Consider the following 57,671-nt stretch of genomic DNA (forward strand, 5'->3'; position numbering starts at 1 on the left):
AGTGAAACGAAAGCGCCTTATCATAGTAGCAACTATTTTGGCTACAGTGCTCATCGTTATGGGAGTGGCAACAGGATTACTATCTTTCATGCAGAATCAAGTGGCTAATCCCCCGAATACCGTCCGGCCCACAACTGCGATTGCAGCCGAGGTTGAGGGTGAAACAAAGGAACAGGATGCTGCCACGCGTTTACTTCATTTTGTGGAGGAGAATGCAGAAAAAGTTTCGATTACGATTCTGAGAGATGAAAAAAAGCTGGCAGGCCAAGAGGAAAACCGGATGATGCCTTTGGCGAGCACCGTCAAAACAATCATTGCGATCGAATATGCCAAGCAAGCGGCGGTGGATCAGATCAACCCGGATGACAGAGTGAAGCTGATTTCGCTGGAAAGGTTTTATTTGCCGGGTTTGGATGGTGGTGCTCATACGGCGTGGCTACAGAATATGGAGGCTAAAGGGCGGATACAGAATGAAACTGTATCTGTACGAGACGTCGCCAAGGGGATGATTCAATTTAGTTCCAACGCCAATGCGGAGTATTTAATGGACAAACTGGGGGTGGATGCGATCAATCGGACGAGAGCCAAAATGGGGCTGCAAAATCATGATCCCATTTATCCGTTTGTATCCTCCATTTTGATTCCCTACGAATGGATGAAGGAGAGACAAGGTGAGAATTGGAATAATACAAAGAATAATATTTCTGCCAAAGAAGCCATTCAGGCGATGTCGGACACGGAGTTTCGCCGATATGCCCGCGTGATTCATAACAAGCTGCGCCGTGATGTGAGTGGTTCTTACAAGAAAAACGCAGATATTGAGACCTGGTATGATCAGGATTATGACCGTATTAATACGGATCGTTTTATAGCTTCAACGACGGCCGATTATGCCTCTTTAATGAGTAAGCTGAACCGCCGTCAAGGGTTCACAAAAGCTGAGCAAAAGTTATTGTCCGAGGTCATGGAGGAACCATTTATAGTTCTTCCTGAAAACCAGCAATTCCTGAAACATACTGGGCAAAAAGGAGGCTCCACGGCTTACGTTTTGACACTGGCAATGTATGCGACAGATAAGGAAGGGCATTCGACAGAGCTAGCTGTCTTTTTTAACGATTTGGACCCTAGCACAAATGCCAGCTTTCCTGAAATGATAAATGTTTTTAAAAAGAGGTTACTGCATGATGAATCGTTTAGAGAAGAAGTTAATCGGCGTATCGGTGTACAGGTAGCGCTGCTAAACGCTAGAGTATAGTACTGCGTTTAGCAGCGCTGCGCAACTTCTTATCCTAATCCTATCCGCTGCCTTTTTGTTTGCGTTCCCGCAGCAATAGATACAGAAAATATGGCGCGCCAATGACGGCTGTCACGATGCCAGCGGGAATTTCGAGCGGCGGCTTCAGACCTCGTCCCAGCGCGTCAGCAAGGACGAGAATCAGGGCGCCGATCATCGCCGAGCCGGGCAATAGATAGCGGTGGCGATTGCCAAATAACCGCCGTGCCAGATGCGGTGCCAGCAGTCCGATAAAGCCGATGGAGCCGATGGCAGCAACACAGGAGGCAGCCAAGGCGACTGACACGGCTAGCAGTCCTGTACGCACGCGTTTCACGCTAAGTCCCAGCCCAGCAGAGCTTTCTTCATCTAGGCTCATAATGTCGAGCTTACGCTGTAGGGTATAGGCGAGAGGCAGCAACACGATTAACCACGGCAGTAGCCCATACACTTCGTCCCAGCCTTTTCCCCACAGACTTCCAGCTAGCCAAGTGAGCGTGTCGCTGGCTTCGAGTGGATACTTGACCAGTATATAATCGGTCGCAGCCTGAAAAATAGCGCCCACCGCCAGTCCGGTCAAGGCTAGCATATTGGGACGCATGCCTCCCTTCATCGAAAGCTGTACGAGCAACAGTGCAGCTAGTCCGGCACCGACAAAGGCCGCTACAGGCAACAGCGCCACTGGGGATGAGGGTAGCAGTACGATGACGAGAACCGCCGCAAAGCCGGCCCCCTTGGATACACCTACCACATCTGGCGAGGCTAGCGGGTTGCGGATCATGCCTTGTAGCAGAACACCGGCTACTGCCAGCCCAGCTCCGGCCATGATGGCCAGCAGACCACGTGGCAGCCGATAGTGGTGAACGATGAACCAGGAAGAGGCACTCCGATCCGTCAGAGCTGTGATCAGCTCAGAGGGCGTAATGTAGGTGCTGCCCACGCCTATAGCTATAAAAGCAACACCCAGCATGAGCGCGAGTAAAATCCACAGTTTTTTCATCGTGAAGCCCTCCCGTTCTTATGCGCCAGATATAAAAAGAAGGGCGCACCCACCAGCGCCGTTACAATACCAACGGGCGACTCATAAGGAAATGCAATGAATCGTCCAAGCACGTCTGCATATGTCAGCAGCAGAGCTCCGCAGATTGCAGACAGGGGAATGACCCGCTTGTAATTGTCACCTGTAAACATCTTGATGATATTCGGCACCATCAGGCCCACAAAGCCGATGGACCCGGCTACCGCTATGGCAGAGCCTGCCAGCATAATCACTGAGGCCGAGGCCAGTAGACGGACAAGACGTACGTTTTGTCCCAATCCTTGTGCGACTTCCGTCCCGAGGCTCAGCACAGATAGCGAGGGGGCCAGCGCCAGCGCAAGGATCATACCCACGGCGAACCATGGCAGCACCAGACGCGTGTCGGCCCAAGTGGAACCATCGATGGCTCCGGCGAGCCAATACAGCACATCGGATATTTGCTCGTTGAACACGAGCAGTCCCTGGGTGATGGAGGCCAGCAACAGATGCACGGCCATCCCGGCAAGGGCCAGCTTAACCGGCGTCATGCCCGCCGTTCCGGCCAGCGCATATACGAAGGAGCCGCCTGCGATGGCCCCGGCAAAAGCAAAATAAATGCTGCCGGACGATCCGATATTCGGCAGCAGCACGACGGACAGCACGACAGCCAGCGAAGCGCCTGAGCTGACCCCGAATACCTGCGGCGAGGCCAGCGGGTTGCGTGTGATGGCCTGCATCAGGGCTCCAGCCACGGCGAGCCCCGCCCCGACGATTAGGCCAATAACGGCACGCGGTAGGCGTACCGTCAAGACAATGAGCTGATCCTTGGACGGATGCTCGGTGAACAGCGCAGTCAGCATGGTGGGGATGTCCATCCTGACTGGGCCAATCGCCACGCTGAGCAGCAATCCAGCCAGCAACGCAGCGATAAGTGCAAAGAAGACCGGCTTATTCAGCCGGTCGCGTGAGACTTGTCCGATCAACGGGAGCCGTCTCCTTTACTTTGCGCGGGATACAGAAGCGAAATGGCTTGCTCCAGTATTTTCTCGGCTGAGCCGAGTCCACGGTACCGGGTCCATAGTGCCCGGTTCACTTCGTAAACTTCCCCTTTTTTGACGGCCGTAATGTTTTGCCAAAGCGGATTTTGCTTCCATTCCGCAATCAGCTTCTCATCGGCTTCCACCAAAAAGATCACATCAGGATCCGCTTGTGCGATCTGTTCCAGCGTCAGCTTGACGGTAGGCTCGCTTGTATTTTGAAGGGCATTGTGAATACCCGCTTGCTCCAGCAATTGTCCATCAAAGGATGAAGCACCGTGAGCCGATAGTGAATCAGAGCGGAACACCCCTAGCAATACGCTACGTGACTCGCCAGCTTTGATGCCTTCTTTTAACTTTTCCATGGTAGCTTTATGCGCAGCGAGAATTTGCTCGCCTTTTTCCTTCTCACCCAACGCATCGGCGATGACACCGAAGGAAGCCAGGTTTTGTTCATAGGAGGAATTGCGGCTCTTTAGAACAATGGTCGGAGCAATCTCGCTTAGTTCTTTGTATATGCTTTTATGACGATTCAGATCGGCAATAATCAAATCCGGCTTCAGGGAGCTGATCGTTTCCAGGTTTGGCTGTTTGCGCGTGCCTACTGGTGTGAAGTTGATTTTCTTACCGAGCAGCCCATCAATATCATCGTCATTTTCCTGAGCTATGCCGACAGGAGTAACGCCCAGTTGGGTTGTGGCATCGACAAAAGAGAATTCCAGGGTTACGATTCTTTTGGGTGTACCTGTAACCTTGGTTTCTCCCATCTCATGTTTAATCATTCGAGTGTCGCCTGTTGCTTGAGGTGCTGCTGCACTGTTATCTTGTGACTGGCTTCCACATCCCGCCATAATGACCGTCAGTAGTGCCAGGATCGCTGCAAGCAGCATGCCTGTGCGCAGTGGTTGTTTCGGTGTTGCCATACGTTATCCCCCGTTCCAGTATGATTATCAGAGAAACTGATAATCATTATCAATCAACTAACTGTTGATCATTCTAGCAATCGGGAAGGAGGACGTAAATAATGTGGTCATTTAAACCGTTTTGATCGATTAAGTGAATTAAATTCAATAAAATTATGAATAGGAAGAGGGGGAAGTAACAGGACATCAGAGTTGGGTGGTTTATGCATCCCTCCGCTGTCGCCGATAGATACGCTCCGGTCTGCCGACGGTTCCGTACACCTGATCGTGGTGCGCGTCGCCACTTTCCACTAAATACTCCAGATACCTTCTGGCTGTAGAACGGCTCATACCCAGCTCAATTCCCACTGTACCTGTAGTCACCTCACCCCGTCGATTCAGGAGATCTAGCACTTTGTCGCAAGTTACTTTATCGATGCCTTTGGCCCATAATTCTCCGACTCCGTTCCCCGCCATCCGACCGGTGCCCGCGCTTTGAAGCAAACTGTCAATTTCAGATTGTTCGACTGTGGATTGTTCCTCTTGCCATGTTGTGATTTGTCGCCGAAATCGGGCATATTCCTCCAAGGTCGCACGCAATCTCTCGAATATAAGCGGCTTTACGATAAAATCAAACACGCCTGCTCGAACGGCTTGTACCACTGTTTCAGCTTCTTTGGCGGCAGTCAGCATAATAACATCTGTACCCGGATAGTGTTGCTTAATGAACGATAGCAGGGTTAGACCATCTGTATCAGGAAAATAAACATCCAGCACGACTAGAGGAGGACGGAGCACGTCCAGTTGAAGTTTTGCCTCAAATTCGTTCGTCGCGATTGCACATACGGTGAACCCGTCTACCTTTTCAATAAATCGGCGGTTAATCTCCGCAATTCGCGGATCGTCTTCAATAATAAGAACCTCAATGTCCGATAAAACCCGCTCATTCATGGGCATAACCTCCTTTTGCATCATTACTCATATCTGTCCTATGTAAAGGAATGTATACCTCAAAAATACTTCCACCACCAGGCCGTTCATGCACTTCAATAGAGCCGCCCATTCGTTCAGTGTACTCCAGCACGAGAGCAAGGCCATATCCATGTCCTGCATCTGCTTTGGTCGAAGCTCCCCTGACAAACAGCTTTTCTTGGATATCGTCCGAAATTCCCGATCCGTTATCCGCAACTTCGACGATGATGGCTTCAGTCGTTTCTTCAAGCCGGAACCAGACCTGTCCGTCAGAGATGGAGGACATCGCAACAGCTTCCATGGCATTGTCCAGCAGGTTTCCGGCTATGGAAGCGAGAAAGGACCACTCCAACGTAGGAGACTGGGTTGAGAATGCTCCTTTAATATCAAAATGGAGTAAAACCCCTTTTTCCAGCGCCTGTTTCTTCTTACCGATCAGTAGGCTGGCGATGATTGAATCGGTTAGGAGAGCTGTGCCAATCGGCCTGTGTACACGATATTCCTCTGATTCCTGGGTGATAAAGTCCACCGCTTCGTCATAACACTCCAACTGAATCAGGCCGGATATGAGATACAGCCGATTGGCGTATTCGTGTGTTTGTGATCGAAGTACTTCCGCGTAATCTTTGACCTCTGTCAACTGTTGTGTCATGTGGAGCAGTTCGGTCTTGTCACGCAGACTGGCAACTGTGCCCATGATGCGACCGGAACGATCCTGGATCGGCACACGGCTGACGACTACAATTCGCTGCTGGACCTCAATTTCCTTATTCCATATGTCCTGTCCCTGATCTGGCCCCATCGTTGAATGCTCTACTGTGTAATCGGCAACAAGCATATCAACCAGTACATCTGGAACACCTGTCAAGTGACGAAGGTCGCATCCGTAGATAGAGGTTTCCGCGGGGAGTCCGATCAAGCGAGCTGCCTGTGGATTGGCAAGTGTGATTTGTCCGTTACTATTAACCGCGATAATTCCTTCGCCGATGGACTCAATAATGGCTTGCTTTTCCTGGTACAACCGTCCGATCTCCACTGGCTCCAGTCCATGCAGTGCGCGTCGAACCCGTTGCGCTATAACCAGGCTTCCCAATATGCCGATCATCAGCGCGCCCACCATAAACCAGAGCCATGCATATGTGTATGTACGAATATTTTGCTGCACATCTGTCATTAAAAAACCTACAGAGACGAGCCCGATGGCCTTACCTTGCGTATCATAAACGGCTGTTTTGGCGCGTATTGACGGTCCGAGAGAACCCGTCGATTCAGTGATAAAGGACTGCCCTTGCAGTACCTTATCATTCATGGGGTCTATCATAGGCGTGCCGATGCGCTCCGGGTTTACATGCCACTGTCGAATGAGATGACGATCAGCAATAGTAATAAAATCAGCGCCGCTGCTGGCTTGGACAGGCTTTATGACCTCGTTGATACGCGAACGCAATTGCGTCGTCTCAGTCTGCTCCAGAGCGTCTCTGACCTGCGCATCTACGGCGAGGGTATTGGCGACGGTGAGCGCCCTTTCTCCGATTTCATCATATAGAGCGGAGGTGATCATATATCGAAAGGATAATCCCAACAGCCCGGTAACTACCAGTACTAAAAGAGATATAAATACCATTAGTTTTGTCTGAAAACGCACATGCCTTCACCGCCGTTAAACAAAATATAGGAGGAACGGATCAGCTGATCTTCTCCCCCATACGATCTATTTTACTGTATTACAGAAACGCCCGCACTTTTATTCTGTCGAAAGAATGGTCTATAATAGAAATAGTTACATAATACGAGGAGGAACATAATATGATTATTATTCATGCCGATATGAAAGTTTTACCTGAAAAAAGAGAGACTTTTCTGCAACAAACCCAAGGGCTGATCAGCGCATCCCAAGCTGAAGAAGGCAATGTACGTTACACGTTAATGCAGGATCTGAATGATCCCAACGCATTTACGATGGTTGAAGAGTGGAAAGATGCTGCTGCTGTAGATTTCCATAATAATTCTGCCCATTTCCAGGCATTTGTTGCCGCGGCTAAAGAATTGTTGGCTGCTCCACTTCAAGTGAATGCTTTTCAGGATGCAACTAAACTGTAATCATCCCGTTGGATAATTCATAATCAGGAACAGGAGGAATAGACATGGGGAACATTGCGGATACAACTGTACTGAATAACGGAGTTCAGATGCCTTGGCTCGGTTTCGGTACTTACAAGGCGGAAGGCAATGAGGTCTACGAAGCGGTCAAAACAGCTATTGAGGTCGGTTACCGTCACATTGATACAGCGGCGATCTACGGTAACGAGGAACTGGTTGGACAAGCCATTCGTGATAGTGGGACGCCTAGAGAAAATCTGTTTGTAACCACCAAGCTATGGAATCAGGATCAAGGCTACGATTCAACACTGCGTGCCTTTGAGGAAAGCCGTAAGCGGCTAGGTCTGGATATCATTGATCTGTATCTCATTCATTGGCCTGGCAAGGATAAGTACAAGGAAACCTGGAAGGCATTCGAACGACTGTATGAAGAAGGAAGCGTACGCGCTATCGGAGTTAGTAACTTCCAAGTTCACCATCTCGAAGACCTCCTCAAAGACAGCAACATGGTTCCTGTCATCAACCAAGTGGAGCTTCACCCTCGTCTGACTCAACAAGAGCTGCATCAATACTGCCGGGAGCACCAGATTCAGCTTGAATCGTGGAGTCCGCTGATGAAGGGGAAATTAACCGAGCAAGCGGACATCGTTGAGATTGCTGCCAAATACGGTAAAACCTCTTCGCAGGTTATTTTGCGTTGGCATCTGGATCGGGGGATTGTGACGATTCCCAAATCTGTAACCGCGCATCGTATTCGCGAAAATGCTGATTTATTCGACTTTGAATTGACGGCTGAGGATATTGAACGAATCAATGGTCTTCATCTTGATGAGCGTGTAGGCACGCATCCCGATAAGCTGCTGTTCTAATATTAAGATTAAATGTACAAAGAACCTCCTAATTCTACGTTTACGTGGATTGGGAGGTTCCTTTTTTAGGTTCAGGTTTGGCTTTGTCTGCTTACTGGTTTAGCTTACGATACAACAAGAGAGAATAGAGTATGGGAGAGATGACGGATATGATCAGCATGGATAGAAAAATGACCGTTCCCGCCACTCCATCGACCCATGCCGCCACCAAACCCGAAGCACCACCGAGCATCATCATAGGTCCACCGAAACGGTGCGTTTTACGCCATACCTCGGGGTTAGACAGAGTCCACGGAGTGCGGATACCGAAGGTATAGCTCGGCTGCACCTGAGTCATATAATTACCCATCACCAGCAGCAGCAGGCCTATTACCCCCAAAATTATAGTATTCATTTGCAGTCGTATGTTCAGGTTATACAGCAGCATCCCCCATCCAGCTACAGCCAGAACCAAAGAAATACCTGCACGCGTAACTTCATAGGCTTTTGAAAATTTCTCATAATTAGCTCTGTTGGGGTCCATGTAGCGTGCTAATCGAATGACCAGCGGTACTAGACCCAACAGCACGAGCATGATAATAGAACCACTTTTGCTCATATACCCGTCTGCAGTATTGTCAAAGCTAAAATGAGAGGCTAGAACATTGGGAAGTCGGTCGTACAGCAGTATAGCGCCTATAGCGGGTGATAAGGCAATCAAAGTCGTCAAAACATCCGTAAAGCCCCATTGTATTCGAAATTTCATTCAGATCCCTCCGTATCCTTGATATGATTCACATTTTTCTGGGCAGGGGTATCGGAGTGGGCGATGCTGAACATCCAACCGATGACATCCGCCACAACCGTTGTATGCAGGGTGTAGATAATGTTTTGCCCCTGTCGTTCATCCAGCACCAGCCCAGCCTGCTTCAGGATATTGAGATGGTGGGAGATGCTGGGCTTACTAATTTGAAAATGTTCAGCCACTTCACCTGCGCTCATACTTTTCTCCTTTAAAAGCTGTAAGATTGTACGCCGGGTTGGATCAGCCAAAGCTTTGAAGGCATCGTTCAAAATACATTTCCTCCTTTAGATATTTAGATAATATTCTAAATATCTAACACCATAGTAAAATAGAGCTATACTACATGTCAATGGAACAAGGCATCATTTTAGAAAAAAGATGTAGATCAGACTAATTAGGTTTGTAAAAGGCAGCGAAGTTGGCTATAATTAATTTATACTGAAAATAAGAATCTTAATTTAAAGAAAAAATGAGGAGGAAATATAAATGAAACACGTATTTCGTAAAGGAAATCATCCGCAAGCCCCGGTTATTTTGCTGTTGCATGGTACAGGCGGGAACGAACAAGACCTGATACCTTTGGCTGAGATGGTAGCACCGGGAGCTTCTGTATTAGGCGTGAGAGGAAATGTGCTGGAAAATGGGATGCCGCGTTTCTTTCGCCGTTTGGCAGAAGGAGTGTTCGACATTGAGGATCTCGTATTTCGCACCAAAGAACTGAGCGAATTTGTGGACACAGCTGCAGAGCAATACGATTTTGATCGTAATAACGTGGTGGCTCTTGGCTACTCCAATGGTGCAAACATAGCCGCCAGCATGCTCTTTCACGATGCAAAAGCGTTACGTGGAGCTATTTTACACCATGCAATGGTGCCGTTGCGTGGGCTGGATTTGCCCGCTTTGAATGGTATCCCTGTATTTTTGTCTTCCGGTGAGAATGACCCCATTGTTTCAATTTCGGAATCTCAGGAGCTGCAAGCATTATTGGAAGGGGCCGGAGCGCAGGTGGAAGCATATTGGGAACGCAATGGTCATCAATTGACTCGGACTGAAGCCGAAGCCGCAGGAAAGTGGTTTGGGGAGCATTTTAGTGCATAAAATGATCCGATAGCGATCAAGCTACGGATTAGCGCTCTACTGAGCGACCCCATAATTAGGAGGCGACAAACGAATGGCAAAACCAGATAATCGAGCCGATAATGTTGAACATTTGCAACAAAGTATTCAGAACACACAGCAGAACCTGCATGAAGCTGAAGGATATCTAAACGAATTTTCCTCTGAAATCAGCAACGAGGAGCGTAAGCAGATCGAAGAAAAAAATAATCGTCGTAAAGAAAGTATTAGATCATTTCGGGAAGAAGTGAAGGACGAAGCAGCCCATTCCCAAGAGTAGTTAAAATAGCGAGGCCCAACTTCGAGTTTCAATTCGAGTGGGGCCTCTTTTTTATGCAAAAATCATCATAGCCTCATTCAATTCATTTTCCCCCTATAATGCAAAGGAGACGCTAATCTGCGTTGAAAATAAATATTTTATAAATAATGTTGTTGTAAACTAATTTGTGTTGATGTTAAATAATAAAAGAAAGCGCAATCATTTACGAATTAGGATTTCATCATGCGAAGGGGGAAGGATATGCTGCTGCGAAGAAAACGCATGGCTTTGATGCTTATGGCGGTGGTTTTGATGGCTGGACTGCTGCAAGGCTGTTCTTTCAAGACCGATGAAAAGGATGGGCCGGGAACAGAACTTGTATTATGGACGTTCAATGAACTGCATGAGAAGTTTTTTCTGCAAATGGCTGACCAATGGAACCAACAGCACCCTGATGAATTGATTAATTTGAAAGCGAATACATTTCCTTATGATAACCATCACAGTAAGCTGTCGATTGCGCTGCAATCGGGGGTGGGAGCGCCGGATATCGCGGATATCGAGGTGAACAAGATCGGTAATTTCCTCAAAGGCATACCGCAGCTGGTCCCGCTCAATCCGGTGATTGACCCCGAGATCAATAACATTGTGCCTTCCAGAGTACAGATTTACGGCAAAGACGGTAAATATTACGGCATTGACTTCCACGTTGGGGCCGAAGTGATGTACTACAATAAAGAGATTATGGACCAGGCGGGGGTAAACCCGGATTCCATCGTCACCTGGGCAGACTATGCTGCTGCAGGCAAGCAAGTACTGGCGAAAACAGGCAAGCCCATGGCGACCTTAGAAACGAATGACCTATGGAGCTATTGGCCGATGATCTCCCAGCAAAATTCAGATTTTCTGGATGACAAGGGCGAGTTGACGTTGGATAACGAAACCAATATTAAAACACTCGAGTTTCTTCAACAGATGATAAAAGACAAAATCGCTATTCCCGCACCGGGCGGCGGGCATCACATGGAGGAATACTACGGATTTATGAACAAAGGTGGGGCCGCTTCGGTATGGATGCCGATGTGGTATATGGGACGGTTTACGGATTACATGCCTGACCTAAAAGGTAAAATTATCATCAGACCCATGCCAGCGTGGGAAAAAGGTGGTTTTCGCTCAGCGGGTATGGGTGGAACCGGAACAGTAGTCACGAACCAATCAGAGCACCAGGATCTGGCGATGCGCTTTCTGGCCTTTGCCAAGCTATCCAAGCAAGGGAATGTGGAGATCTGGAAGCAGCTTGGTTTTGATCCCATCCGTAGTGAAGTGTGGACCATGCCGGAAGCCAAAGCCAAGAATAAATTTACGGAGTATTTCGGAACGAATATTTTTGACACGCTCATCGAAGTCAAAGATGAAATCAATGCGGTGCATATCGGTCCGAAAACGCCTGATATCGCCAGTGCTGTGCGCAATAAAATACTTTATCGGACACTACAGAATGGCGAAGATCCAGCCACGGTGCTACATGAGCTGGCAGATGAACTGAGATAGACCCCAACAGGAAAGGGAGTGAGATTCATGGCAACGCCCGTTCATACGAACGCTAATGTACCGACAGGTCAGCCGCCACAGCCTCAGCGTCCGACCAGAAGCCGATGGAGTCGCTTTATTCATTCCAGCCGTACGGCACCGTATGTGTTTGTCCTTCCATTTTTACTGTCCTTTGCGCTATTTTTTGCCTATCCGGTCATCTCGACGGTCATTATGAGCTTTCAGGAAGTCCTGCCAGGGATAACAACTTATGTTGGACTGGAGAATTATAAGGACTTAATCAATCCTACGTTTGGAAAGGCGATATTGAATAGCGTCCTGTATACGCTGCTTACACTAGTCGTGCTGATTCCTCTGCCGCTGGTATTGGCAGTATTGCTGAATTTGCCTAAAATGCCGGGCAGAGGGTTGTTTCGCTCCGTGATGTTTATCCCTGCACTAACCTCGGTGGTGGTAGCAGGAACGATCTTCCGCCTCATGTTCGGGGAATTGGATGGTTCGCTGATGAACTCCCTGTTGGGGGTATTCGGTCTGGAGCCTTACAAATGGCTAATGAATGCGAACACCGGCTTTTTAGCGTTGATTGTGCTGGCCTTGTGGAGATGGTTGGGCGTAAATATGTTGTACTACATGTCGGGACTCCAGAACATTCCTCCTGAGTTGTATGAGGCTGCGCAGATTGATGGAGCCAGTCGTTTTGATTCATTTTGGCGGATTACGATTCCTATGCTGAAACCAGTGACGATCTACGTATTTACGATTAGCATTTATGCGGGGTTATCCATGTTCACGGAGAGCTACATGCTGTGGAACGGAAATAACTCCCCGAACGATATTGGTTTAACGATTGTTGGCTATCTCTATCGCCAAGGTCTGGAGCAGAACAGTATGGGCTTTGGAGCTGCGGTGGGCATTGTATTGCTCGTATTTACACTCGTGCTGAACCTGATCCAGCTCAAATTTTTCGGCATGTTCCGGAAGGAGGATTAAGCGATGGCTCAGAAACAAAAAGGCTCGTTATCCGCATTGCTCGTTGTCCTGTTCATTCTGTTTGCCGGGTTTGCCTTGTTTCCGCTATTTGCTGTGACGCTTGCCTCGTTCAAGCCATCGACGGAGCTGCTGCGCTACGGCTTGAATCTTAAGCTGGAGTGGGGCATCATGTCCTTGAAAAACTATGCGTTCATCTTTCAGGGGACGACGGATTATTTTCAATGGTACTGGAACAGTATTGTCATTACCGTCTTGTTTACGGTGTTATGTTTGATATTGTCCGCGATGGTAGGCTACGGTCTGGAGATGTACCGTTTTAGATTGAAAAATGTGATTTTCACACTGGTGCTGGTCGTGATGATGATCCCGGTAGAAATTATCATGCTGCCGCTCTACAAGCTAATGATTGGCATGAAGCTAATTAATACAGTATGGGGCGTAATTCTACCCTTCGTCGTCGCGCCGATCCCGATCTTTTTCTTCCGTCAATATTTGAGTGGTGTTCCCAAGGACTTTATGGATGCTGCGCGGGTTGACGGCTGTTCAGAATATGGCATTTTCGTGCGGATTATGATGCCTCTGATGGCGCCTGCATTTGCGGCAATGGCTATTTTGCAGGCGATGAACAGTTGGAATAACTTCCTGTGGCCGATGATTGTATTACGTACGAACGACATGCTGACACTGCCAATTGGACTGTCCAGTCTGCTGACGCCGTATGGCAACAATTATGATGTGCTGATCGCGGGATCCGTTTTGGCTATTTTACCGATTCTCGTCGTGTTCCTGTTCTTCCAGCGTTACTTTATTGAAGGGATGACGGCAGGCGGAGTAAAAGGATAATCGGAAAGGTATTAAATAGAGCAATGGAATACAAGAAATGTGCAACGTCAGAAAAGGCTGATCGGGCATTGTCCCGGTCTGCCTTTTTTTAGATTCGATTGATTTTCATTCTCATTTTCATGACTATCATCTGCACAAGCTATGGGTAAACGTGGTATGATATTTGAAAGATTTCAAATACAGCACTTTGCATAATTCGATTCCTAACGCTCAAAAGTACAATATATAGACGAACTAAACCGTTTCGATCTGTATATTGCTGATTTGAAATCGCTCTTGGGATTTATGCAAAATGCTCAAATACAGAAATATTCAGGCGGAGCGTGGAGAACCTATGGAACCAACAGAAACCCAGAAAACTGACCCGACCATGGCGTCAACCGTTGGCATGGAGGATATTGTACGAGCGCATCATATGCTGCGTGAGGTGATTGTACGTACACCTTTACAGAGGGATGCCGTCCTATCGGCCAAATATAACTGTAATGTGTATCTGAAAAGAGAGGATCTCCAAGTCGTGCGGTCCTTTAAAATCCGTGGAGCTTACAACATGATCCGTAGCTTGACCCCTGAGCAAATGGAAAAAGGAATCGTGTGTGCGAGTGCAGGGAATCATGCGCAAGGTGTGGCTTTTTCATGTAATGCTCTTGGTATCCACGGTAAAATATTTATGCCGAGTACAACGCCCAACCAGAAGGTCAAGCAGGTTCGTCGCTTTGGCGGTAACAGTGTAGAGGTCATTCTGACCGGAGACACGTTTGACGATGCCTATGACGAGGCCATGAAGGTGTGCAGCGAGCAGGCAATGACCTTCATCCATCCGTTCGATCAGCCGAAAATTATTGCGGGCAATGGTACGATTGCGATGGAAGTGATGGAGAGCCTAGATACACCTATGGACTATGTGTTCGTAACGATTGGCGGCGGCGGTTTGGCGGCAGGCGTAGGTACGTATGTTAAAACCGTGAGTCCATCCACCAAGGTAATTGGCGTGGAACCCCTCGGCGCGGCGTCGATGACGGAAGCGATGCGTGTGCACAAGGTGGTTACACTGGATCAAATAGACAAGTTTGTTGACGGAGCTGCAGTGAAGCGTGTGGGTCAGCTGACATACGATATTTGTAAGCATACCTTGGACGATATTGTGAAGGTACCGGAAGGTAAAGCATGTACCGCGATTCTGGAGCTGTATAATGAAAATGCGATTGTTGTGGAGCCTGCGGGTTCACTGCCTGTTGCAGCACTTGATCTGTATCGCGAGCAGATTCAAGGCAAAACGGTTGTCTGTATCGTCAGCGGTGGTAACAACGATATAGATCGTATGCAGGAGATTAAGGAACGGTCCCTCATTTACGAAGGACTGAAGCATTATTTTATGGTGAATTTCCCGCAAAGAGCTGGGGCACTGCGTGAGTTTCTACAGGATGTGCTTGGACCAGACGACGATATTACTAGGTTTGAATATACGAAAAAGAATGATAAGGAAAATGGACCCGCTCTGGTCGGCATTGAGCTGTTCCACAAGGATGACTATCTTCCTTTAATTGAACGAATGAACCGCAAGGGGCTTAAATATACGGAACTGAACAAAAACGAAAATCTATTTAATATGTTAATTTGAAAAGGAGCCTACGGGCTCCTTTTTTGTATCAGGATTTTGCAAAATCCTCGTATGTATAGTGTTATGCGTAGTTTATGAATTTCTTTTTATTTGAAATAAAGCGTTTACAAAACTGAAGTTGATAGGTTAATATATGGGTAACTTCATAAGTATAAACACTAATGTAATAGGTGTGTCACCTGAATTTCATTATAAGATACTCATTCGGAGGTGCGAAAGAATGTTGAAAGCATGGAAAAAATCAGTACAGAGTAAATTGACCCGAACGGCGTTTGCTGCCGTAACCTCGGCTGCTTTAATGCTGTCAGTGATGCCATCTGCATCCGCAGAGCATTGGGCGTTAACTGGCGATGTGGCAGTGCATGATCCGTCCATTACGAAGGAAGGCAACGCATGGTATATTTTCTCCACAGGGCAGGGGATACAGGTTCAAAGATCGGATGACGGACGCAATTTTTACAGATTGCCGCAAATATTCCTGTCACCGCCATCATGGTGGAAATCGTATGTACCTAAGCAAAAGACTAACGATGTATGGGCACCGGATGCTCAAAAGTATAATGGACGGGTATGGCTGTACTATTCCATTTCTACTTTTGGTGCCCGGACCTCGGCTATCGGACTAGCTTCCGCAACGAGCATTGGCGCGGGGAGCTGGAGAGATGATGGACTAGTGCTGCGTACGACGGATGCTAACGATTATAATGCTATTGACCCAAATCTCGTCATTGACGCTTCCGGTAACCCTTGGCTTTCCTTTGGTTCATGGAATTCAGGCTTGAAAGTGACTCGATTGGACAAGAATACGATGAAGCCTACGGGCCAGATCTATTCTATCGCCAAGCGTACGGCTGGTGGTTTGGAAGCGCCACATGTTACATACCGCGACGGCTATTATTATCTGTTTGCTTCCATTGATAACTGCTGCAAAGGCGTAGACAGTAATTATAAGATTATTTACGGTCGCTCTACTAGTATTACCGGACCGTATGTGGACAAGAGCGGCAAAAGCCTGATGGATGGCGGTGGAACGATACTGGATGCAGGGAATGACCGTTGGAAGGGACCGGGTGGACAATCTGTCTATAACAACAGTGTGATTGCACGTCATGCCTATGATGCCACTGATGGTGGAAATCCAAAGCTTCTGATTAGTGATTTGAAATGGGATTCGGCAGGCTGGCCTACGTACTAAAGAGAGGACCGTTTGGAGTCATTTGTGCAGTAAAATCATATAGATATATTCAAAAACTGTTCCTCCTAAGGGGGAACAGTTTTTGGCTTGCAATGTCATAGAAACATGCTATTATGTATCAAGTTGATAATAATTATCATTATCGTTATAAGAGACGTGATGATTTTCAGGTATGGAGGGAGTGACCTCACCAAATGCAGTCCAAAGACAGCATGGACAAACATACAGCTCTGACAGAGAGGGCAGTTCCTGAAGTAGACATAACAGCACGTCCAGTGCTTCGAGCGGGTAGGGTTCGGCAGGCATTGTTGTTCACAGCTTCGGCTGTATTGTTGGCTTTGGCCATATTCGCCGCCATTTCTCTCGGAGCCAAGGATTTGACCGTAAGCACCGTGTGGTCGGCAGTATTTCACTATGATCGTTCGCTAATGACACATCAGATCATTCACGAGCTGAGATTACCGCGTGTACTCGGTGCAGCTGTTATTGGAGCTGCGCTGGCGGTGGCAGGCTCTCTGATTCAGGGTATTACACGCAACCCGCTGGGAGATACAGGTGTGCTGGGCATTAACGCAGGAGCGATGTTTGTAGTTGCAGTGAGTTTTGCCTTTTTCCCCAATCTACCTTATGGGACGTTAATAGTATTGTCGTTCCTGGGGGCGCTGATGAGTACCTTACTAGTATTTGGTCTGGGAGCATCTGCACCTGGAGGATTGACACCTATGAGATTGACGGTGTCTGGAGCTGTCACGGCTGCCTTGTTAGGTTCCATGACTTCGGGGATTGCGATTTATTTTGATCTAAGTCAGGATTTAGCCTTCTGGTATGCGGGTGGTGTAGCCGGGATTAAATGGTCGCAGCTTGAGATTCTTGCACCGATTTTGCTTATTGTGATCGTCTGGTCTATGGGGCTGGCACGTTCCATTTCGCTGATTTCGATGGGCGATGAGGTGGCGTTAAACCTTGGGTTGAATCTCAGGCGTATCCGGCTTTTGGGTCTGCTGACTGTAGTGGTACTGGCCGGCCTATCTGTATCGGCTGCCGGAGCCATCGGCTTTATAGGTTTGGTTATCCCACATATCGCTCGCAAGCTAATCGGTGTGGATTATCGCCAGATCGTGCCGCTGTCTGCGTTATTGGGAGCCGTATTACTGGTGCTGGCAGATTTGGGAGCGAGAATGGCAAATCCGCCAGAGGAGTTAGCTATTGGGATTATGGTGTCTTTTATCGGAGTACCCTTTTTCCTCTTTCTCGCCCGTAAGGAAAGGAGGGATTTATAGTGAGTCGCTCTTTAGGGATTGGGGACACAAGAACGAAAAAGGCTTGGCTCGTTTGTTTGGTATTGGCGGGGATCAGCTTTGCTGTCCTTGTTTTGGGTTTGAATACCGGAACGATTCGTATTCCACCGCTACGCGTGCTGGATACGTTGTTTGGCGGTGGCAGCGGACGTGATCATATCGTTCTGTTCGAATATCGTCTGCCACGTATTGCTGTAACGGTGCTAGCTGGAGCGGGACTAGGCGCAGCCGGAGCGGTCATGCAAGGCTTGTCACGGAACGCACTTGCTGATCCCGGAGTTCTGGGACTTCACTCAGGGGCTGCGTTGGGGCTGGTAATGTTCGTTAGCTTTTTTCGCGACCTGGACGGATCGGCCGCCGTTCTGATCCCCTTGTTTACCTTTGCAGGAGGTGTCATTGCGGCGGTGGTAATTGTTTTGTTGTCCTATAACCGCAGCAGAGGAATCGTGCCGGTGCGTCTGATTTTGTCCGGCATCGGTGTAGCCTCGGGTCTTAGCGCCATAACGCTGTATTGGTCGTTGCGGCTGGATGAGGATACGTACGCATTTACTGCACGTTGGTTGGCTGGCAGCGTTTGGGGCCGGGATTGGATACACGCAGCGGCTTTGTTGCCTTGGATAGTCATTGTATTACCCTACGTTCTGTCGCAGACGCGCAGTCTGAACAATCTGTCGTTGGGCGACGAGACCGCAGCTGGAATCGGCACAAATGTGAAGCGCCAGCGTCTATTACTGCTGGGCGCAGCCGTGGCTCTATCCAGTGCCAGCGTATCCATGGCTGGAGGCATCGGTTTTATTGGGCTGATTGCGCCTCATCTGGCTCGCCGTCTGGTTGGGCCGATGTACCAGCATTTGCTGCCAGTAGCCTGTTTGGTCGGGGTCGTTATTCTGGTCACCGCAGACACGATTGGGCGTTCGGTGTTTCAGCCGAATGCGATTCCCGCAGGTGTGGTGGTTGCTGTGGTAGGAGCTCCGTATTTTTTATTCCTGTTGTCCCGAACAAAATGACAGAAGGAATAGGTACATATGAAATCATATGATGCAAATGATGCAACCCGCTGAAATTAATAACTAAGCAGAAGCCTTCTATATTGATCATTATAATGTAGAGTTTCTGTAGCATAGGAGAGAGTAACATGAGAAAGCACAAATTTAAGGGTTCTGATTTTAAACGTTCATGGGTAGTCACAACTCTTGTTGTATGCATGATCATGCTGTCCGCTTGCGGACAAGCAGCCGACAAACAGGCTACCGATACGAAAGCGGCTGGCAGTGCGCAGACAACCATTAGTGCGGATTCGCGTATTGCTTCGATGTCTATTCATTTGACAAACAACCTGCTGGCATTGGGCATTACTCCGGCTGGTTCGGTCATTGGTGGAGATGTGAAGGATTTTCTGCCCCATGTAAAAGATCGTCTTCAAACTACACGTAAGCTAGGTGTTGTCACAGACCCGGATATGGAAGCGGTATTGGAACTTCAACCTGATCATATTTTTTTGGACAAAAAATATTCGGGAACCGATGTGGCCAAGTTTGAAAAAATTGCGCCGACCGAAGTATTTGATCTGGATGAAGGCACATGGAAGGATCAATTGAAAAAAATAGCTGCTATGGTCAAACATGAAGCACAGGCAGACGCATTTCTAAAAGATTATGATACACAGAAGGAACGAGTCAAAAAGCTGATTCATTCAAAAATTGGGGACGGAACGGTTATGGCTGTACGTGTGACGGCGAAAGAGGTTCGTGTTATGGGGATGAAGCGTCCCGTAGGACCGCTGTTGTATCAGGACTTGGGCTTGAAGCCAGCCAAGGGTGTAGAAAAGATCAACAAGGCTTATCAAGTTGTTTCCCAAGAGGTTTTACCGGATTATGATGCCGATGCGATCCTTGTTATCATCAGTAAAGGCGCGGATGCCCAAAAGGTATACAAACAGCTGGAAGGAAATACAGTATGGCAAGGTCTCAAAGCGGTGAAGCAAGGGCATGTCTACATGTTGGACGGACAGCCTTGGCTGGACTATTCCGCGATGGGACATAAAATTGCTCTGGATAATGCAGAACAACTATTTTCCAAATAAGTTTTAAAGTATATCAAGCCGTATTCCCCCATGCAGCTTCTTGCAGGCCAGGAATACGGCTTTTTGGCGCACGCTCAAGCTGTAAGTCGGTTGCCTGATCGAAATGAAAAGGAGCTGCTATGATCCAAAATGAGGCAGCTCCATATAATGAGAATTGCGGGCTATGAACGCTTTTTACGCAGAAAAATCGGTTTGAGTCCAATAAAGCCGATGGCGGCGAGAATTAAATTTACCCAAGGTGAGATCCTGAATACCGGCAGTACACTGCGCAGCGCCAGTCCGGCGACAAGAATCACGACAACTAACACAACATACATCAAGATGGATTTGAGATTCATCTGGGGCTTTACAGGGGCATGGTCTGGCTGTTGTGTCTCCTCGCCTTCTTCGGGACGGTCCATAAAATTCATCAGGGCTTCAACGAGTAGAATGGCTCCTGCGGCGATGATGATAAGGGTGGATAGGCTGATTTTTTCAAAGGGTTTGATATCCCCACCTGTAAAGGTGACAAACCATCCGATAATTGCCTGTGTCAAAAAAAACATAGACAAGGCAATCCATGCAATAAGCGTATAATTTTTTGCTTTATTCATTTCTTCCTCCTGCTTTATGAGCGTATCCCGAGCTGATGGAACCGCCATTTCGTAACAAAGACAGTATACGTGAGGAAGCGTCGGATGGCAAAAGACTTTATCTATAAAATGTATATTACCGCTGCATTCTCCTCAAACTGGATACAGGGTGAGCACATAGAGCAACCTGAATATAAACGTTAAGAGGGTGTGGCATCATGAAACTGGAGAACCAGGCAGATTATTCAGTCCAAAAACGATTAGCAAACGCTTCGAACAGGAATAGCGGGGTGGCCTCGTCTACAAATGTGAGTCACCGGAGTGTTCAAGGAACTTCTCCAACCTACCGTATACTGGACGATATTGAAGTGGCTGAGGATACAGAATTTGCAGGTGAACTAGGTGCACAGAACTACCGCAGCCTGTGGCATGAGGATGAACATAACGGCGCCTCTTGTAAGCTGGAGTGGGAGGGACGAACGGAGACCCACCAAATGTTTAGGAACAGCTACGAATAACGAATGTCTACTTTAATGTAGTGGATTCACTCTAATAAGTGTAGTATAGCGTTCTCCGGAATCGCACCGGGGAGCGCTATTTGTTTACTTTTTTAACGATGTGAACTGACAGGTTGACAAGGAAGCAGGGCGATGATAGACTGACTTTACTATAAAACTTATTAAACTTATCGGAATTAAAGTGAATGAATATCCTGGATGGATATTCCACGTTACTATATGAGCTTGAATTCATAAATGTGTAGTGAAGCTTGAAACAGGGGGAATCAGGATGGAACGGCAAATTGGAATTCGCTTTGAACATGAAGAGCTGGCCGCAACAATTCATTATCCAAACCGTACAAATGAGGGAGAGCGTCAGAGACGAGTTCCCCTCGTTGTTATATGTCACGGTTTTGTGGGCGATCGTATCGGAGTAGATCGATTATTCGTCAAGACTGCGCGTGAACTGGCCGAAGGGGGATACTTTGTCCTGCGCTTTGATTTTGCCGGTTGTGGGGAAAGCACAGGTGAATACGGCAAGCAGGGGCTCGAATCCATGATTAATCAGACACGTACCGTGTTGGATTACGCCGTCAATTGTGCGGACATTGACCCAACCAAGGTGACGCTGATCGGTCACAGTCTGGGGGGCGCGGTTGCCCTTCTCACAGCCGTACGGGATAAGAGAGTACAAAATCTGGTTCTTTGGTCAGCAGTGGGCTATCCATTCAACGACATCGTCAAAATTACGGAGCGAAGCGTGTACGATGAGTCTGTTAAAACCGGTCATGCCGACTATTTGGGCTATAAGTTTACGCCTGCTTATTTTGAGTCGTTAGCTCAATTTCAGCCGTTCCAGGAGGCCGTTAAATTTAACGGAGATGTGCTCGTTGTTCATGGCACCTCGGATGATATTATTCCTGTGGATTATGCATTTCTGTTTCAAAAGATATTCTGGATGCGTCCAGAGGGACGCTGTGATAAAGAGATTATTTTCCAGGGGGATCACACTTTCTCGTCAGGTAAAGAGCGGCAACGGCTCATTGATCGGACACTTGAATGGCTGGATGAACAGGAAAATATTCAACGGGATTGGCAGCACTGGATGATCTGATTTCAGTGTGTAACGGATTGTATTGGAAATTGCGCCTCCGCCGGAGTAAAATGGAAGAGCAACACTATACTGGCGTGTGGAGGTTGGCAGCGATGACATTACCCTCAATTTTTGTTGCGCATGGTTCACCGACACTGGCTGTAGAAAATAACGCATATACCAGCTTTCTTGCAAAGCTGGGCGCGAGCCTGCCCCGACCCAAAGGAATTGTCATTTTTTCAGCGCATTGGGATAGCCCCGATCAATGTATTGGCGCGGATGATCAGCATGCAGCGTTGCACGATTTCTATGGCTTTCCCGAAGAAATGTACTCAATCGATTACCCTGCACCAGGCGATCCGAAGCTGTATGAGGAGATAGAGCATCTGTTCAGTCAGCATAACCTGTTCCACCAGCCGGTTCGGAACCGAGGACTGGATCATGGAGCATGGGTGGTTTTGCGGCATATATATCCTGATGCGGACATACCGGTCGTACCCTTATCCATTGATTCTCGGCGCGCTCCCCAGGAGCAATACGAGATTGGACGGATGCTGGCGCCTTTGCGAGAACAAGGGATTTTGATTATCGGTAGCGGCGGATTGGTCCACAACTTGCGGACACTCAAGCAGACGAGTGAGCCAGCCGATTGGGCCGTTCAATATGATGACTGGATTGCACAGCAGCTTCAAGACTGGAATTTGCGCCACCTATTCCAATATGACAAAAAGGCTCCATATGCCAAACAGGCGGTACCTTCTTATGGAATAGAGCATTTTTCACCTTTGTTTTATGCGATGGGGGCTGCGGATCATGAGCGCTCTGCGCATAAGCTTTTTCAATCGTATGTCCTTGGCTCGTTGAGTCTCAATTGTTGGGCTTTTGGTCAAGAAAGTGATACGTAAATGTAAAAAAAGAACTTCCGAATCCACATGGTGTGTGGGAATGGAAGTTCTTTTGTGTATTTTGCGTCTTTGATTAATTAGAAGGCACGTTCTTTTTTAGCCAAGTGGATACCTGCGTAGTACGCTGATCTCCATTTTGATCCAACAGTGTCATAAATGCTTTCAGCTTTTGAATGTAGGTACTCTTCGAATCCATATTACGTTGAACGACGAATTGATACCCTTTTTTGGCATTCGGATGAATCTTCCCGGTATCATAATCGAATAATGGCGTATTGTTCGTGCCATAGAAAGTATAGAAGAAGTACAGATCGTGCAATTTTTTTATAGCTTGTGTACGGTTGGAATGAGGATATTGGTTTAAAAATGCCTCCTGTGCCAGCACTCGTCCGGCTAACTGTTGATAGCCGATACGGAGCGCGGCATCCTTGGTAGCCGCCTGTCCGGATTCCATCGCCATGATGTCAATATAGCTGCGGATATCTGTCGTGGTGTGCTTCCCGAAGACTTTATATTTTTCATAGTTGATGACTGGGTAGTACATGCCTTCTGCAGTTTCAAGTTTGTAGCCGGCATCTCTTGTTTGAGTTAGCAACTTTTTCAGGTTCACATCGCTTGAACGGATGATTACATTTGTGAACGAATCACCGGGTTTATAGATTTGATTTATTTTGGTTTGAACAGAGGCCGGGTATAAGGTCTTTGCATAGGAATCCAATTGCTGGTTCTGTGCATTTTCCAGATGAAGCACCATGATGGTAGCTTGAGAGGCTGGAATGGTTTGAATATGCTTTTGCAAATAAGTGAATGCCTGAGGTAGCTTGCCGGGTTGGCGTAGTAGCTGCTCGAAGGTCTTGGAGATATGTTGTACACTTTCTGCCTGAGATGTCATAGTAGACGTCGCCGCTTTGGCTGATGTCGTATATCCCAATCCCATAGTTTGCACTGTGAAAGTTACGGCTGCGAGCATGAGATAGGCTTTGGTAATTTTTTTCATGATATAACCCTCCATTACGTTCTTTGATGTAACTGTAGTGTATAGGGTAAATGTATCGTGAGCATTCCATGTTGTATCCAACTTGTAAACGTTTGGAGGGGATGATGAATCCGATAAAAGAGTCCGAGTTAGAAGGAGCTGAAAGACCTCTTGTGAGCATAACAGCACAAAAAAAATAACCATTACCCCGGAGGATAACGGTTATTTTGGGATATTTAAGCTATTTTTCGGCTAGGGTCCGCTGGAAAGGTATCTTTATTTTTACGAAACAGTCCACGCAGGAAGGGCAGTACCCAACGGTCAAAGCCAATTCTTCCGGCATTTGCACCAGCAACTACAAGGAAGATTTCAAACAGCAGGTAGATTGCATTGGTGCTTACTGTACCCGAGAACAGGAACGAGAAGTTCATAACCATAGCCATCAAAGCAGCCAGTGTAGTCAATGTACCGAGAAGCAGGCCAACCCCTACCAAGAACTCACCCAATGGGATCAGGACGTTGAACAAACCTACATTCGGCAGGGCAAAGGCTTCGAGGAACGATCCCCACCAGCCTTGTACAGCGGGATGGTCTCCACCTGTTTTAGCAATGGCCCCCGAGATAAATCCGCCTGCATCGAATCCACCTGTCAGCTTTTCAAGTCCGTGGGTCATCCATTCATACCCTAGATAAACCCGTACTACAGTCAGCAACCACATTGCGACTTTGTTCTCACGTAACCAGCTGTTAAACATTCAAACCACTCCTCTTTCTTAATCTATAATGTTGGTTGTATTTCATTTTGTTGGGGATGATCATCTTTGCTACACCTTTATTGTAGTAGGTTCAGTTACAGTTATTTGTGATAAAAATCACAAAGTCTAAATATTTTTTAAATTTTAATGTCTTCAGATAAGTATTCTATAGATTGGTCATGCTTCAATCAAGACAAAAACAGGAAATAAAGCTTATAATGAGAAAAATAACTAAGTGGAGGGATGAACTTGTCCGGGCCCATTTCCCAACGAAATCATTGGTTGCGTGTGATGGCCTCAGCTCTGTTATGCATGACGCTGATGTCTTGTTCTGCTATGTCCAATACGGGTGAATCTGAATCCGTTCCCCAACTGACCAAGCAAGAAACAGAGAAGGAGGCACTTGAACCGCCGAAGGAGCAGTCTATTCCGGCATTTACAGCTCCGCTCACCGGTCTTCCGGTGGAGCAGCCAGTTTTGGAGCGACCGCTCGCTGTCATGATCAACAATGCTCCGGCTGCACGTCCACAGGCAGGACTTAGCCAGGCAGACATGGTATATGAAGTTCTTGCAGAAGGTGGGATTACCCGTCTGGTCGCTTTTTTCCAAAGTCATGGCGGAGATGTAAAGATCGGACCGGTCCGTAGCATTCGACCGTATTTGATTGAGCTGGGCGAAACCTATGGTGCGTTGCCGATACACGCAGGGGGAAGCACAGATGCCTATGCGATTTTACAGCAGCAGCGGAAGGAACATCTGGATGAGATTTCAAATGGAGGGGCTTACTTCTGGCGAAGCAAAGATCGTCGTCCTCCACATAATTTATACACAGACGTGAACAGACTGCGCAAAGGAAGCGATAGTAAAGGGTATGCCAAGCAGACGGACGTTCCAGTATATTCTTACCTCAAATCCGGTGAAACCCCAGTTATGGTGGACGAGACTGCATCATCTTTACAAATCCGATTTTTGCTTAAAAGCTATCGGGTATCTTATACCTATGATCCAGCGGATCAACAATATAAGCGTTTTGTGAACGAAAAGTCACATGTGGATCAAAATAATAACCAACAGCTCTCAGCAGCCAATGTCATTGTGATGAGCGCTAGACATCGAACGTTGGATGATGTAGGCAGATTAAGTGTTGAGTTGGACGGTAGCGGAGAGGCCATGGTGTTTCAACAAGGACGGTTAATACAGGCTGAGTGGCAACATACACCAGGCGATGCGATTCGTTTTATGAAAAATGGGGTTGAAATCCCGTTAACACCAGGTACATCCTATATACATGTGGTACCTGCAGATACTTCACTAAAGGAACATGTAACCATAGAAGCAAATTAGAAAACGAAATACACCTTTTTAGGGAAAAAATGTCGGATAATGACCTTCCATGTCGGGCAATGTATACGTATATCATGAAATTTGCTTTTACAAACATTACAAAAACATTGATGAGTGTGATAAGATAGCAAAGGTTGTCTATTGCAGTCGAAACAGGTTGCGGATATTTTCGTAAAGGGGTAATCGTTATGAGATTGAAGAAAAAGGATATATTCTTCGAGACGTTGGAAAATATGGCAGATACGATCGTGCAAGCAGCCGATTATTTTGCCCAACATACTTCAAATCTTCAGGATGTAACTTTGTTTACAAATGAAATGAAGAAGTATGAAAATAAGTGTGATGATTACACACACACGATTATTACTGAACTGAACAAGACCTTCATTACGCCGTTGGAACGCGACGACATCATGGAACTGACAACAACCATGGATGATGTGTTGGACGGTCTTGAAGCGACGGCTTCTCGTTTTTATATGTACAATATTACGGAGCCGGACGAGTATATTGTGCAGTTCGCTGATATTTTGCGTCAATCAGCTTACGAAATTCAGAAAGCTGTGCATTTGCTTTCACAGAAAAAATTGCTGGCCATTCGTGAATACACTATTCGCCTGAATGATTTGGAAAATCAGGGGGATGAATTGTTGCGTATTTGCATTAAAAACCTGTTTGCAACTGTAACTGACCCTATTGAACTGATTAAACGCAAAGAATTGTACGAACGCCTTGAAACGACAACGGATTCATGCGAGGATGTTGCAAATATGCTGGAATCCATCATTATGCGTAACTCGTAAGGGAGTCCTTTTACATGGATACAAGTTTATTGGTATTGGGTATTGTTATTTTTCTTGCTCTGGCATTTGATTTTATTAATGGTTTTCATGATACGGCGAACGCGATTGCAACTTCGGTATCGACCCGTGCATTGACCCCGCGACGTGCGATTATTATGGCTGCGGTCATGAACTTTCTCGGGGCAATATTGTTTACAGGGGTTGCGAAGACCATTGGTGGAAGTGTCGCTGATCCAACCAAGCTTACGAATGGAATTGATATCGTCATTGCGACGCTGATCGCTGCGATTATCTGGAACCTCTTAACCTGGTGGTTCGGTATTCCTTCATCCTCTTCTCATGCATTGATTGGTGCATTGGCTGGAGCGGTGTATGTAGGTGCGGGATCGGATAAATTAAACTGGAGCGGCTTCATCGGGATTGTCGAAGGACTTATTTTCTCCCCGTTGATTGCTTTTGTTGTCGGTTACATCGTGATGATGATTTTAAAATATATCTTCGCTCATCGTAGTCCGCATACGGTGAACAAAGGGTTTCGTACAATGCAGGTCATTACAGCAGCGCTTCAGTCGTTCACGCATGGTACGAATGATGCTCAAAAGGCGATGGGGATTATTACATTCGCACTCGTTTCGGCGGGGTATCAGGACCATTTGGAAGTACCCATGTGGGTAAAAATTTCAGCCGCAACAGCCATGGCGCTGGGTACGTCTATCGGGGGCTGGAAAATCATCAAGACGATGGGAACCAAGATTTTTAAAATCGAGCCAATTAACGGATTCGCAGCTGACATTTCGGGAGCCTCTGTTATTTTCACAGCTACATTGCTTCATTTGCCCGTAAGTACTACTCATGCCATTACTTCGGCTATTTTGGGTGTGGGTTCTGCGAAGCGCTTTTCCGCTGTGCGTTGGTCGCTGGCCGGTCGAATTATTATTACTTGGGTGATAACCATACCGATTGCTGCACTGTTATCTGGATTGATTTTCAAAATTCTTTTTTAGTTCATTATTATTTCTTGAAAAAAAGGTACACACTATAGAATACACAATAAGCTTCCGTCCGCTTTTTGCGGCAGGGGCTTATTGGCATTCTGGGATAAAACTGCTTCTTCAAAGTTCACACATCCAGATAGTTCCATGAAACGTTTTTCAAAAAATACCTGACATCAAAGTAGTCAATTTTTAATAACTCCTGTAGAATAAACAGAAAACTTTGAACCGTTCAACTGACTGGAGGAAATTATGCAAAAATCTAGAAAACTAATAGCGCTCATGATTTGTTTGTTTTTTGTGGTTGCCCTGGCCGGTAATTTCGGTGTAGTGGCACATGCAGAAAATAAAACAAAGTATGATATCGGCACGGATACAACGTTCGCGCCTTTTGAGTTTGAAGATGTAGATGGTAAATTTGTCGGTATCGACATGGATTTGCTGGCAGCTATTGCCAAGGATCAGAATTTTGAATATACCATTAAGCCTCTTGGCTTTAACGCGGCAGTGCAGGCCCTTGAAACGAATCAAGTGGATGGCGTCATTGCCGGGATGAGTATTACCGATGAACGCAAGCGGAAATTTGATTTTTCCGAGCCTTATTTTGATTCAGGCGTCGTCATGGCGGTCCGCAAGGATAATGATACGGTTAAACGCTATGAGGACTTGAAAGGACAGCGTGTCGCTGTCAAAACAGGAACGGAAGGTTACACATTCGCAGAATCCATTAAGGCCAAATACGGCTTTACTACAGTACCGTTCGACGATTCTTCTCAAATGTATGATGAAGTTAAAACAGGTAATTCGGTTGCCTGCTTTGATGACTATCCGGTACTGGCATACGGTGTAAACCAGAATAACGGCCTTAAGCTGGTAACAGATAAGGAAAAAGGTGCTTCTTACGGGTTTGCTGTTAACCAAGGCAAGAACCAAGAGTTGCTGGAGAAATTTAATGCAGGGCTTGTTAATCTGCGCAATAGCGGAGAATACGATAAAATTTTGGCTAAATACCTTGGCGAATCGGGCAAAGGTGTGGCGCCTGTAGAAACCAGCCGCTGGGGACTGATTTCCGCTTCGCTGCCTTCACTGATTAAGGGCATGGGAAATACGTTGCTGTACACACTTGTATCTTTACTCGTAGCCTTTATCCTAGGATTGGTGTTTGGCTTTATGAAGGTAAGCCATAACAAGGTGTTCCGTGGTATTGCAACTGTTTTCGTCGATATATTCCGTGGTATTCCGCTGATCGTGCTTGCTTTCTTTATTTACTTTGGTATACCACAGGCACTGGATTTCAAAATGCCGCTTTTTGTTGCGGCTGTATTGACGTTATCCCTGAATGCGGGTGCGTATGTAACTGAGATCATCCGTGGTGGTATTCAATCCATTGATCCGGGACAAATGGAAGCAGCTCGTTCGCTTGGTCTACCCTATCGGACGGCTATGCTTAAAATCATTTTGCCACAAGCTGTGAAAATCATGATCCCGTCGTTTATCAATCAGTTGGTTATTACGTTGAAGGATACGTCCATTTTGTCTGTTATCGGTTTGGTCGAATTGACCCAATCGGGTAAGATCATTATTGCGCGGACATTCCAATCCTTTGATATTTGGCTGGTAGTAGCGGTGATGTATCTTATCGTCATTACAGTCCTGACCAAAATTTCCAACCGTCTTGAAGGGAGAGTTCGCCGTGGGTAAAATTATCGTTAAAAACCTGAAAAAAAGCTATGGTAGTAATCAAGTGCTAAAGGGCATCGACATGCAAGTACGTGAAGGCGAAGTTGTGTGTGTCATTGGCCCGTCTGGTTCGGGGAAAAGTACGTTTTTGCGTTGTATGAACATGCTTGAAGAAATTACCGCAGGTGAGGTCATTGTCGATGACTACAACTTGAGTGACAAAAACGTGGACATTAACAAAGTCCGTGAAAATATAGGTATGGTATTTCAACATTTCAATCTGTTTCCGCATATGACCGTGCTCAAGAACATTATGTTCGCGCCGACTGAACTGGGCAAACAGTCCAAGACAGAGGCCCGGGAAATTGCTATGAAGCTGCTGGATCGTGTAGGTTTGGTCGATAAGGCAGATGCATTGCCAGGACAGCTTTCCGGCGGTCAGAAGCAGCGTGTGGCGATTGCACGTGCGCTGGCAATGAACCCAGACATTATGCTGTTTGACGAGCCTACCTCGGCGCTCGATCCTGAAATGGTGGGCGAAGTGCTCGGCGTAATGAAAGATCTGGCGCGTGAAGGCATGACGATGATGATCGTAACGCATGAGATGGGTTTTGCACGCGAAGTAAGCGACCGTGTCGTGTTTATGGACGGTGGTTACATCGTAGAAGAAGGAACGCCACAAGAGGTATTTGGTAATCCGAAAAATGAGCGGACCATTAGTTTCTTGGAGAAGGTATTGTAAGAGGGTTAAAAATGAGGCAGGGTTTGTGGATGTAGGCGGGGATCTCGTTGTGAGGAGACGCTCCGCGATCCATTTGATCTTTCGATCGCTGTTGCCCCTGAATTTTTGGATTGTATAAGACCTTATAAGATGAAAATTCAGAGGCAAAGGCGAACGCTGCCGCTTCTACAGATTCAAATGGACCGCTACGCTACGACTCGCTGATTGCTCCTTTTCGTGCAAAGAGCCTGCCTCACTCTTGAATGAGTGGGTATAGGGGAAGAGAGCGAGATGAAGATTACGCGCGTATCGTCGTTTTTGTGATGGATTCAAAACATCGTAATAAAGGCATCGGCAAGGCGTTAAATCAGGAAGCGGAAGCTCGGGCTAAAGGAACGGTTTGGATATGAAGCGACAAGCACGGGGGTTGTGAAAAAGATTTAATTATAATGAATTGATTATTTTATAAGGATATCTTGGGAGGCATGTTGGCCCGGAGATATCCTTTTCTTTATTAAAAGGAATTTAGAACTTGAGATTTGTATAATGTTAATTGGCTTATATAAAATATAAATAACATATCAGACGGAAGTGTAAGCGAGGGGGACGTACGGTGATACGTACATTGGCTATAGGTCATGATCATCAGGTAACAGTGGGAAAACCATTGGATCAGATCGTCATGGAGGATTATATATGGATGTGGGTAGATTTTAGCGAGCCTACAGATCGCGAGACGGAGCTGCTGACGAGTTATTTTCATTTTCACCCACTGGCTGTGGAGGATTGTATGCATGTTCTGCAACGTCCCAAATTGGATTATTACGAGGATGTGCAGTTTCTGGTCGTGCATGCGCTTGATGTAGATACGTTAGCTGCGGAAGAAGTGGATATGTTTATTAGCAGTCGTTTTTTGGTTACATATCACCATCATGAGTTAGAGGAGCTGGATCAAGCCTGGGAGCGGATTGTCCAGCATGCGAATGAACGCAAAATATGGTCGCGAGGACCGCTGGCTGCAGCCTACACGGTGATGGACAAGCTGGTAGATAACTATTTTCCGAGCCTTTTTATGATTGAGGATGAATTAGCCGAGCTGGAGGGCTTGGGCGGTCGCGAATCCGTAGAGGAATTAATGAAGCAGGTGTTTGACCTGCGTGGCAGGCTGCTCAAGCTGCGCCGTACCATCGTACCCATGCGTGATCTAATGTACCGAGTTTTGAATTCGCAGCATGTGCAGGGCCAAGGAGATCATATGGCTTATTTTACCGATATATATGATCATTTATTGAAGCTGACAGACATGCTGGAGGCCGACCGCGAGATGACAGCCGACCTGAGGGACAGTTATATATCGCTCAATTCCAATCGCATGAATTCAATTATGAAGACGCTGACCGTAATTACGACCGTTTTTATGCCCTTGACGCTGATTGCAGGAATCTATGGTATGAATTTTTCGAATATGCCCGAGTTGGGCTGGAAATATGGATATTTTGGCGTACTGTTCTTCATGTTTTTGTTGAGTGTTGCAATGGTGGTCTGGTTTATGCGCCGAGGCTGGTTCAAATAGTATAGTCTACTTTCTTTTGCGCTTGCGCGGACGTCTGCGCGGGGTAGTGGTGCTTTTGCGCTGTGTCTTTTTCCGACGTGGGCGTGGTGGTGTGTATTCATCCAATTCCTCGGCGATATCTGTTGCAGAGTTTTTGCTCGCGGATTTGCCGAATGCTGGGAGAGAGCCCATAATCAGCTTCGCCATTGGAGCAAATTGCTGCACACTGGACATGACCTTTTGCACCTTGCCGACCGTAGCAACAATTCCATCAATACCACCCATACGGTCAATGAAGCCTTTGATTTCGTTGAGATTACTGAGGTTGCCAAGCCCCCCAAGCAGTCCTCCTTTGGCTGGAACCGGGTCTGGTGTGACCACGGCAGAATCCGTAATACTCGCTGGCGCCTCGTAAGGAACCAGCCCGGAAGAACCGGCTTGCGGAACCTCGTTGTATGGATCGAGTCCGGGATAAGGAGATGAACTATACGGATCGGAAAGGGAGCGCTGTAGCGGCCTCCGATGATAGTAGTGTCCAGGCATGAGATCACATTCCTTTGCAGGTTGATACTCTACTGTATGTTACAAACGCACAGTGGGTTTAGGCGCGTGTCCCGAAATCAGGTATAAAAGCGGATTTGGGCATTCGTACGGTACTTTTCTATGGTCATAATGTTGTTCTGTAATGCGTGAAACCGTTAATGCTTGAAAAAGCGACTATTCCTCGGGTACAATGAGGAGAGATCGTAACCTTGGGAGATGATAATCCATGCAGCTTAAGAAGCTTAATGATAAAAGTATTGATCAATTGTTCGAAGCTATTTTAACTCTTAAAAATTTGGAAGAGTGCTATGTATTTTTTGATGATCTGTGCACGATTAATGAAATTCAATCCCTCTCCCAACGTCTAGAGGTTGCCCGTATGCTAGGCAAAGGCAGCACATATAATCAGATTGAAGCAGAGACAGGGGCCAGTACAGCCACCATTTCACGTGTTAAACGTTGTCTGAACTATGGTAATGATGGGTATAAAATGACTCTGGAACGTCTGGGACGCTAATGCGGAGCCCTGGGATACTGGTAATCAGCCACGGCTCTAGGGAGCCGTATTGGGTGGAACAGGTGGATCAGGCAGTTGCAAAGCTCCATTTGCCGGAAGAAATACCGGTAGAGGTTTCATTTTTGGAAACGGTTAAAGAAAGATTGATTCAAAATGGTATTGACCGTCTGGAAGCCTTGGGTGTAACAGATATATTGGTTATACCTTTGTTTGTGTCATCAGGCAGTACGCATGTAGATGAGATTAGCTATGCACTGGGTGTCAAAGATGCGCCGGACAAAGAAACAGATTTGAAGCCGTTTCGAATGAAGGCGCGAGTGCATTTTGGCAGCCCGCTGGATGACGGAGAAGATGTTGCCCGCATGGTGTGGGACAAGGTTCGCCCGCTATCGGCCGACCCTGCGAGAGAGGTTATTTTACTCGTAGGTCACGGCAGTGTGCACAACGGCTTTTTTCAGCGCTGGGAGCAGGGGATTTCTTCGTTGGCCCGTACGGTGCAAAGCGTGAGTGGTATCATCACGGACCACGCTTTGTTAAATCCCGAGAGTGTGTACGACAAGGCAGCGTATTGGAATCAGGAGCGGGGTCATGATGTTATTGTGGCACCGCTATTTTTGAGTTCTGGATATTTTACAAGTCACATAATTCCTAAACGCTTGCAGGGGCTCGAATACCGTTATTCAGGAGATCCTTTATTGCCGCATCCTTTGCTCACAAGCTGGATGGATAGACAAGTTCGTGAATTATTGCAAAGTGTGCAGAAGCAAGCAAGGTCAAGTCATAGGTAGTCTAGTTCGGCTATAGCGTCATCTTAGCCTTAAATTTCCTTATTTGGGTAAAGTCTGGCTTCTTTTATTGTAAAAGAGGTCTTTTTCCAGTATGATGATATTTTGTACAGACTGAATGTGATGAACTGCTATGTGAATATAAATATCATTAAATATACGGGTGGCGTAACGGAATGAAAAGAGCTAGATTAATCTATAATCCGACCTCTGGGCGTGAGGAAATGAAGCGTCGTCTTGCGGATGTTTTGCAGCGCCTGGATGAAGGTGGTATTGAAGCCTCTTGCCATGCAACTACGGGTGAAGGGGACGCAACGCGTGCCGCAATAGAGGCCATTGAGCGTGGGTATGACATGATTATCGCCGCTGGTGGCGACGGTACATTGTATGAGGTCATTAACGGGATGGCTGAAAGAGAAAACCGCCCGCCCCTGGGTGTGTTTCCTTTGGGGACGACGAATGATTTCGCCAGAGCACTGGGCATCCCCAAGCACTGGGAGGATTATTGCGACCTAGTTATTCGTCAAAATCCGAAGCCGCTGGATATCGGAAAAGCGAACGACCGCTACTTTATCAACATTGCAGGCGGGGGAACTTTAACCGAGCTTACGTATGAAGTTCCGAGCAAGCTAAAAACGATGATTGGCCAGTTGGCGTATTATTTTAAAGGTATGGAGAAGATGGTCAGCCTTGCTCCACAGGAGCTGATCATCAAGGCATCGGGTCAGGAAGTGATTCACGACGAGTTTATGCTCTTCCTGATTGCGAATACGAATTCGGTGGGCGGGTTTGAAAAGCTTGCTCCCGGGGCGACAATAGATGATGGGCTCCTCGATGTCATCGCTGTGCGGAAATGCAATCTGGCGGAAATGATCCGATTGGTAACACTTGCTCTGCGTGGTGAGCATTTGCAGGATAAGAAGATTGTTTATTTTAAAACAGATTACATGGAAGTGACCTCACCCGGCTATGTCCAGCTTAATCTGGATGGCGAACTGGGGGGCACCTTACCAGCGACTTTCCAGAATTTACCTCATCATTTGAATGTTTTCCGGTGAGGAATGATGAGGAAATACTTCTGCTTCCGGGCGGCAACGCAATATAGTATATGGAATGCAGAGTAGGTAGTTGTTTTTGTGAACATATTGGTTCTTGCCGTTCTCCGTGGGGAGTAACGGCATTTTCGAGTTGATGTTTGTATGCTTAGATGACCATTCTAGTTAGACGTTCGAAGGAAAATACCGCATAAAAAGAAGATCAGAAAGAAGTGACAATCATGACGAATAACCGTAGCGGACGTGGAAAAAGCCGCCGGAATGCAGCGACAGCAACTCCTGTTCAAGGAAATCAGCACAAAAAGACTATGAAGGCGACAAGAGAGAGAGAACCGGAACAGTCTCGGGTTAGAGCTGGAAATGGGCTGCTTCAAGCCGAAATCAAACATAAAAATGGAAATATGAATGAAGTGGCTCAGAAGAAAAGGGAAAATGGACGAGATACTCGTCGTTCTTCCAACGGTGGACGAAGTCAGGATGCTTCCAAACGTATCCGATCCAGTGTAGAGCGTACCGATCTGCCTGTGCAAAAGAATGATGAGGCCGTGATAGACATCATCGGCATGAACCACGATGGCGAGGGTGTAGGGCGTGTCGAGGGTTTTACGTTGTTCGTTCCAGGTGCGTTACCGGGTGAAAAGGTACGGATAAAGGTGCTGAAAACGAAAAAGCAGTATGGGTATGCCAAGCTGCTAGATATCGCGCAGGCTAGCCCTGACCGGATTGCAGCTCCGTGTGCCATCTACGATCAATGCGGTGGCTGCCAGATCCAGCATATGAGCTACGAAGCGCAACTTAGCTGGAAACGCCAGCATGTCGTGGATGTGCTGGAGCGTATCGGGAAGCTGAGTGTGGCTACAGAGCCCAGTGAGCATACTGCACAGGTTTTGGCTGCTTCTGCGGATACAGATGGTGAGGCCGATACAGTCACGACTTCTGATTCGGCCATGAATACGGATGGAAATGCCGACAGCATGTCGCGTGTACATGGCGTAGTCGTGCATCCTACACTCGGTATGAGTGAGCCTTGGCGATACCGCAACAAAGCCCAGGTGCCGATTGGTGTCACCGAAGGCGGGCTTGTCGGCGGCTTCTACGCACGCGGCAGCCATCGAATTGTGGATATGAACACCTGTCTCATTCAGGACGAGCGTAATGACGAAGTTGTCGCACGTGTGAAAGAGATTGGCCGAATGCTGGGCATCAGTGCATATAATGAAGAAACCGGACGCGGGCTGCTGCGTCATGTCGTTGTAAAGACCGCTTTTCGCACGGGTGAAATGATGCTGGTGCTCGTGACGAATGGGCGAGATATTCCGCACGCAGATGCGTGGATCGGCAGTATTCGTGAGCATATCCCACACGTGGCAAGCATATGCCAGAACGTGAACACGAAGCGAACGAACGTTATTTTTGGCGACGAGACTAGTGTATTGTGGGGGCGTGACGTGATCTACGACTACATTGGAAACGTCCAGTTTGCGATTTCCGCGAGATCCTTTTATCAGGTGAATCCCGTACAAACAGAAGTGCTGTATAGCAAAACCGTCGAATATGCCGGGCTCACGGGCAAAGAAACGGTAATTGATGCGTATTGCGGCATCGGCACAATTTCTTTGTTCCTCGCTCAGCATGCGGATCAGGTGTATGGGGTCGAGATCGTTAAAGAAGCCATCGACGATGCACGGAGTAATGCGCTGTTGAACGAAATGCGCAATGTGAAATTTGAGGTAGGCGCGTCCGAGGACGTCATTCCTGCGTGGAAAGAGCAAGGCATCACCGCCGACGTTATCGTCGTCGATCCGCCCCGTAAGGGCTGCGATCCACGCCTGCTCGATACCATTCTGGAGATGAAGCCAGAGCGCGTGGTGTATGTATCCTGTAATCCAAGCACACTGGCGCGGGATTTAAGGATGTTGGAGGATGGCGGGTATAGTACAGTGGAAGTGCAACCCGTAGATATGTTTCCGCATACGGTGCATGTGGAGTGCGTGGTAGTGATATATCGAGATAAGAAGCATTGAGGTAGAAGGGGTTAAGAGTAACTTGAATATGTTCCTACATTCAAAAAGGCTTTAGGGTTGAGTGCGGGAACATATTTTATTTACATACATAAGACATGTGGAGTGTTGTTCACTGCTTGTGAGGGAAAATTAATACAAGATACATCGGTGTAGTCCCCCTTCAGCTAGGGGATATTTTCCATTTCCCTTGATATGTAGACCTTGACGCGCATTGATTATAGCTAGAAATATCATTGTCACTCTATAATTTATGATGAGCGCGGAAATAGCATTTTAATAGGAATGCGTCGAAGTTATTTTTACATTTCAGTTTTACAGACAGCCCCCTACTACCAGGTGCACTGTAGTGAGTAGACCAGCCACAAGCAGGGGCGTAACTATTTAGATTGCTGCTAGGGTAAAGCTCATAATAAAGACAAAGGGGAATCGGTGACTCGTGGAATTAACAGTTCTACAAGCCACCGAATAGTTTTAAGGTTCAGCTGAGTGACTTCACAGATTGCAGCTGCTTACTTAAGTCTTGTCATTCTTGTTGACGTCATTCTCGGAAGAATCCACTTGTTCTTGGTCGGGTGGACTGGGTTCTTGATGGGTTTCGCGGACTTGACGGTACGCTACATATAATTCGTAGTATCTTATCAGCTCGTCCACTGTATTATCATGAACTTGCTGAAGTGTATCTACGTTATTTATGAACCAATGGATGATATCAAGAAGTATATTCATTTGGGTATTTCTCCTTTCCTAGGGCGATCTGAGTCTTCATATAATCTTCACTATTCATATTGAACCTTCTGAAAATGAATGGTAGGGAGTGCTCCCCTCACTATCCACAGGACAGAAGAGGTCGTTTTGAGTACCGGAACTAGCGAAGATTTTTCAAGCGTTCTCTCAGTTGGGCGAACAGCTTCGTTTTCCTCTTATTAATCGCTTTCTGTGAAAGCCCAATATCAGCGGCGATATCCCGCTCGGATTTACCATTACTGAAGAGTTCCATAATCCTGCGGTTTTCAGGGTCCAATTCCTCCAGGGCTGCGAACAATTCTTCGAGCAGAAGCTTGTCCGCTACGAATTCAGCGATATCGACTGTGGTGGATACTTCGAAGCCATCCTCGGTGAACTTGTCCAATGAAAGGACACTGTTTGTCCGTTCTATTGGCGGGAGTCCTTTTTCTGCACGCTCTAAATCGCATTCACGACAGCTTTTGGTGCAACGATTGCCTTTTTCATCTAGGCAGCGCATTTCTCGCTCCTTGCGCTTACGTTCTGCCCACGCCGGACGTTTGTAGGCTCGATAGACTTCTTCGGAAGCGGGGATTTGCTGGCCGTCGATAAATACGTGCCACTCACCTTCGTAATAATTACTGTTCTTTGGTTGACTCTGATTTTCTTTGATTGACATATAAAAAGCCCTCCTTCGGTTTGAGCCGAAATGGAGAGCTTTTTTGATACTACAAGCTAGACCACAGATGGTCGGTAGCAATTCAATAGGATTTCTCCATTTCGAATTGCAACCTCACTTCCGGTGGTCGATTGCAAATATTTAGTTGTAGTTCACACAACACCGGAATACCCTGCAGGTGGCTGTCGTGTGAAGGTTTCAATCTATGTATTAATAGTAATTCAGTCATAATTGTCCCAACAGGAAGTCGGACTTCATGGTATTTGGACAAAAAATGAGCCCTTGCAAATAAACAAAATACTGTTTATTTGCAAGAGCTTTGATAATGCTCGAAAAGAAACACGAAGTCAGACTTCATGTTTTCTCGAAATTTATTTGATTGTGGCGTATAAAACAATAAAAATCAGATAATATAATAGTGCATTCAATTTTGGTATGCGAATACCAAAATTGAATATCAATTGACACAACTCATGTGCGGTGCTATATTTTATGTATAATAATAACGGTGAGTTGTTTTGCAAAGGGGGGATAAAGGTGCGTAACGACAAGCGGATGAACCATATTTGGAGTCGATATAATGCATTGAGGGGATATACTGCTCAGTCAGAGTTGCCTAGTGCATTGTTCCTTTTGAAGAAGACAAAAGATGAGTTTGCATCAAATTCAAAAAAACCTACTGAGCAGAAAGCTTATGAGGTAATGATTTCAATATCGAATAGTTACGGAATGAAAAATCCATACCCGGATTCAAAGGTGTTTTTTGGTGCTTTTATGGCTATGGATGATGAAGATATTGATTGGGAAATGGTACTGGCATCTGCAGATCATAAAGAGATGTTTTATATACCGAAAGTGCTAATTACCGAATTTGAAAAACATTTTAATCCAAACACTAAGACGGTATTGATTCCTGAAGCTGAAAAATTTGTACCTTACCTTACTGAAGTAGTAAGCCGACATACTGAATGTGAATTCTTCATAACTACCATGAATAGCGTGAGTAAAGTTCTTCTCGACGAAATGTTTAAGGAGTATGTCAATGTAATTGTCGAGCAGACAAGTATTTATGATTACGAGTTCTCAGCAAGGAAGTTTGATTTAATTTTGGCGGTACCTATATTTGGAGCAAGAGAACGCGGAGAAAATAACGGAGATTTCATTTGTAGGGAATATGAAATGATAGCTGTAGAAAACTTGCTCTTACACTTGAATAGTTCGGGTGTATTGGTAATTGTACTTCCAGCTCGAATAACTTTTGCTGCGGGCTCAATTAAAGACTTAAGGGAATTTATACAAGGCATGTATAAATTGGAGGAAATAGCTGAGCTGCCAACTGGGATATTTTCATCTACCGCTATTAAGACGTATATGTTTACGATCACAACTGGCCGAACAGAAGATGTAATGATTAAGAGGTATGATGCTGCTACAAGCAACATCAAAAAAAATGGAATTAATGAACTGGTTCTCATAGATGATACATTTGTTATGCTGGAAGAGTTAATGGAAATGGGATACTGGAATGTTGATCATATTTTTGGGATGGTGGATGAAGATTGGCAGCGTTATCAGAACTCAAGTATTAAAAAAGAAGAATTAGGTAATGTTGCTGAAGTTTTTCGCGGAAAGGCCATCAACAAAAAAGATGCTAATGGTAGCATTGGAGTCGTAAATATATCGAACCTTAATGATTATGATATTGATTATGCGGGTCTTGATCACATCGAAGAGGAAGAGCGTAAAGTTGCAAATTACTTACTTAGAGATGGGGATTTATTATTACCAGCACGTGGAACAGCGATCAGAATAGCGATTTTCCAAGAACAGAAGTATCCTTGCATCGCGTCATCAAACATTATTGTAATAAGACCGAATGAAAAACTGCTTTTAGGGACATACCTAAAAGTTTTCTTGGATAGCCCCTTGGGGAATAAAGTTTTAGCAGGAAAACAGCAAGGAACAGTCGTCATTAATATTAGCTATAAAGACTTGAAGACGCTAGAAATCCCGTTGCTCAGGGTTGACGAACAAAAGGTGATCGCAGAAGAATATGAGCAGGAACGTTCCATATATGTAGAAAACATTCGTCTTGCTGAGGATAGATGGAATGAAGTTATGGAGCGTCTTCAAAAAACTATTATGAATGTGAAACAATAAAATATTGACATTAATAACTGTGTTGTAATGGGGAGCTATTTAAAAAGTTTGTATGCATGCTGAGACTTCATTAAAAGTATCAGCCCAGCACCAGGGAGGAAATTGCATGATCGGGGCTATCATTGGCGATATTGTCGGTTCCAGATTTGAATGGGATAATCATCGCTCGAAAGATTTTGATTTTTTAACATACAAGTGTTTTTTCACTGATGACTCGGTGATGTCATTAGCGATATGTGATGCACTTATGATCTGTAAACATGATTTTAGTGACTTGAGTGACCAAGCTGTTAAATCCATGCAAGTTATTGGAAGACCCTACCCGAGTAGCGGGTACGGAGGTATGTTTTATAAATGGATATACAGTGATTCGCCAGAACCGTATTACAGTTTCGGAAACGGTGCAGCAATGAGAGTTAGCGCCTGTGGCTATGTAGCTACTTCCATCAAAGAAGTTAGATTGCTATCGCACAAGGTGACAGTTGTAACACATAATCATGCTGAGGGGATAAAAGGTGCGGAGGCTATTGCTGTTGCAGTCTTTCTGGCTCGTAGCGGGAAAAATATCTTAGAAATTCGCGATTACATTGATAAGCACTACTACCCCATGAATTTCACGCTTGATGGAATCCGGGAAACATACCAATTTAACGAGACTTGCCAAGAAACAGTTCCGCAAGCACTTGTTGCATTCTTCGAGTCATTTAATTTTGAAGACGCAATTCGGAACGCTGTCTCAATTGGTGGAGATAGTGATACGTTAGCTACAATTACTGGAGGTGTGGCAGAGGCCTACTACGGAGTGCCGACAAATATTAGAAAGCACGCACTGACATTTCTTGATGAACGGCTTCTGAAGATACTGCTTGAGTTCGAAAACTTATATCCCGCAAAGATGGAAAAGATACAGTCTTCAGTGAGCGTCAGCATTAAAGAAGAGTTTGTCGGAGCTAAAATAAAAACTGGAGGTAGAGAAGAAATGATCCAATCAGCGATGGATGCTGCTGATGAAGCGCTAAAAAACAGTAATTCAGAGCCTGAAGAAACAACAAGCCAGAAGCTATTTTCTCACCTATTTGAAGCCTGCAATATTTTGCGAGGCCCAATTAATCAGGATGAGTTCAAGAGCTATGTAACGCCAATTCTCTTTTTTAAACGATTATCAGATGTTTATGATGAAGAAACACAAGCTGCATTGGAAGAGTCCGGGGGCGATGAAGAATTTGCTAGTTTTCCAGAAAACCATCGTTTCATTATTCCTGATGGATGCCATTGGCAGGACGTTCGTGAAGTAAGCGAGAACGTCGGAGTAGCAATAGTCAAGGCCATGAACGGCATTGAACGTGCCAACCCAGATACACTCTATGGCGTTTTTTCTAGTTTTGACGACGCAAACTGGACTGATAAAAACAAACTTTCAGATGAACGCTTAAAGGATCTCATTGAACACATGTCAGAAATTAAAGTAGGCAATGAAAACTACTCATCTGATGTGATGGGAGATAGTTATGAATATTTAATCAAAAAATTTGCTGATCTTTCTAAGAAAAATGCAGGTGAATTCTATACGCCTCGATCAGTTGTAAAATTAATGGTCAAAATTCTAGATCCGAAGCCAGGCGAGACAGTTTATGATCCTGCTTGTGGTACTGGTGGTATGTTGATCGAAGCAATTCGGAATGTACATGATGATAAAAGCACGTATGGCAGGATCTATGGTCAAGAGAAGAACTTAGCAACTTCAGCAATCGCAAGAATGAATCTATTTTTACATGGAGCGAGGGATTTTAAGGTTAAGCAAGGAGATACTTTGAAATTACCACTTTTCATACATCATGGAGAATTGCAAACATTTGATTGTGTAATTGCGAATCCACCGTTTTCGTTAAAAGCTTGGGGAGCAGATCAATTTGCCTCAGATATTTACGGTAGAAATCTATGGGGGAGCCCTTCTGATTCCAGTGCTGATTTTGCTTGGCTTCAACATATGGTGAAATCTATGGATAAAAAGAATGGACGCTGTGCGGTCGTTCTTCCACAGGGTGTCCTTTTCCACAGAGGCAGAGGGGGAGAAATTCGTAAGCAACTAATTGAATCTGACATACTAGAATGTGTAATTACTTTAGTCAGTGGGATATTTTACAGTACAGGCGTATCAGCATGTATTCTTATTTTAAACAACAATAAAGCGCAAGAACATAAAGGGAAAATATGCCTAATTGATGCATCAAAAATTTATACTGCACAAAGAGCTCAAAATATAATGACTGAGAAAGATGTTGAAGAAGTTTACAAACTTTTCAAAAACTACGAGTCAGTTATTGAGAAGTCTAAGGTAGTGTCTCTTGAAGATATAAAGTTAAAAGAGTATACACTCTCTGTGAACAGCTATATTGAAAAAGCACCAATAGAAGCGATATGTCCTAAGGAAGTTAAGAAGGCATTTTTGGCAGCATTAAATGAAGTTCTAGAAGCAGAAAAAAACTTAAAATCCTTATTGGTAGAAGGGGGTTACATTAGTGAGTAATAGAATTACATTAGATGAGCTAAAATCATATTTATGGAATTCAGCAGTATTTTTACGAACTCATATTGATGCAGGCTCATATAAGCAATACATCTTCCCACTCATGTTTTTTAAAAGAATTTGTGACGTGTATGATGAAGAATGTGTAGATATCCTTGAGGAATATGACGGGGATGAGGATGCAATCGAGTGGGAAGAAAATCACAGATTCATTGTTCCGAAAGGTTTTCACTGGAATGATGTCAGAACAGTATCAGAAAATGTAGGCGTTGCAATTGTAAATGCATTTCGAGCAATTGAAAAAGCAAATCCTGAAAAATTGCAAGGTGTTTTTGGGGATGGTGCTTGGACCAATAAAAACAGATTACCTGATAAATTACTTAAAGACCTTATTGAGCATTTCTCATCAAAAACGCTCAGTATGAAAAATTGTCCTGAGGACGAGCTCGGACAAGGTTATGAATATTTGATTAAAAAGTTTGCTGATGATAGTGGGCACACTGCCCAAGAATTTTATACAAATCGTACCGTCGTTCACCTAATGACAGAAATGCTTAAACCACAATCTGGTGAAAGTATTTACGATCCTACCTGTGGTAGCGCAGGTATGCTTATTTCTGCCATTGCTTATTTGAAGCAACAAGGACTTGAATGGAGAAATGTAAAAGCATACGGACAAGAGATCAATGCTCTTACATCTGCAATTGGAAGGATGAATTTGTTTTTACACGGTGTAAAGGACTTTCATATTGTAAATGACGATATTTTAAAGAAACCTGCTTTTGTGGAGCAAGGTGAGTTAATGCAGTTTGACTTAGTACTAGCGAATCCACCATATTCGATTAAACAATGGGATAGAGAAGCATTTTCAGCTGATAAGTATGGCCGGAATTTTCTGGGCACACCACCTCAGGGAAGGGCTGATTATGCGTTTTTTCAACACATTTTGAAGAGCCTTAATCCGAATACGGGTAGATGTGCAATTTTATTTCCACATGGTGTTTTGTTTAGGGATGAAGAAAGAGAAATGCGTGAAAAGCTTGTAAGAAGTGATTTGGTCGAATGTGTAATTGGGATCGGGAAAAATCTATTTTTCAATTCACCGATGGAGGCATGTATTATTATATGCCGAACGCGAAAAGCACATTCCCGTAAAGGAAAAGTATTGTTTATTGATGCAAAAAATGAAGTCACTCGAAAAAATACAGAGAGTTATTTGGAAGAAGATCATATACAGAAGATAGCACAAACTTACACCGAATTTAAAGTGCAAGATGGTTTTTCAGCAATTGCCACAATAGAACAGATTATCGGATATGACAGTAAACTGAGTATCCCGCTTTATGTAAGTGGGTCTAACAGTGTTGAAGATGAGGAGACGTTATATTCTGTGGAAGAGGCACTGGATGGATGGCTTGCTAGCAGTGCTAATTTTAGAGAATCTTATGAGACTTTGAAATACTTGCTTTTAGAGAGTGGTGGTGAAGAAAATGCCTAAATATAGATTTGAAGATATTGCATTTAATATAACACAAAAAAGAAAGCCAACATCAGATGATATGAAAACATATATTGGACTAGAACATTTAGATAGCGGCAGTCTTTCTGTTACAAGATGGGGAAGCAACGTGCCAATAAAAGGCGATAAGCTTCTAATGCAAGAGGGAGATATTCTTTTTGGAAAAAGGAATGCCTATCTAAGAAGAGCGGCTGTTGCACCTCATGATGGGCTCTTTTCTGCTCATGGGATGATCCTGCGACCTAATGAGAAAGTAATCTCAAAGAAGTTGTTTCCATTTTTCATTTGTTCGGATTATTTCTTTGATGCAGCTATCAGAATTTCAGTTGGATCATTGTCACCCACTATTAATTGGAGTGCACTTAAAGAACTTGAATTTAGACTTCCTGATATGAATAAGCAAGAAGAACTAGCAGATCTATTATGGGCTGCCAATAATACAAAAGAGGCTTACAAGAAATTACTTTATCTCACTGATGAGCTTGTCAAATCGCAATTTATCGAGATGTTTGGGGATCCGGTCGACAACCCGAAGGGGTGGCCTACAGATCTCATTGGAAATTTAGCAGATATGATTATTGCAGGACAGAGCCTTAATGGGGAGAACAAGCTTATTGGGAATGGTGAAAAGGCAGTGCTCAAGGTAAGTGCTGTTACTTATGGATATTTTAAGCCTGATGAATATAAGGTGATTCAGGATAAAACAACTATTAAGAAAAACATATACCCTGAAGCGGGTGATTTGCTTTTTAGCCGCGCAAATACACGAGAAATGGTTGGTGCTACTGCACTTATAGAGCAAGTTTATCCTGATTTACTTTTACCAGATAAGTTATGGAAAATGAGGTTTACAAAGCAGGTTACTTCTAGATATATGAAATTTGTCCTAAGCTGTGATACTATGCGTTCAAAATTGTCTGAAATGGCGACTGGAACGAGTGGTTCGATGTTTAATATCTCAATGGAGAAAGTGAAAAATATAACCATCCCAATTCCTAACAAAGTGCTACAAACGAGGTTCGACGTTTTTGTCCAACAGACCGATAAATCAAAAATTGAATTGGAACAGAGCATTGCTAACCTCGAAATCACGATGAAAGCCTTAATGACACAGAACTTTGGCTAATTATATTCTAGAGTTTATTAAAGATTGGAGGCGAGTTGATGTTTAATGAAGATAACACGATAGAACAACTGGTAATCACTACACTTAGAAGTAATGGGTGGAAGTACGTACCAGCTGAAGAGCTACCACGTGAATACTCGGATGTCATGGTTGAATCTATGGTAAAAGAGGCCCTCATCCGCCTTAATCCTGAAATTGCTGAAGAACCATCTCGCGCAGATGAAGTTATCTATAAACTGCGTACGTTAATATTGACGGTTCAGCCGCACAACCTAGTAACACAGAATGAAATGTTCAAGAAGATGGTTTTTGAAGAGAATTCCTACCCATTCGGCAAAGATGGACGAATGATTCCCATTCGTTTCTTTGGAACAATGACTAAGCAAGACTTGGCTCTGAACGAATTTGTTGTCACCAATCAATGGGTATATCCACAAAAAGAGAACGGTAAGAGGCTAGATATTGTTCTATTGATTAATGGATTTCCTGTAGCGATTGGTGAGTTAAAAACGCCTGTTCGTAATTCTATTACATGGTTGGATGCTGCTGGAGACATAGCTGCATATGAAAAGAGCATACCAGGCATGTTTGTAACTAACATATTCAATTTTGCTACAGAAGGCAAATGTTATAGATATGGTTCAGTTTGCATGCCAATTGGAATGTGGGGTCCATGGCATACTCCTAATCATAAAAGTGAAGGAAGTCTTGCTGATGTAAAAATCAGTGTTGAAGATATGATTACACCTGAAAAGATCATGGACATTTTTCAGTTCTTTACATTATTTGCAACTGATAAAAAGTATCGCAAATATAAAGTCATATGTCGTTATCAACAATATGAAGGTGCGAATCTTATTGTGGAACGTGTAAAGGCTGGATACCCGAAACAAGGTCTTATCTGGCATTTTCAGGGTTCGGGTAAATCATTGCTGATGGTTTTTGCAGCACAAAAACTTAGAATGATGCCTGAATTAAACAATCCTACCATAGTTATCGTTGATGACCGAATTGACCTAGAGACGCAGATAACTGCAACATTTAATGCGTCTGATATTCCTAATCTTGTAAGTCTTGGCTCAAAGGACGAATTAGAATCTTTTTTCTTAGGGGACCAGAGAAAGATTGCAATAACAACAATCTTTAAGTTTGGTGATGTTAAAAAGGAACTTAACCCTAGAGACAATATCATACTTATGGTGGATGAAGCTCATAGAACTCAGGAAGGGGACCTAGGTAGTAAGATGCGTCTTGCTCTTCCGAATGCGTTTTTCTTTGGCCTTACAGGTACACCGATTAACCGTATTGATAAGAATACTTTCAATACATTTGGTGCAGTTGAGGATAAGAGTGGATATATGAGTAAGTATTCCTTTTCGGATTCAATCCGTGACAATGCGACGTTACCATTGAATTTCGAACCAGTACCAGTGGACCTACATGTGGATAGAGAAAAGCTCGATGCTGAATTCGAAGCATTAACAGAGAATTTATCTAACGAAGATAAAGCAGAGCTGTCTCGGAGAGTCAACATGAAAGCTATTATGTATGACCGCAAGCGTATCAGAAAGATATGTGAGCATATAGCGAAGCATTACCGGGAGAAAATTGAACCGAATGGATACAAAGGTCAGGTTGTTTGTTATGACAGAGCATGCTGTCTTATGTATAAAGAAGAACTTGATAAATTGCTAGGTCCAGAAGCAACTACCATCGTGATGGACACAAATAATGACAAAGAGGATAAATATAAAGCGTATAAACGTGATAGGGATGCAGAAGGAAAGGTTTTAGACAGGTTTAGAGAACCTAACGACCCATTAAAGCTTGTTATTGTAACGTCAAAGCTTCTTACTGGTTTTGATGCACCTATATTGCAGGCTATGTATCTTGATAAGCCAATGAAAGATCATAATTTGCTGCAGGCCATCTGTCGTACTAACAGAACCTATGATGAAGGTAAGACTCATGGTTTGATTGTTGACTACATAGGTATTTTTGATAATGTAGCAACGGCTTTGGACTTTGATGAATCGAGCATGAAAAAGGTCATTTCGAATATTGAAGAAGTGAAAAAGCAGATTCCTGCACTAGTGCGTAAATGTTTGAGTTATTTCATGGGAGTAGACCGTACAATAGATGGCTGGGAAGGTTTAATTGCTGCACAAGAATGTTTGCCAAACAATAAGATCAAGGACGAATTTGGAGCCGATTATAAAGTGCTCAATCGAGCGTGGGATGCGCTATCGCCAGATCCGTTTCTAAATTCAATGAAATTCGATTATCAATGGCTGACAAGAGTATTCGAATCCGTGAAACCTACTGATGGCAGAGGCGGGTTGATTTGGGCTTCTCTTGGGGTGAAAACATTGGAACTAGTTCACGAGAATCTGCAAGTCGGAGAAGTACATGATGATATGGAAATTCTTACGATGGATGCAGATTTAATCGATGAATTTATTGAAAAACAAAAAGATCTGAGAAAGACAACGATCAAAGTTGAAATTGACCTGGTCGCAAGAATTCGAAAACATAGTAACGATATCAAATTCGTTAAATTAGGAGAAAAACTTGAAAATCTCCGCGAGAAACACGAACAAGGACTAATAACCAGTATTGAGTTTCTAAAACTGCTATTAGAGCTTGCACGGGAGGCTGCAGAAGCTGAACAAGAAGTAGTTCCCGAGGAAGAAGTGGATAAAGGCAAAGCGGCATTAACAGAGCTTTTTGATGGGTTGAGGAATTCAAAGACACCAATTATCGTTGAACGAATTGTTGGCGATATAGATGATATTGTTAAGATTGTACGATTTGATGGTTGGCAGGGTACAACTGCAGGAAAACAGGAAGTGAAGAAAGCCCTTCGGAGTGTTGTCTGGGTCAAATACAAAATAAAAGACAAAGAAGTTTTTGATAAAGCCTATCAGTACATTGAGCAATATTACTAATTCGGAGACCAGATGTGATGAGAATCCGGTAGGGGGATAAGGTGCATAATAACTATAATTCATTCGAAACTTACCTCGAAGACATTTATTATGATGAAATGCATCGAGCAATAAAAAACTCCATCCTTCAAAAAGGAAGATCGATTGATCTTAATTCTTATTATGTATTAGATCCATCATATATTGATATAGAGAACATCCGTGTGAAAAGCATAACATTCTATGGTATCGAACACCGTCAAATTTTTTTTAATGCTACTATCAATGCTGAAATTGTTTTAAAAGGGATGGGTAAACGTGACTATGAAGCTGATAGACAGTCTAAATGGTTTATTTTATCCTTCTACGGACATCTAATATCAGGCCTTCGAAAAGTCATGATAATTGATGTTAGGAATTACAGCAAAGAGAGATTTAGCAAAGAAAACGCACTATCAAAGTACCTTGTCCCTTATTTATATTCGGAAGACCTGGATAATGAAGCTGAAAAATTCTTGCAAAAGTATTATCCAGAAGCACTGGAGAATCCAATGCCATTAGACATGGCCGAACTGCTGGACAATATGTGTCTAACTATGCATTATGCACCTTTGCCAGATAACATCTTTGGTAAGTCATACTTTGGTGAGGCTCAGGTGGAAGTATTCGAGGAGGACATGAAACACACGCGAACAGAAAATGTTGATGTTGGAACCATATTGGTAAATCCCAATGTGTTTTTTATGAGAAATATTGGTTCTGAAAATAATACAATTGTTCATGAATGTGTTCATCACGATCTCCATGCAAACTTTTTCGAATTACAGAAGCTGCTGAATAATGACGTAGTTTCAATAAGTTGTGAAGTAGTCGAGGAATACGGAAAGGATACTATAGGGATTGATAAAGCTTTACACTGGATGGAATGGCAGGCAAACGTTCTAACACCAAGAATCTTAATGCCTTTAAAAACTACAAAACAGAAACTGAATGAAATATTGGTACGGTTACACAATGAAAAGCAAAATCTGCGAAATGCTGAGAATCTGCAGCTTGCAATTGAGGAACTCGCTAGTTTTTTTGGCGTATCCAAATTAGCAGCAAAACTACGAGCGATTGACGTTGGGTTTGAGCAGGCAGCAGGGACTTTTGTATATGTCGATGGTAGATACTATCCGCCATATTCCTTCCGAAGTGGCGCATTAGGAAAGAATCAAACATTTGTAATTGATGAGATGAATGCTTTTAATGAAGCAAAAATGTCGCAAGAGCTTTCGGAAATGGTGTTCTCAGATAAAGTTGTTTATGTAAATGCCATGTTTTGCATTAACGATCCCCATTACGTAATACGGTACGAAGATGGCTCAATTGAGTTGACTGAGTATGCATTAGAGCATGCTGATGAGTGCTGTTTGATCTTTGATAGAACAAATCGAATCAGCAAATTGTACGATGATTCCTTTTATAGGAGGTGCTTTCTCTGTAGGGATGTTAATGCTGTCAATTTTGTTGAGGCAACGTACAATCCAAATTATATAGATAATCAAACTGCACAAGAGCGTGCAGAGGAGACCGCAAAAATAAGTGCTTTCTCCAAAGAAGTTTCGGATGAACTAATGAATATGCCGGGGAGCTTTTCAAAAACACTGGGATACCATATTAAAAGAAGAAGCATAACCAATGAGATTCTAGCTGAACGTTCTGGATTAAGTTCGAGGATTATTAGTGATTATAGGAATAACGAATCGTTAACAAAAGAATTACCAACGGTTATGGCATTATGTATTGGATTGAATTTACATCAGTTTTATGCGGATGACTTTATTGCAAAGGCTGGGCATCAGTGGAAAATGACGCCAGACCACATGTTATATAGATGGTTATTGGCTTCACATTCGGATGAAAACTTATATCAATGGAACAAGAGGTTAGAAGATGCAGGTATACATCAACGTCTTCCAAGTAATAAACATTAGCCATCATTGACGATAATCAATTCATTAGAGGTATTTTAAATAAGCCATTTACTATAGTTATACAGGACATTACAGAAATAAAAGTTGATGCTATTCTCAATGCGACGAATACCATGTGCCGGATGGTGTGTATTCATTATTATGGGACAATTCTTTATTGGGTATGAGGCTGAACGAGAAACCGTAGTGCAAATCAGTAATACGCCTTCTCTAGTGGACGAAAAAAGCACTCGACGAGTGTTGAAAAATTACTTGTTCGGCTTCAGCACCTTGAAAAAGTCTCAGAATTGCAGTCGGTAGCTGACCAAGTATTGGGTAAGCAACTACATAACCACGAACCGATTGTATCCAAAGAAATATTTGAAGCGGTACAAAAAGAGAAGGAACGGAGAGCCAAGCTGAAAGGGAGCGTAATGGGAGAGAGTAAAAGATACTCCAGTAAATATGCACTGAGCAGTAAAGTATATTGTGGATGCTGTGGAGCCATTTTTAAACGCCGAACCTGGAACAGCAATAACCCATCCAAAAAAGTGGTATGGCAGTGCAAAACGTATGTCAATGAGGGTAAAACAGCATGTGATGCCAAATCGGTTGATGAGCAAGTTTTACATTCCGCGTTTGTACGATTGTTCAACCGGATGTATGAGAACAAGGAAAGATTGATTAAAACGCTGAAAGGAAATATTGTATCGGTACTTTCCAGCAGAGTAGAGCAAGAAACACTATTGGACATTGAAGGAAAGATGCAACAATTGAAATCCGACTTGAAGGAATTAGTGAATCTCAAGCTACGGAATCAGATGGATGAGATGGTTTATGATGAAGAAACGAACAGGCTTTCCAGCGAGCTCAACGAGCTACGGCAACAGATGCTGATATTAGAGGAGGAAGAGGATCAGAAAGCAAAAATCAAGGAGCGAGTCGATGGAATCATTCAGGTACTAAGCTCACGGCAAGATATACTAAAACAATTTGATGATAACCTATTCAATGCGTTGATGGAGAAGATCTTGATTCTCTCACCAGCGCATTTGTTTTTACCTTGAAAAGTTGAATGAGCATAGATGAAATATTGGACTAACAGAATCATAGGCTAATGCGATAAATAGACTAACGAGTAACTGTGGGGTGTATGACTGGGAGAATCAATCGAATCCCGTCTTTTACTCCTTCCATATAGATGGATTGTTTGTCCTGACTTAATTGATAGCCTATTGCTTCTTCCCATTCAGATAGCAGATGTTGAATATCTTCGTTTTGGTTGGTTTTGAATTGATCCATTTGCGTAAATAGATTTTTACCCTCTGATGAATATGAAGCCTGTTGTTCACTGGCTAGTTCTAATTGATCTTGAAACCAATCTGGCCAATTTGACATTGTGTGCTTCCCCTCCCGTGGTTTGAGTGTGTGTATGTTAACTCTGATCGGGAGGGATGGCAAGTCATTGTTTTGTGTAAAGGATGTCTGCTATAGGGGCCTCTCTCTAGTACTAAGTAGTTTTGAATAGAATGACAGAAACTGGTTTCCTTTATATTACAAATAAAAGAAAAAATAAAAATATTGATTCTGTAAATCTTATCCACTATAATGCACATAGAGTTATTTTTATGAATAAATTTCCATAAATGAAGAAACGCTGGCCAGCTTTCGATTATAGTATTACATTAAAATGTGGAGTGTGAATTTATTATTATGTTGAAGAAAACGAAGATTACTCTTTCTATTCTACTTATGGCTGTTTCCATTCCAAGCTTGGCTGCAAATGCTCAAGGCCAAGAACCTTCGTCGAATGAATTTAGCCAGTACATTAAAGACGCTATTGAGCAAGAAATCCAATTGTCGGCTCCTGCGGCTGCAAAAGGAATATCAACATTAAGCAACAAAGATTTTGATCATTCTGTTGATAGCCTTATGGAAAAAGGAGTACTTAAACAGGATACAATTCAAAAAATCGAAAAGTTGCAGGATGCCGAAGTGGTTATATTGAATATTGACGAAACTGGCGATCTGGTTGATGCTACTTCTTCCAAACAAGGAGATATTAAAGACCAATTTGAAAAGAAAGTTACCGATGCAACTTATAAAAGCGATGAGCTGGGCGAGAGTAAAGTGAGCGACCATAAAATTACCCTTCAATCTACTTTATCGAATAGAGGCAATACTGCTGGAAAGGAGACGGGAGCATTTCATCGACTTCAAACGCCAGCAAGCAATTCGTCCATCGTATATAATGGTGTAATGGCAGATTCTATCACCCTACCAACTTACGATATTGCAAATGCCGATGATGATAATGAAGCTGCTTATATGTATACAGGAATAGATGGAGTCGCGGAAGTTGGGTTTGAGGGTTTGAGATCTAAGACTACTCCAGCCGGGTGGTATCCTGTTTTCCATGCAAAGGTACTCCATACTGTCAACGAAGGAGATGACAACGGCTATAGCCAGCCGAATTCTAGAGATACAACCTATGTTTATAGATCTAAAAGATTTGATAATGGCGCTACTATAAATGGATACAAAGTATTTTACTATGCTGGAAAATCTGATGAGCCTACTTTAACCATTAGAGAGCAAATTAATTATTCCAATATTTATGTGGTTAAATTTAATGGACTGGGGACGACTGGACGGTCTGTTAAGAGAGTGACTGCCATAGCTATGAATGGAGTATCAAATAGTGGTATTCCTTTTAAGCACGGCTTCACATCTGCCGTTTGGAATAATATGCGCTTTCTAGTTAACAACAGCGCCAGTGCGAAATATCCTCAAAATGTTACCAATTTAAGTGATGACGTATGGAATCATGGCGGAAGAATTGATTATACGAACAGTAATAATGTCGAGAAATACTCATTCAATGTCCGATAAAAATATAATATTTTAATATTCCTAGTGTAATAATTAGAAATTCAGTTCATTGGGCAGTTGATCTAAAAAATAGCGAAGAGGTTCTGGTTGATGAATGGAGAGAGGTGATACACTATGTTAAAACGTATAATTTTGCCCTTAGCTTTTATCTTTGTGTTCCTTTCTTCTGTCTCAGTTGAGAGCGCACATGCGGGATCTAAATTTAGTTATAATGTTGAAGTTTCTGTAAATAACAGCACTTTGACATTAGATCCATTTAGAGAGAAATCCACAAACGAAAATAATAGCATTTTGACAACAGACGTCAGTCCGTATATAGAGAGAGCCACCAACACAGTATATGTCCCTATTAAATTCATATCTGAGGGCTTGGGAGAGTCTGTCTCGTGGAACAGACTTAAACAAGAAGTTACAATTAAATCGAAGAATGGTACAATTATACGATTAACCGTGGGTAGCAAAATTGCATACGTGAACGATGAAGAAAAGATGATGCCAAGTGCTCCCGATATGCCGGAATATCCAAATCGGGTTATGGTTCCTCTTAGATTTGTTTCGGAAGTTCTGGGAGCTACAGTAAATTCAACTACGATCAATGGAACATTACATGTTGACATTAAGAAATAATGCTTGAATGTTTGGGAATGAGTAACAAACCAATTGCTCTTCAAGTCTGATACATAAGGCTTGAGGAGCAATAATAACAATTAATGCATAGCAGAAAAAGTTTGGAATAGGGGTTCGACTCCCCACGTCTCCCCACTGAAAATCCGCTCATTGAGTGGGTTTTTGCTTTTAATCATTCGAAATTGTATAGCAAATGTAGACATGGAATATTTAAGGCACAGAGTTTGGTGAAGCTTGTAGGCATTCTGCTACGTTTAAATCATGTTGTTGATAAAACTGCTGGCGTAATGCTTGAGAAACCAATCCGGCCAATTTGACATGTTATGCTTCCCCTCCCGTGGTTTTTGAGTGTGTGTATGTTAACGCTGATCGGGAGGGATAGCAAGTCATTGTTTATTTATGGGGGATTGGCTGGCTATATTATTTTGTTACTGATCTTGAACAGGTAAAAGACTTATCCACCTTATAAATCAAGTTGGAATGAGCCTTTAGGAGTATAATAATTTTGAAAGCAATTTTCTTACTCAACAAGACCCGTGAATTGGGTAATCAAATATATGTTCTCAATTAGTTTGACCTTTTCTAGATTTTCTATCTTTTTGGAACCGCCTAATCCTAGAAGTGGAACATAACCAAAGCATTCATCAAATGCTGGTTTTCCGTATTTTTCAATGGCATCAGGATATGGTAGCCAATCTAGATCGTTTTGTAGGGATGAATCATCCTCTAGGTCAGAGAAAAAAATTCAAACCCAGATGATATGCCTTGCATCTTTCCTCTTCTAAAATTAAGTAAAAGTAAATATTTATTATCTTCCCAAATAAGTAGATCTCCCATCGAAGTAGTAAATAAAACCAGAGCCTCTTTGCTTCTTACATACACCTCTTCTAGCAAAGAATGAAATTCATCTGGGTTTACTATTTTTAAATATCCATTTAGGATACTACCAAAGCCATACTGCTTCCAAACTTCTATTAATTGCTCAGGTACTTTACCTTCAAATTTATTAATCAGTTTTTCAGAAGCCTTTTCATGTAGCTCAAAATCATTAAAAATTCTACTATCCATGGTGATCCCCTTAGAGACTTTTAAATATACCTTAACTAAGACGTTTAAAATATTATCTTGCTAGATTAGCCCTGTTAACACTGTATATGCTATAGTCCTTTTTATGCCAAAATTCTTTGATCCCTATTCTTTTCATTAGATCAAATTCCTCTTTGTACAAAGGATACATCCCAACTAACTGTATTGTCTTATCGGGCAGTTCAATCACCGATTCTTCTTTTTCTAATATTGCAGAGGCAAAAACAAAATAACCTGTCATATCAGACTCTTGTGATATAGGTTCATCTAAAGTAAACAAATCTGCATAAGAGAATGCCTTTACTCCCCTAAATTCAGCAGCAAAATAAGCAGCAGCCAGCCCCCAACTTTCATCTTGCGTTTCTAGACTTATGATTAGTTCTGGTTTCGCGTTCTTCCAGCCTGTAAATTCACCATCAGATAAACCATACGTCACCGCTGTTAGCATACCTTCTTCAGGTAAATCATAGTAAAAAAACACATGTATTGGCGTACTCCCATCTGAAGGATCTACTTTTCTTATAACGTCTTCCTGACCAAATATTCCCTCAAGCTTATTTATATAAAGTTCCGCATTCGTTTTCAATTAGTTCCGTCCCCCTAGTATCTTAAGGTCCTTTATACTCATCCGAATGATCTTCGTCCTTATGACTCCTATTAGAACTTGGATTTTCTGGACGATAATGATCTGGATTATTATGCTCATCTAAGAATTGTTTTCTTGAAATACCACGTTCTTGAGCACTTTGCTTATGCTTTCTAAACTCATAGCCAGGTTTGTGCCCCATATCCCATGGCTCTTTAGGATCAAGTGTATCACCTGTGAGTGGATCCTTTACTTTACCATCAACATCTTTTGCATTTTCCCAGGTTTCTTCCTTAACTCCTTTTCGGAACTTAGAAGGACGACTATAAGTATCTTTGGGTTCACGTGGACGTTTAGGTTTCGTAGCAGGAGGAGAAGCTTTAACCGCCTCATTGCTTGGTTTCTTCGGTGTTGGAGGTCCCTCAGTCTTACCGGACTTTGTACCTGCTGGTTTAGGCGGCGGTGCTGAGCCTTGCTTATTTTTTTCCTTAATCATTTTCCAGAGTTCAGCAGAATCTCCTCCTGCATTCGACGCCCCGTGGTAGGACATCACACCTCCATGATATATCATACCAGCAGATGCAACGTTCACCAACACACCAGCCGGAGATAATACGACCGATCCATCAAGGAGAAAACCACCAACCTCTCCCCCCGTACCAATCATCATCTCTCCAACTCCAGCTACAGTGCTGAACACATCTCCTATCACTTCGCCTGTTTTACCTGCAATCGGATGTTTTGGGTTGTAGTCAATTTGATGTTTACCATGTGATACACTTCTTAAACCAGCTTGGTATGCTCCTTGTGTAGCATCCCATGCCATTTCACTGCTAATCCGGGCTCCTTCTAACTGTAGTTGTGCGTTCAGTAATTCAGCCTCACCTTGCTTCTCTAATGCTTGTTCCCACCATGACTGAGATTCCTCTTCTTGCTTTGGCTTTGCTTGTTGAGCCATATAGCTGTCATAATTGGCTCTCCAGCGTTGTCTAAGATCTACCGGAACCTGCTGATACGCATGAGCCATGGCATTAGACTCTTTCAGTAAGTTCTGCACCAGTTCCAATGGGCCACCAGAATGTGCTAAATGACGTGCGCTCGTAAACACTTTCCCCAAAATCCACTTGCTATAGTAGGCTTGTCTCGCTTGATCATGCTCGTATTGATTAATCAACCCTTGCAATGCTAGACCAGCCAAGTGTTTTAACGGATGAATACCGTTCCCCTTACCGCCTCCAATCGTAGGAGTTCCTTTGCTCCGAACGGGGATCATTGCGGTTGCTTTCAGAATGACACCCGCCGCAGGCCCACTTAATGCTCCCGCAACAACACCAGCCACTTTTCCCATCACTGGAATGGAGCCTAATAGCTTGGACACCGTACCCAACAAAGAGTTGGCCTGTTGAAGTGCAGCCGGACTTGTTACTTTGGCGGTAGGAGTGCTGCTTGATGTCTTAGCTGCTGATGGGGCTTGCGCCGCCTCGTATGCTTTGATGCTCATCAATGGTGGCTCAGGCACAGGAGGGAGGTCGGCCACGAAAACAGGAGCCTTCACCGTACCTTTCTGATATATCACCGGAGCTTTGGTATCCGTTTCACCATCCAGTACCATGCTGCTGGCTCCGCCTTTTAGATACAGCGCCGTTCCAGCTTTCAGTGAAAGTTCCTCGCCAGCATCGAGCTTCACGTGACCACCCTGAATCTGCACATTCCCCGGACTGTCGATGGTAATGCCGTTACTTTCATGCAGTGTAATGGAAAATTCACCGGAGGTGGATAGGGTCAGCTCATGCTCGGACATTTCTACGCCGCTACCTTGTACATGTTGCCATACCTTCACATTTGGCTGACCATTGGTATGGCGTTGTTGTCGCAGTGAATCCGTTACATAGGCATCTTGTTCGCGGTGGGTAGGCAGATATAACTCGACTTGTTCCCCGATCTCAGGCATATCGTACCAGCCGCTATGTTCTTCGGCGACATAACGGGTGGCTACAGGAAACCAGCAGGCTTTGGCAGGATCTTGCTTCGGGTCGATGTCAAGTTGAAGCTGTACGAAATCCTGCTGTACCATGAGCACTGTTCCTGTCAGCGAAATCCCGGTGGCCTGATCGTTTTCATACCGCGCATAGC

The 57,671-nt window shown here is 44.2% G+C and carries 52 protein-coding genes and 1 pseudogene (1 of these 53 cut by a window edge); 36 read left to right on the top strand and 17 right to left on the bottom strand.

Annotation, left to right across the window (positions count from 1 at the left end; genetic code table 11):
* Position 1: 1 nt before the first annotated feature.
* Positions 2–1,255, top strand: a complete 1,254-nt coding sequence (locus tag ACUUJN_RS04065; protein WP_484669284.1) for a serine hydrolase — start codon at positions 2–4, stop codon at positions 1,253–1,255.
* A gap of 40 nt (positions 1,256–1,295) precedes the next feature.
* On the opposite strand, the gene ACUUJN_RS04070 is transcribed toward ACUUJN_RS04065, so the two are convergent.
* From ACUUJN_RS04070 to ACUUJN_RS04090, 5 genes are all read right to left on the bottom strand, one after another.
* Positions 1,296–2,273 (bottom strand): FecCD family ABC transporter permease, encoded by a 978-nt coding sequence (locus ACUUJN_RS04070; RefSeq protein WP_484669285.1) that lies wholly within the window; start codon positions 2,271–2,273, stop codon positions 1,296–1,298.
* Positions 2,270–3,274, bottom strand: a complete 1,005-nt coding sequence (locus tag ACUUJN_RS04075) for a FecCD family ABC transporter permease (protein ID WP_028541990.1) — start codon at positions 3,272–3,274, stop codon at positions 2,270–2,272. Before ACUUJN_RS04075 ends, ACUUJN_RS04070 begins: the two co-directional genes overlap by 4 nt.
* The gene (locus tag ACUUJN_RS04080) at positions 3,271–4,251 is read right to left on the bottom strand and encodes an ABC transporter substrate-binding protein (RefSeq protein ID WP_023987064.1); all 981 of its coding nucleotides are present in this window, start codon (positions 4,249–4,251) and stop codon (positions 3,271–3,273) included. Before ACUUJN_RS04080 ends, ACUUJN_RS04075 begins: the two co-directional genes overlap by 4 nt.
* 201 nt (positions 4,252–4,452) lie before the next feature.
* On the bottom strand, positions 4,453–5,181 hold the full coding sequence (locus ACUUJN_RS04085; protein ID WP_023987065.1) for a response regulator: 729 nt from the start codon (positions 5,179–5,181) through the stop codon (positions 4,453–4,455).
* The gene (locus ACUUJN_RS04090; RefSeq protein ID WP_023987066.1) at positions 5,174–6,847 is read right to left on the bottom strand and encodes an ATP-binding protein; all 1,674 of its coding nucleotides are present in this window, start codon (positions 6,845–6,847) and stop codon (positions 5,174–5,176) included. The genes ACUUJN_RS04085 and ACUUJN_RS04090 overlap by 8 nt, the downstream gene beginning before the upstream one ends.
* Positions 6,848–7,008: 161 nt before the next feature.
* Here ACUUJN_RS04090 and ACUUJN_RS04095 point away from each other — a divergent pair, with 161 nt between their 5' ends.
* A complete protein-coding gene (locus ACUUJN_RS04095; protein ID WP_013308817.1) occupies positions 7,009–7,302 on the top strand; it encodes a putative quinol monooxygenase in 294 nt (97 codons plus the stop codon).
* A gap of 44 nt (positions 7,303–7,346) precedes the next feature.
* Positions 7,347–8,171: an aldo/keto reductase gene (locus ACUUJN_RS04100; RefSeq protein WP_338533244.1), complete on the top strand. Its 825-nt coding sequence runs from the start codon at positions 7,347–7,349 to the stop codon at positions 8,169–8,171.
* 91 nt (positions 8,172–8,262) lie between these two features.
* Here ACUUJN_RS04100 and ACUUJN_RS04105 read toward each other — a convergent pair whose 3' ends face one another.
* Both ACUUJN_RS04105 and ACUUJN_RS04110 read right to left on the bottom strand, forming a co-directional pair.
* On the bottom strand, positions 8,263–8,916 hold the full coding sequence (locus tag ACUUJN_RS04105; RefSeq protein WP_484669286.1) for an SdpI family protein: 654 nt from the start codon (positions 8,914–8,916) through the stop codon (positions 8,263–8,265).
* Positions 8,913–9,224, bottom strand: a complete 312-nt coding sequence (locus ACUUJN_RS04110) for an autorepressor SdpR family transcription factor (RefSeq protein ID WP_013308820.1) — start codon at positions 9,222–9,224, stop codon at positions 8,913–8,915. Before ACUUJN_RS04110 ends, ACUUJN_RS04105 begins: the two co-directional genes overlap by 4 nt.
* Before the next feature lie 217 nt (positions 9,225–9,441).
* Between ACUUJN_RS04110 and ACUUJN_RS04115 the strand changes: the two genes are divergently transcribed.
* The 10 genes from ACUUJN_RS04115 (at position 9,442) to ACUUJN_RS04160 (ending at position 19,914) form a co-directional block, all read left to right on the top strand.
* Complete coding sequence (locus ACUUJN_RS04115) at positions 9,442–10,053, top strand: alpha/beta hydrolase (protein ID WP_484669287.1); 612 nt, start codon at positions 9,442–9,444, stop codon at positions 10,051–10,053.
* A gap of 73 nt (positions 10,054–10,126) precedes the next feature.
* Positions 10,127–10,351: a small acid-soluble spore protein Tlp gene (gene tlp / locus ACUUJN_RS04120; RefSeq protein ID WP_013308822.1), complete on the top strand. Its 225-nt coding sequence runs from the start codon at positions 10,127–10,129 to the stop codon at positions 10,349–10,351.
* A 240-nt stretch (positions 10,352–10,591) separates the two neighbouring features.
* On the top strand, positions 10,592–11,884 hold the full coding sequence (locus ACUUJN_RS04125; protein WP_023987070.1) for an ABC transporter substrate-binding protein: 1,293 nt from the start codon (positions 10,592–10,594) through the stop codon (positions 11,882–11,884).
* A gap of 27 nt (positions 11,885–11,911) precedes the next feature.
* Positions 11,912–12,874 carry a carbohydrate ABC transporter permease gene (locus ACUUJN_RS04130; protein WP_484669288.1) on the top strand — a complete coding sequence of 321 codons (963 nt, stop codon included), beginning with the start codon at positions 11,912–11,914 and terminating at the stop codon, positions 12,872–12,874.
* Positions 12,875–12,877: 3 nt separating this feature from the next.
* Positions 12,878–13,717 carry a carbohydrate ABC transporter permease gene (locus ACUUJN_RS04135; RefSeq protein ID WP_023987072.1) on the top strand — a complete coding sequence of 280 codons (840 nt, stop codon included), beginning with the start codon at positions 12,878–12,880 and terminating at the stop codon, positions 13,715–13,717.
* Positions 13,718–14,051: 334 nt separating this feature from the next.
* Positions 14,052–15,338 carry a threonine ammonia-lyase IlvA gene (gene ilvA / locus ACUUJN_RS04140; protein WP_053326531.1) on the top strand — a complete coding sequence of 429 codons (1,287 nt, stop codon included), beginning with the start codon at positions 14,052–14,054 and terminating at the stop codon, positions 15,336–15,338.
* A gap of 220 nt (positions 15,339–15,558) precedes the next feature.
* Positions 15,559–16,533, top strand: a complete 975-nt coding sequence (gene abnA / locus ACUUJN_RS04145; protein WP_023987074.1) for an arabinan endo-1,5-alpha-L-arabinosidase AbnA — start codon at positions 15,559–15,561, stop codon at positions 16,531–16,533.
* A gap of 260 nt (positions 16,534–16,793) precedes the next feature.
* Positions 16,794–17,813 (top strand): FecCD family ABC transporter permease, encoded by a 1,020-nt coding sequence (locus ACUUJN_RS04150; RefSeq protein WP_484669733.1) that lies wholly within the window; start codon positions 16,794–16,796, stop codon positions 17,811–17,813.
* On the top strand, positions 17,813–18,838 hold the full coding sequence (locus tag ACUUJN_RS04155; protein ID WP_484669289.1) for a FecCD family ABC transporter permease: 1,026 nt from the start codon (positions 17,813–17,815) through the stop codon (positions 18,836–18,838). The genes ACUUJN_RS04150 and ACUUJN_RS04155 overlap by 1 nt, the downstream gene beginning before the upstream one ends.
* Before the next feature lie 128 nt (positions 18,839–18,966).
* Positions 18,967–19,914 (top strand): ABC transporter substrate-binding protein, encoded by a 948-nt coding sequence (locus tag ACUUJN_RS04160; protein ID WP_053324662.1) that lies wholly within the window; start codon positions 18,967–18,969, stop codon positions 19,912–19,914.
* A 161-nt stretch (positions 19,915–20,075) separates the two neighbouring features.
* Here ACUUJN_RS04160 and ACUUJN_RS04165 read toward each other — a convergent pair whose 3' ends face one another.
* The gene (locus tag ACUUJN_RS04165; protein WP_013308831.1) at positions 20,076–20,507 is read right to left on the bottom strand and encodes a hypothetical protein; all 432 of its coding nucleotides are present in this window, start codon (positions 20,505–20,507) and stop codon (positions 20,076–20,078) included.
* A gap of 197 nt (positions 20,508–20,704) precedes the next feature.
* Between ACUUJN_RS04165 and ACUUJN_RS04170 the strand changes: the two genes are divergently transcribed.
* The 3 genes from ACUUJN_RS04170 to ACUUJN_RS04180 all read left to right on the top strand — a co-directional run bounded on the left by ACUUJN_RS04170 (position 20,705) and on the right by ACUUJN_RS04180 (position 22,984).
* Complete coding sequence (locus tag ACUUJN_RS04170; protein ID WP_023987079.1) at positions 20,705–21,004, top strand: hypothetical protein; 300 nt, start codon at positions 20,705–20,707, stop codon at positions 21,002–21,004.
* A gap of 271 nt (positions 21,005–21,275) precedes the next feature.
* Positions 21,276–22,100 carry an alpha/beta hydrolase family protein gene (locus ACUUJN_RS04175; RefSeq protein ID WP_484669290.1) on the top strand — a complete coding sequence of 275 codons (825 nt, stop codon included), beginning with the start codon at positions 21,276–21,278 and terminating at the stop codon, positions 22,098–22,100.
* A gap of 92 nt (positions 22,101–22,192) precedes the next feature.
* Positions 22,193–22,984 carry a dioxygenase family protein gene (locus tag ACUUJN_RS04180; protein WP_023987081.1) on the top strand — a complete coding sequence of 264 codons (792 nt, stop codon included), beginning with the start codon at positions 22,193–22,195 and terminating at the stop codon, positions 22,982–22,984.
* Between the two features lie 73 nt (positions 22,985–23,057).
* Here ACUUJN_RS04180 and ACUUJN_RS04185 read toward each other — a convergent pair whose 3' ends face one another.
* Entirely contained in the window at positions 23,058–23,981 is a 924-nt protein-coding gene (locus ACUUJN_RS04185; protein ID WP_341057963.1) for a hypothetical protein, read from the bottom strand.
* Between the two features lie 215 nt (positions 23,982–24,196).
* Positions 24,197–24,715: a DoxX family membrane protein gene (locus ACUUJN_RS04190; RefSeq protein WP_023987083.1), complete on the bottom strand. Its 519-nt coding sequence runs from the start codon at positions 24,713–24,715 to the stop codon at positions 24,197–24,199.
* Positions 24,716–24,964: 249 nt separating this feature from the next.
* Between ACUUJN_RS04190 and ACUUJN_RS04195 the strand changes: the two genes are divergently transcribed.
* The 7 genes from ACUUJN_RS04195 (at position 24,965) to corA (ending at position 31,828) form a co-directional block, all read left to right on the top strand.
* Positions 24,965–26,059 carry a DUF3048 domain-containing protein gene (locus ACUUJN_RS04195; protein WP_023987084.1) on the top strand — a complete coding sequence of 365 codons (1,095 nt, stop codon included), beginning with the start codon at positions 24,965–24,967 and terminating at the stop codon, positions 26,057–26,059.
* Positions 26,060–26,247: 188 nt separating this feature from the next.
* Complete coding sequence (locus tag ACUUJN_RS04200; protein ID WP_007428879.1) at positions 26,248–26,862, top strand: DUF47 domain-containing protein; 615 nt, start codon at positions 26,248–26,250, stop codon at positions 26,860–26,862.
* Between the two features lie 14 nt (positions 26,863–26,876).
* Positions 26,877–27,866, top strand: a complete 990-nt coding sequence (locus tag ACUUJN_RS04205; RefSeq protein ID WP_023987085.1) for an inorganic phosphate transporter — start codon at positions 26,877–26,879, stop codon at positions 27,864–27,866.
* 240 nt (positions 27,867–28,106) lie between these two features.
* The gene (locus ACUUJN_RS04210; protein ID WP_023987086.1) at positions 28,107–29,555 is read left to right on the top strand and encodes an amino acid ABC transporter substrate-binding protein/permease; all 1,449 of its coding nucleotides are present in this window, start codon (positions 28,107–28,109) and stop codon (positions 29,553–29,555) included.
* The gene (locus ACUUJN_RS04215; RefSeq protein WP_418027099.1) at positions 29,548–30,276 is read left to right on the top strand and encodes an amino acid ABC transporter ATP-binding protein; all 729 of its coding nucleotides are present in this window, start codon (positions 29,548–29,550) and stop codon (positions 30,274–30,276) included. The genes ACUUJN_RS04210 and ACUUJN_RS04215 overlap by 8 nt, the downstream gene beginning before the upstream one ends.
* Before the next feature lie 242 nt (positions 30,277–30,518).
* Positions 30,519–30,665: a GNAT family N-acetyltransferase gene (locus tag ACUUJN_RS04220; protein WP_081327454.1), complete on the top strand. Its 147-nt coding sequence runs from the start codon at positions 30,519–30,521 to the stop codon at positions 30,663–30,665.
* A 203-nt stretch (positions 30,666–30,868) separates the two neighbouring features.
* Positions 30,869–31,828: a magnesium/cobalt transporter CorA gene (gene corA, locus ACUUJN_RS04225; RefSeq protein ID WP_025721203.1), complete on the top strand. Its 960-nt coding sequence runs from the start codon at positions 30,869–30,871 to the stop codon at positions 31,826–31,828.
* Between the two features lie 6 nt (positions 31,829–31,834).
* Here the strand turns inward: corA and ACUUJN_RS04230 are convergent, their stop codons facing one another.
* Entirely contained in the window at positions 31,835–32,350 is a 516-nt protein-coding gene (locus tag ACUUJN_RS04230) for a hypothetical protein (protein WP_025721205.1), read from the bottom strand.
* Positions 32,351–32,576: 226 nt separating this feature from the next.
* Here ACUUJN_RS04230 and ACUUJN_RS04235 point away from each other — a divergent pair, with 226 nt between their 5' ends.
* From ACUUJN_RS04235 to rlmD, 4 genes are all read left to right on the top strand, one after another.
* Positions 32,577–32,867, top strand: a complete 291-nt coding sequence (locus tag ACUUJN_RS04235) for a YerC/YecD family TrpR-related protein (RefSeq protein ID WP_007428885.1) — start codon at positions 32,577–32,579, stop codon at positions 32,865–32,867.
* Positions 32,867–33,655 (top strand): sirohydrochlorin chelatase, encoded by a 789-nt coding sequence (locus ACUUJN_RS04240; RefSeq protein ID WP_028542001.1) that lies wholly within the window; start codon positions 32,867–32,869, stop codon positions 33,653–33,655. The genes ACUUJN_RS04235 and ACUUJN_RS04240 overlap by 1 nt, the downstream gene beginning before the upstream one ends.
* A 173-nt stretch (positions 33,656–33,828) precedes the next feature.
* Positions 33,829–34,710, top strand: a complete 882-nt coding sequence (locus tag ACUUJN_RS04245; RefSeq protein ID WP_068938553.1) for a diacylglycerol kinase — start codon at positions 33,829–33,831, stop codon at positions 34,708–34,710.
* A gap of 218 nt (positions 34,711–34,928) precedes the next feature.
* The gene (gene rlmD / locus ACUUJN_RS04250; protein ID WP_484669291.1) at positions 34,929–36,731 is read left to right on the top strand and encodes a 23S rRNA (uracil(1939)-C(5))-methyltransferase RlmD; all 1,803 of its coding nucleotides are present in this window, start codon (positions 34,929–34,931) and stop codon (positions 36,729–36,731) included.
* A gap of 513 nt (positions 36,732–37,244) precedes the next feature.
* Here the strand turns inward: rlmD and ACUUJN_RS04255 are convergent.
* Both ACUUJN_RS04255 and ACUUJN_RS04260 read right to left on the bottom strand, forming a co-directional pair.
* Positions 37,245–37,457 (bottom strand): hypothetical protein, encoded by a 213-nt coding sequence (locus ACUUJN_RS04255; protein ID WP_484669292.1) that lies wholly within the window; start codon positions 37,455–37,457, stop codon positions 37,245–37,247.
* Between the two features lie 139 nt (positions 37,458–37,596).
* A complete protein-coding gene (locus ACUUJN_RS04260) occupies positions 37,597–38,133 on the bottom strand; it encodes a hypothetical protein (protein WP_484669293.1) in 537 nt (178 codons plus the stop codon).
* A 537-nt stretch (positions 38,134–38,670) separates the two neighbouring features.
* On the opposite strand from ACUUJN_RS04260, the gene ACUUJN_RS04265 reads away from it, so the two are divergent.
* The 7 genes from ACUUJN_RS04265 to ACUUJN_RS04295 all read left to right on the top strand — a co-directional run bounded on the left by ACUUJN_RS04265 (position 38,671) and on the right by ACUUJN_RS04295 (position 51,414).
* Positions 38,671–40,293: a restriction endonuclease subunit S gene (locus ACUUJN_RS04265; RefSeq protein ID WP_484669294.1), complete on the top strand. Its 1,623-nt coding sequence runs from the start codon at positions 38,671–38,673 to the stop codon at positions 40,291–40,293.
* 106 nt (positions 40,294–40,399) lie between these two features.
* Complete coding sequence (locus ACUUJN_RS04270; RefSeq protein ID WP_484669295.1) at positions 40,400–42,820, top strand: N-6 DNA methylase; 2,421 nt, start codon at positions 40,400–40,402, stop codon at positions 42,818–42,820.
* On the top strand, positions 42,813–44,318 hold the full coding sequence (locus ACUUJN_RS04275; RefSeq protein ID WP_484669296.1) for a type I restriction-modification system subunit M: 1,506 nt from the start codon (positions 42,813–42,815) through the stop codon (positions 44,316–44,318). Before ACUUJN_RS04270 ends, ACUUJN_RS04275 begins: the two co-directional genes overlap by 8 nt.
* Positions 44,311–45,465, top strand: a complete 1,155-nt coding sequence (locus tag ACUUJN_RS04280) for a restriction endonuclease subunit S (protein WP_484669297.1) — start codon at positions 44,311–44,313, stop codon at positions 45,463–45,465. The genes ACUUJN_RS04275 and ACUUJN_RS04280 overlap by 8 nt, the downstream gene beginning before the upstream one ends.
* Positions 45,466–45,503: 38 nt before the next feature.
* Positions 45,504–48,413: a type I restriction endonuclease subunit R gene (locus ACUUJN_RS04285; protein WP_484669298.1), complete on the top strand. Its 2,910-nt coding sequence runs from the start codon at positions 45,504–45,506 to the stop codon at positions 48,411–48,413.
* A gap of 41 nt (positions 48,414–48,454) precedes the next feature.
* Positions 48,455–50,368 (top strand): hypothetical protein, encoded by a 1,914-nt coding sequence (locus ACUUJN_RS04290; RefSeq protein WP_484669299.1) that lies wholly within the window; start codon positions 48,455–48,457, stop codon positions 50,366–50,368.
* A 287-nt stretch (positions 50,369–50,655) separates the two neighbouring features.
* Complete coding sequence (locus tag ACUUJN_RS04295; RefSeq protein ID WP_484669300.1) at positions 50,656–51,414, top strand: recombinase zinc beta ribbon domain-containing protein; 759 nt, start codon at positions 50,656–50,658, stop codon at positions 51,412–51,414.
* Positions 51,415–51,478: 64 nt separating this feature from the next.
* Here the strand turns inward: ACUUJN_RS04295 and ACUUJN_RS04300 are convergent, their stop codons facing one another.
* Positions 51,479–51,745 (bottom strand): hypothetical protein, encoded by a 267-nt coding sequence (locus tag ACUUJN_RS04300; RefSeq protein WP_069080204.1) that lies wholly within the window; start codon positions 51,743–51,745, stop codon positions 51,479–51,481.
* 315 nt (positions 51,746–52,060) lie between these two features.
* Between ACUUJN_RS04300 and ACUUJN_RS04305 the strand changes: the two genes are divergently transcribed.
* Together ACUUJN_RS04305 and ACUUJN_RS04310 are read left to right on the top strand one after the other, a co-directional pair.
* Entirely contained in the window at positions 52,061–53,239 is a 1,179-nt protein-coding gene (locus ACUUJN_RS04305) for a hypothetical protein (RefSeq protein ID WP_069080203.1), read from the top strand.
* Between the two features lie 114 nt (positions 53,240–53,353).
* Positions 53,354–53,866, top strand: coding sequence for a stalk domain-containing protein (locus ACUUJN_RS04310; RefSeq protein WP_031462000.1), 513 nt, complete (start codon positions 53,354–53,356; stop codon positions 53,864–53,866).
* A 520-nt stretch (positions 53,867–54,386) separates the two neighbouring features.
* On the opposite strand, the pseudogene ACUUJN_RS04315 reads toward ACUUJN_RS04310, so the two are convergent.
* From ACUUJN_RS04315 to ACUUJN_RS04325, 3 genes and pseudogenes are all read right to left on the bottom strand, one after another.
* Positions 54,387–54,934 (bottom strand): annotated as a pseudogene (locus tag ACUUJN_RS04315) (T6SS immunity protein Tdi1 domain-containing protein).
* Positions 54,935–54,986: 52 nt separating this feature from the next.
* On the bottom strand, positions 54,987–55,538 hold the full coding sequence (locus tag ACUUJN_RS04320; RefSeq protein WP_069080201.1) for a suppressor of fused domain protein: 552 nt from the start codon (positions 55,536–55,538) through the stop codon (positions 54,987–54,989).
* A 22-nt stretch (positions 55,539–55,560) separates the two neighbouring features.
* On the bottom strand, positions 55,561–57,671 hold the 3' portion of the coding sequence (locus tag ACUUJN_RS04325; protein WP_484669301.1) for a GH-E family nuclease. The gene runs 838 nt beyond the window's last position; only the last 2,111 of its 2,949 coding nucleotides appear in the window; its start codon lies off the right edge, out of view; it ends in the stop codon at positions 55,561–55,563.

The sequence above is a fragment of the Paenibacillus sp. LRG-1 genome (genome assembly GCF_057220305.1).

Coding starts and splice junctions, on each gene's coding strand:
- ACUUJN_RS04070 (WP_484669285.1), bottom strand. CDS start 2,273: ATGAAAAAACTGTGGATTTTACTCGCGCTCATGCTGGGTGTTGCTTTT.
- ACUUJN_RS04080 (WP_023987064.1), bottom strand. CDS start 4,251: ATGGCAACACCGAAACAACCACTGCGCACAGGCATGCTGCTTGCAGCG.
- ACUUJN_RS04085 (WP_023987065.1), bottom strand. CDS start 5,181: ATGAATGAGCGGGTTTTATCGGACATTGAGGTTCTTATTATTGAAGAC.
- ACUUJN_RS04095 (WP_013308817.1), top strand. CDS start 7,009: ATGATTATTATTCATGCCGATATGAAAGTTTTACCTGAAAAAAGAGAG.
- ACUUJN_RS04100 (WP_338533244.1), top strand. CDS start 7,347: ATGGGGAACATTGCGGATACAACTGTACTGAATAACGGAGTTCAGATG.
- ACUUJN_RS04105 (WP_484669286.1), bottom strand. CDS start 8,916: ATGAAATTTCGAATACAATGGGGCTTTACGGATGTTTTGACGACTTTG.
- ACUUJN_RS04115 (WP_484669287.1), top strand. CDS start 9,442: ATGAAACACGTATTTCGTAAAGGAAATCATCCGCAAGCCCCGGTTATT.
- tlp (WP_013308822.1), top strand. CDS start 10,127: ATGGCAAAACCAGATAATCGAGCCGATAATGTTGAACATTTGCAACAA.
- ACUUJN_RS04125 (WP_023987070.1), top strand. CDS start 10,592: ATGCTGCTGCGAAGAAAACGCATGGCTTTGATGCTTATGGCGGTGGTT.
- ACUUJN_RS04130 (WP_484669288.1), top strand. CDS start 11,912: ATGGCAACGCCCGTTCATACGAACGCTAATGTACCGACAGGTCAGCCG.
- ACUUJN_RS04135 (WP_023987072.1), top strand. CDS start 12,878: ATGGCTCAGAAACAAAAAGGCTCGTTATCCGCATTGCTCGTTGTCCTG.
- ilvA (WP_053326531.1), top strand. CDS start 14,052: ATGGAACCAACAGAAACCCAGAAAACTGACCCGACCATGGCGTCAACC.
- abnA (WP_023987074.1), top strand. CDS start 15,559: ATGTTGAAAGCATGGAAAAAATCAGTACAGAGTAAATTGACCCGAACG.
- ACUUJN_RS04160 (WP_053324662.1), top strand. CDS start 18,967: ATGAGAAAGCACAAATTTAAGGGTTCTGATTTTAAACGTTCATGGGTA.
- ACUUJN_RS04165 (WP_013308831.1), bottom strand. CDS start 20,507: ATGAATAAAGCAAAAAATTATACGCTTATTGCATGGATTGCCTTGTCT.
- ACUUJN_RS04170 (WP_023987079.1), top strand. CDS start 20,705: ATGAAACTGGAGAACCAGGCAGATTATTCAGTCCAAAAACGATTAGCA.
- ACUUJN_RS04175 (WP_484669290.1), top strand. CDS start 21,276: ATGGAACGGCAAATTGGAATTCGCTTTGAACATGAAGAGCTGGCCGCA.
- ACUUJN_RS04180 (WP_023987081.1), top strand. CDS start 22,193: ATGACATTACCCTCAATTTTTGTTGCGCATGGTTCACCGACACTGGCT.
- ACUUJN_RS04185 (WP_341057963.1), bottom strand. CDS start 23,981: ATGAAAAAAATTACCAAAGCCTATCTCATGCTCGCAGCCGTAACTTTC.
- ACUUJN_RS04190 (WP_023987083.1), bottom strand. CDS start 24,715: ATGTTTAACAGCTGGTTACGTGAGAACAAAGTCGCAATGTGGTTGCTG.
- ACUUJN_RS04200 (WP_007428879.1), top strand. CDS start 26,248: ATGAGATTGAAGAAAAAGGATATATTCTTCGAGACGTTGGAAAATATG.
- ACUUJN_RS04205 (WP_023987085.1), top strand. CDS start 26,877: ATGGATACAAGTTTATTGGTATTGGGTATTGTTATTTTTCTTGCTCTG.
- ACUUJN_RS04210 (WP_023987086.1), top strand. CDS start 28,107: ATGCAAAAATCTAGAAAACTAATAGCGCTCATGATTTGTTTGTTTTTT.
- ACUUJN_RS04220 (WP_081327454.1), top strand. CDS start 30,519: ATGAGTGGGTATAGGGGAAGAGAGCGAGATGAAGATTACGCGCGTATC.
- ACUUJN_RS04230 (WP_025721205.1), bottom strand. CDS start 32,350: ATGCCTGGACACTACTATCATCGGAGGCCGCTACAGCGCTCCCTTTCC.
- ACUUJN_RS04235 (WP_007428885.1), top strand. CDS start 32,577: ATGCAGCTTAAGAAGCTTAATGATAAAAGTATTGATCAATTGTTCGAA.
- ACUUJN_RS04240 (WP_028542001.1), top strand. CDS start 32,867: ATGCGGAGCCCTGGGATACTGGTAATCAGCCACGGCTCTAGGGAGCCG.
- ACUUJN_RS04245 (WP_068938553.1), top strand. CDS start 33,829: ATGAAAAGAGCTAGATTAATCTATAATCCGACCTCTGGGCGTGAGGAA.
- rlmD (WP_484669291.1), top strand. CDS start 34,929: ATGACGAATAACCGTAGCGGACGTGGAAAAAGCCGCCGGAATGCAGCG.
- ACUUJN_RS04255 (WP_484669292.1), bottom strand. CDS start 37,457: ATGAATATACTTCTTGATATCATCCATTGGTTCATAAATAACGTAGAT.
- ACUUJN_RS04260 (WP_484669293.1), bottom strand. CDS start 38,133: ATGTCAATCAAAGAAAATCAGAGTCAACCAAAGAACAGTAATTATTAC.
- ACUUJN_RS04270 (WP_484669295.1), top strand. CDS start 40,400: ATGATCGGGGCTATCATTGGCGATATTGTCGGTTCCAGATTTGAATGG.
- ACUUJN_RS04280 (WP_484669297.1), top strand. CDS start 44,311: ATGCCTAAATATAGATTTGAAGATATTGCATTTAATATAACACAAAAA.
- ACUUJN_RS04285 (WP_484669298.1), top strand. CDS start 45,504: ATGTTTAATGAAGATAACACGATAGAACAACTGGTAATCACTACACTT.
- ACUUJN_RS04300 (WP_069080204.1), bottom strand. CDS start 51,745: ATGTCAAATTGGCCAGATTGGTTTCAAGATCAATTAGAACTAGCCAGT.
- ACUUJN_RS04305 (WP_069080203.1), top strand. CDS start 52,061: ATGTTGAAGAAAACGAAGATTACTCTTTCTATTCTACTTATGGCTGTT.
- ACUUJN_RS04310 (WP_031462000.1), top strand. CDS start 53,354: ATGTTAAAACGTATAATTTTGCCCTTAGCTTTTATCTTTGTGTTCCTT.